General features: G+C 62.4%; 52 protein-coding genes and 1 pseudogene (1 of these 53 only partly in view). 31 read left to right on the top strand and 22 right to left on the bottom strand.

Going from position 1 to position 57168, the window contains the following annotated elements; translation table 11 throughout:
* Positions 1-220, bottom strand: partial view of an LPS O-antigen chain length determinant protein WzzB gene (locus BM026_RS23300; protein ID WP_071488432.1) — the start only. The gene continues 1124 nt to the left of window position 1, outside the view; only the first 220 of its 1344 coding nucleotides appear in the window; its start codon is at positions 218-220; its stop codon lies off the left edge, out of view.
* Between the two features lie 283 nt (positions 221-503).
* Here BM026_RS23300 and BM026_RS23295 point away from each other — a divergent pair, with 283 nt between their 5' ends.
* Entirely contained in the window at positions 504-893 is a 390-nt protein-coding gene (locus BM026_RS23295) for a TIGR03067 domain-containing protein (RefSeq protein ID WP_071488433.1), read from the top strand.
* 31 nt (positions 894-924) lie between these two features.
* Here the strand turns inward: BM026_RS23295 and BM026_RS23290 are convergent, their stop codons facing one another.
* Positions 925-1737 (bottom strand): class I SAM-dependent methyltransferase, encoded by an 813-nt coding sequence (locus tag BM026_RS23290; protein ID WP_093530227.1) that lies wholly within the window; start codon positions 1735-1737, stop codon positions 925-927.
* Between the two features lie 154 nt (positions 1738-1891).
* Here BM026_RS23290 and BM026_RS23285 point away from each other — a divergent pair, with 154 nt between their 5' ends.
* The 3 genes from BM026_RS23285 (at position 1892) to BM026_RS23275 (ending at position 6211) form a co-directional block, all read left to right on the top strand.
* Positions 1892-3130: an MFS transporter gene (locus BM026_RS23285; protein WP_092250282.1), complete on the top strand. Its 1239-nt coding sequence runs from the start codon at positions 1892-1894 to the stop codon at positions 3128-3130.
* 142 nt (positions 3131-3272) lie between these two features.
* Positions 3273-4859: an ABC-F family ATPase gene (locus BM026_RS23280; RefSeq protein WP_083351449.1), complete on the top strand. Its 1587-nt coding sequence runs from the start codon at positions 3273-3275 to the stop codon at positions 4857-4859.
* A 176-nt stretch (positions 4860-5035) separates the two neighbouring features.
* Positions 5036-6211 carry an MFS transporter gene (locus tag BM026_RS23275; protein ID WP_093530225.1) on the top strand — a complete coding sequence of 392 codons (1176 nt, stop codon included), beginning with the start codon at positions 5036-5038 and terminating at the stop codon, positions 6209-6211.
* Here BM026_RS23275 and BM026_RS23270 read toward each other — a convergent pair.
* The 3 genes from BM026_RS23270 to BM026_RS23260 form a co-directional block, all read right to left on the bottom strand.
* A complete protein-coding gene (locus tag BM026_RS23270; RefSeq protein WP_071488437.1) occupies positions 6205-7242 on the bottom strand; it encodes an alpha/beta hydrolase family protein in 1038 nt (345 codons plus the stop codon). The genes BM026_RS23275 and BM026_RS23270 overlap by 7 nt on opposite strands.
* A gap of 206 nt (positions 7243-7448) precedes the next feature.
* A complete protein-coding gene (locus BM026_RS23265) occupies positions 7449-8060 on the bottom strand; it encodes an FMN-dependent NADH-azoreductase (protein ID WP_093530223.1) in 612 nt (203 codons plus the stop codon).
* Between the two features lie 119 nt (positions 8061-8179).
* Entirely contained in the window at positions 8180-9106 is a 927-nt protein-coding gene (locus BM026_RS23260; RefSeq protein WP_092250189.1) for an AraC family transcriptional regulator, read from the bottom strand.
* Positions 9107-9263: 157 nt separating this feature from the next.
* Between BM026_RS23260 and BM026_RS23255 the strand changes: the two genes are divergently transcribed.
* From BM026_RS23255 to BM026_RS23245, 3 genes are read left to right on the top strand one after another with little or no spacing between them, the layout of a single operon-like run.
* Positions 9264-10643 carry an NAD-dependent succinate-semialdehyde dehydrogenase gene (locus BM026_RS23255; protein ID WP_093530221.1) on the top strand — a complete coding sequence of 460 codons (1380 nt, stop codon included), beginning with the start codon at positions 9264-9266 and terminating at the stop codon, positions 10641-10643.
* 59 nt (positions 10644-10702) lie between these two features.
* Entirely contained in the window at positions 10703-11611 is a 909-nt protein-coding gene (locus BM026_RS23250) for a LysR substrate-binding domain-containing protein (protein WP_093530219.1), read from the top strand.
* Complete coding sequence (locus BM026_RS23245) at positions 11608-11964, top strand: MmcQ/YjbR family DNA-binding protein (protein WP_092250198.1); 357 nt, start codon at positions 11608-11610, stop codon at positions 11962-11964. Before BM026_RS23250 ends, BM026_RS23245 begins: the two co-directional genes overlap by 4 nt.
* On the opposite strand, the gene BM026_RS23240 is transcribed toward BM026_RS23245, so the two are convergent.
* Positions 11953-12336, bottom strand: a complete 384-nt coding sequence (locus BM026_RS23240) for a DUF1294 domain-containing protein (protein WP_093530217.1) — start codon at positions 12334-12336, stop codon at positions 11953-11955. The two genes, BM026_RS23245 and BM026_RS23240, sit on opposite strands and share 12 nt — an antisense overlap.
* Positions 12333-13163, bottom strand: coding sequence for an undecaprenyl-diphosphate phosphatase (locus BM026_RS23235; protein WP_071488443.1), 831 nt, complete (start codon positions 13161-13163; stop codon positions 12333-12335). The genes BM026_RS23240 and BM026_RS23235 overlap by 4 nt, the downstream gene beginning before the upstream one ends.
* A gap of 219 nt (positions 13164-13382) precedes the next feature.
* On the opposite strand from BM026_RS23235, the gene BM026_RS23230 reads away from it, so the two are divergent.
* The 3 genes from BM026_RS23230 to BM026_RS23220 all read left to right on the top strand — a co-directional run bounded on the left by BM026_RS23230 (position 13383) and on the right by BM026_RS23220 (position 16354).
* Entirely contained in the window at positions 13383-15017 is a 1635-nt protein-coding gene (locus BM026_RS23230) for a methyl-accepting chemotaxis protein (protein WP_071488444.1), read from the top strand.
* Between the two features lie 228 nt (positions 15018-15245).
* Positions 15246-15809, top strand: a complete 564-nt coding sequence (pnuC, locus tag BM026_RS23225; protein ID WP_010210641.1) for a nicotinamide riboside transporter PnuC — start codon at positions 15246-15248, stop codon at positions 15807-15809.
* Positions 15806-16354, top strand: a complete 549-nt coding sequence (locus BM026_RS23220) for an AAA family ATPase (RefSeq protein WP_092250208.1) — start codon at positions 15806-15808, stop codon at positions 16352-16354. Before pnuC ends, BM026_RS23220 begins: the two co-directional genes overlap by 4 nt.
* Here BM026_RS23220 and BM026_RS23215 read toward each other — a convergent pair.
* Positions 16316-16756, bottom strand: coding sequence for a MarR family winged helix-turn-helix transcriptional regulator (locus BM026_RS23215; RefSeq protein ID WP_093120934.1), 441 nt, complete (start codon positions 16754-16756; stop codon positions 16316-16318). The two genes, BM026_RS23220 and BM026_RS23215, sit on opposite strands and share 39 nt — an antisense overlap.
* Positions 16757-16830: 74 nt before the next feature.
* Between BM026_RS23215 and BM026_RS23210 the strand changes: the two genes are divergently transcribed.
* Complete coding sequence (locus tag BM026_RS23210) at positions 16831-17952, top strand: FAD-dependent oxidoreductase (RefSeq protein ID WP_092250214.1); 1122 nt, start codon at positions 16831-16833, stop codon at positions 17950-17952.
* On the opposite strand, the gene ggt is transcribed toward BM026_RS23210, so the two are convergent.
* Positions 17946-19670 (bottom strand): gamma-glutamyltransferase, encoded by a 1725-nt coding sequence (gene ggt / locus BM026_RS23205; RefSeq protein ID WP_071488448.1) that lies wholly within the window; start codon positions 19668-19670, stop codon positions 17946-17948. The genes BM026_RS23210 and ggt overlap by 7 nt on opposite strands.
* A 160-nt stretch (positions 19671-19830) precedes the next feature.
* Here ggt and BM026_RS23200 point away from each other — a divergent pair, with 160 nt between their 5' ends.
* Complete coding sequence (locus BM026_RS23200) at positions 19831-20478, top strand: TetR/AcrR family transcriptional regulator (protein WP_093513191.1); 648 nt, start codon at positions 19831-19833, stop codon at positions 20476-20478.
* Positions 20479-20598: 120 nt separating this feature from the next.
* On the opposite strand, the gene BM026_RS23195 is transcribed toward BM026_RS23200, so the two are convergent.
* The 4 genes from BM026_RS23195 to BM026_RS23180 form a co-directional block, all read right to left on the bottom strand.
* Complete coding sequence (locus BM026_RS23195) at positions 20599-24132, bottom strand: molybdopterin cofactor-binding domain-containing protein (RefSeq protein ID WP_093530215.1); 3534 nt, start codon at positions 24130-24132, stop codon at positions 20599-20601.
* Positions 24132-24614, bottom strand: coding sequence for a (2Fe-2S)-binding protein (locus tag BM026_RS23190; RefSeq protein ID WP_071488450.1), 483 nt, complete (start codon positions 24612-24614; stop codon positions 24132-24134). The genes BM026_RS23195 and BM026_RS23190 overlap by 1 nt, the downstream gene beginning before the upstream one ends.
* Before the next feature lie 190 nt (positions 24615-24804).
* Positions 24805-25239 carry a MarR family winged helix-turn-helix transcriptional regulator gene (locus BM026_RS23185; RefSeq protein ID WP_092250227.1) on the bottom strand — a complete coding sequence of 145 codons (435 nt, stop codon included), beginning with the start codon at positions 25237-25239 and terminating at the stop codon, positions 24805-24807.
* Positions 25240-25427: 188 nt separating this feature from the next.
* The gene (locus BM026_RS23180; protein ID WP_093120930.1) at positions 25428-26480 is read right to left on the bottom strand and encodes a 2,5-dihydroxypyridine 5,6-dioxygenase; all 1053 of its coding nucleotides are present in this window, start codon (positions 26478-26480) and stop codon (positions 25428-25430) included.
* 307 nt (positions 26481-26787) lie between these two features.
* Between BM026_RS23180 and BM026_RS23175 the strand changes: the two genes are divergently transcribed.
* The 6 genes and pseudogenes from BM026_RS23175 to BM026_RS29015 form a co-directional block, all read left to right on the top strand.
* Positions 26788-27921, top strand: coding sequence for an FAD-dependent monooxygenase (locus tag BM026_RS23175; protein ID WP_092250233.1), 1134 nt, complete (start codon positions 26788-26790; stop codon positions 27919-27921).
* Entirely contained in the window at positions 27918-28715 is a 798-nt protein-coding gene (locus tag BM026_RS23170; RefSeq protein WP_093530213.1) for an alpha/beta fold hydrolase, read from the top strand. Before BM026_RS23175 ends, BM026_RS23170 begins: the two co-directional genes overlap by 4 nt.
* A gap of 14 nt (positions 28716-28729) precedes the next feature.
* Entirely contained in the window at positions 28730-29482 is a 753-nt protein-coding gene (locus BM026_RS23165; protein WP_016977977.1) for a maleate cis-trans isomerase family protein, read from the top strand.
* Positions 29483-29652: 170 nt separating this feature from the next.
* Positions 29653-30285 carry an N-carbamoylsarcosine amidohydrolase gene (locus BM026_RS23160; RefSeq protein WP_058426134.1) on the top strand — a complete coding sequence of 211 codons (633 nt, stop codon included), beginning with the start codon at positions 29653-29655 and terminating at the stop codon, positions 30283-30285.
* 161 nt (positions 30286-30446) lie between these two features.
* On the top strand, positions 30447-31757 hold the full coding sequence (locus BM026_RS23155; RefSeq protein ID WP_093530211.1) for an MFS transporter: 1311 nt from the start codon (positions 30447-30449) through the stop codon (positions 31755-31757).
* 31 nt (positions 31758-31788) lie between these two features.
* Positions 31789-31902 (top strand): annotated as a pseudogene (locus BM026_RS29015) (nucleoside hydrolase); the annotation flags it as partial.
* 70 nt (positions 31903-31972) lie between these two features.
* On the opposite strand, the gene BM026_RS23150 reads toward BM026_RS29015, so the two are convergent.
* Entirely contained in the window at positions 31973-33349 is a 1377-nt protein-coding gene (locus BM026_RS23150; protein WP_093530209.1) for a MocR-like pyridoxine biosynthesis transcription factor PdxR, read from the bottom strand.
* A 131-nt stretch (positions 33350-33480) separates the two neighbouring features.
* On the opposite strand from BM026_RS23150, the gene BM026_RS23145 reads away from it, so the two are divergent.
* The 5 genes from BM026_RS23145 (at position 33481) to BM026_RS23125 (ending at position 39629) form a co-directional block, all read left to right on the top strand.
* Complete coding sequence (locus BM026_RS23145) at positions 33481-33957, top strand: carboxymuconolactone decarboxylase family protein (protein WP_093120927.1); 477 nt, start codon at positions 33481-33483, stop codon at positions 33955-33957.
* Positions 33950-34390 (top strand): GNAT family N-acetyltransferase, encoded by a 441-nt coding sequence (locus BM026_RS23140; RefSeq protein WP_093530207.1) that lies wholly within the window; start codon positions 33950-33952, stop codon positions 34388-34390. The genes BM026_RS23145 and BM026_RS23140 overlap by 8 nt, the downstream gene beginning before the upstream one ends.
* On the top strand, positions 34387-34980 hold the full coding sequence (locus tag BM026_RS23135) for an FMN-dependent NADH-azoreductase (protein ID WP_078048273.1): 594 nt from the start codon (positions 34387-34389) through the stop codon (positions 34978-34980). The genes BM026_RS23140 and BM026_RS23135 overlap by 4 nt, the downstream gene beginning before the upstream one ends.
* Before the next feature lie 59 nt (positions 34981-35039).
* Positions 35040-36191, top strand: a complete 1152-nt coding sequence (locus BM026_RS23130; RefSeq protein ID WP_093530205.1) for a MalY/PatB family protein — start codon at positions 35040-35042, stop codon at positions 36189-36191.
* Positions 36192-36278: 87 nt separating this feature from the next.
* A complete protein-coding gene (locus BM026_RS23125) occupies positions 36279-39629 on the top strand; it encodes a hypothetical protein (RefSeq protein ID WP_092250248.1) in 3351 nt (1116 codons plus the stop codon).
* A gap of 37 nt (positions 39630-39666) precedes the next feature.
* Here the strand turns inward: BM026_RS23125 and BM026_RS23120 are convergent, their stop codons facing one another.
* Positions 39667-39882 (bottom strand): TOBE domain-containing protein, encoded by a 216-nt coding sequence (locus BM026_RS23120; RefSeq protein WP_060752785.1) that lies wholly within the window; start codon positions 39880-39882, stop codon positions 39667-39669.
* A gap of 319 nt (positions 39883-40201) precedes the next feature.
* On the opposite strand from BM026_RS23120, the gene BM026_RS23115 reads away from it, so the two are divergent.
* The 3 genes from BM026_RS23115 to BM026_RS23105 are packed head-to-tail and all read left to right on the top strand — an operon-like array spanning position 40202 to position 42703.
* Positions 40202-41158 carry an aliphatic sulfonate ABC transporter substrate-binding protein gene (locus BM026_RS23115; protein WP_093530203.1) on the top strand — a complete coding sequence of 319 codons (957 nt, stop codon included), beginning with the start codon at positions 40202-40204 and terminating at the stop codon, positions 41156-41158.
* 10 nt (positions 41159-41168) lie between these two features.
* Positions 41169-41990, top strand: coding sequence for an ABC transporter permease (locus tag BM026_RS23110; protein WP_092250254.1), 822 nt, complete (start codon positions 41169-41171; stop codon positions 41988-41990).
* Positions 41987-42703 carry an ABC transporter ATP-binding protein gene (locus tag BM026_RS23105; RefSeq protein ID WP_092250256.1) on the top strand — a complete coding sequence of 239 codons (717 nt, stop codon included), beginning with the start codon at positions 41987-41989 and terminating at the stop codon, positions 42701-42703. Before BM026_RS23110 ends, BM026_RS23105 begins: the two co-directional genes overlap by 4 nt.
* Here BM026_RS23105 and BM026_RS23100 read toward each other — a convergent pair.
* From BM026_RS23100 to BM026_RS23090, 3 genes are all read right to left on the bottom strand, one after another.
* Positions 42700-43617, bottom strand: a complete 918-nt coding sequence (locus tag BM026_RS23100; RefSeq protein WP_093530201.1) for a FecR domain-containing protein — start codon at positions 43615-43617, stop codon at positions 42700-42702. The genes BM026_RS23105 and BM026_RS23100 overlap by 4 nt on opposite strands.
* Positions 43614-44132, bottom strand: coding sequence for a sigma-70 family RNA polymerase sigma factor (locus BM026_RS23095; RefSeq protein ID WP_093530199.1), 519 nt, complete (start codon positions 44130-44132; stop codon positions 43614-43616). The genes BM026_RS23100 and BM026_RS23095 overlap by 4 nt, the downstream gene beginning before the upstream one ends.
* A 92-nt stretch (positions 44133-44224) precedes the next feature.
* A complete protein-coding gene (locus tag BM026_RS23090; RefSeq protein ID WP_093120920.1) occupies positions 44225-44842 on the bottom strand; it encodes an LbetaH domain-containing protein in 618 nt (205 codons plus the stop codon).
* Between the two features lie 113 nt (positions 44843-44955).
* On the opposite strand from BM026_RS23090, the gene BM026_RS23085 reads away from it, so the two are divergent.
* The gene (locus BM026_RS23085; RefSeq protein ID WP_093530197.1) at positions 44956-45921 is read left to right on the top strand and encodes a threo-3-hydroxy-L-aspartate ammonia-lyase; all 966 of its coding nucleotides are present in this window, start codon (positions 44956-44958) and stop codon (positions 45919-45921) included.
* Positions 45918-46298 (top strand): RidA family protein, encoded by a 381-nt coding sequence (locus BM026_RS23080; RefSeq protein ID WP_071489547.1) that lies wholly within the window; start codon positions 45918-45920, stop codon positions 46296-46298. Before BM026_RS23085 ends, BM026_RS23080 begins: the two co-directional genes overlap by 4 nt.
* Here BM026_RS23080 and BM026_RS23075 read toward each other — a convergent pair.
* The 4 genes from BM026_RS23075 to BM026_RS23060 all read right to left on the bottom strand — a co-directional run bounded on the left by BM026_RS23075 (position 46286) and on the right by BM026_RS23060 (position 50651).
* Positions 46286-46912, bottom strand: coding sequence for a helix-turn-helix transcriptional regulator (locus BM026_RS23075; protein ID WP_071489548.1), 627 nt, complete (start codon positions 46910-46912; stop codon positions 46286-46288). The two genes, BM026_RS23080 and BM026_RS23075, sit on opposite strands and share 13 nt — an antisense overlap.
* An 82-nt stretch (positions 46913-46994) precedes the next feature.
* Positions 46995-48440 (bottom strand): mechanosensitive ion channel family protein, encoded by a 1446-nt coding sequence (locus BM026_RS23070; protein ID WP_092250268.1) that lies wholly within the window; start codon positions 48438-48440, stop codon positions 46995-46997.
* A gap of 68 nt (positions 48441-48508) precedes the next feature.
* On the bottom strand, positions 48509-49369 hold the full coding sequence (locus BM026_RS23065) for a pirin family protein (RefSeq protein ID WP_093530195.1): 861 nt from the start codon (positions 49367-49369) through the stop codon (positions 48509-48511).
* A gap of 76 nt (positions 49370-49445) precedes the next feature.
* On the bottom strand, positions 49446-50651 hold the full coding sequence (locus BM026_RS23060) for a multidrug effflux MFS transporter (RefSeq protein ID WP_093513177.1): 1206 nt from the start codon (positions 50649-50651) through the stop codon (positions 49446-49448).
* Between the two features lie 100 nt (positions 50652-50751).
* On the opposite strand from BM026_RS23060, the gene BM026_RS23055 reads away from it, so the two are divergent.
* The 3 genes from BM026_RS23055 to BM026_RS23045 all read left to right on the top strand — a co-directional run.
* Positions 50752-51858 carry an efflux RND transporter periplasmic adaptor subunit gene (locus tag BM026_RS23055; protein WP_092250270.1) on the top strand — a complete coding sequence of 369 codons (1107 nt, stop codon included), beginning with the start codon at positions 50752-50754 and terminating at the stop codon, positions 51856-51858.
* Positions 51859-51860: 2 nt separating this feature from the next.
* The gene (locus tag BM026_RS23050; protein ID WP_092250272.1) at positions 51861-54944 is read left to right on the top strand and encodes an efflux RND transporter permease subunit; all 3084 of its coding nucleotides are present in this window, start codon (positions 51861-51863) and stop codon (positions 54942-54944) included.
* A gap of 134 nt (positions 54945-55078) precedes the next feature.
* A partial coding sequence (locus BM026_RS23045; protein WP_175507970.1) for an RHS repeat domain-containing protein occupies positions 55079-57168 on the top strand: 2090 nt, incomplete at its 3' end.

Below are 57168 nucleotides of genomic sequence, written 5' to 3'. Positions count from 1 at the left end.
AACGGTTCAACGCGTCCAGCTCATTCAGCGCGGCAGGACGCAATACACTACTGACCTCATAAGTCCGGGGCGCCAAAAGCGCGTAACCGCCCCCCAAAACCCCCGCAATGATCGCACACCCAAGGACCAGTCTTTTTTGCCGCCAGATCGAATGAAAGAGGTCGTACAGGTCAATTTCATCTGATGAAGGAGTCACATGAAGCGGGACGTTTCGATTCAAAATTAGCTCACCTAAAAAAATGACATTAAACGGCCATCACCGCAAATGTTTGGAAAGCCCGTTGAAGGGCCAGGGGCAACGCCCTGCGACACCGATGTACAAGTCTTCGGAGCAATCTGACAACTCAGGGTAATGAAAAATCCCAACCCATTAAACTATGTTCGCCGCGCGTTGCGTAAATATTCCTACAGACATCAACGACTGGAAATATGCTTGTCATAAGAATAGACAACTTCAGTTGAATAATTGCCTTGAAACCGAAATAAACCCGAAAGGACTCTCTATGCCGATTACTCGCGATCCGGATTACCAACTGCTCCAAGGCGTCTGGGAGCAAATCGCCCTTGAAGACAACGGCGTGCCAAACCCCGTTGACGATGCCCATAGCGCGCCCGGTGCACTGACCACCATCAGCGGTGACCAATTTGAAGTGCTTACGGTCAATGGTGAAGTGCTCCTGGCTGGCCAGTTTTTCCTCGACAGCCGCACACTTCCTAAAAGCATCACTTGGATCGATTCCATCGGCGAAGATGCCGGCAAGCGATTGCCCGCAAGCTATCGCCTGGAAGGGGATGAATTCGTTTTTATCGCTGCAGATGAAGGCATGCCCAGGCCAATCATATTCAATACCGGCCCAGGTCAAACCATGCGTACTTTCGTGCGTCGCGCCTGACCAGCGCGTTTTTGCTTTTGGAAAAGCCCTCTCACTCAAGACGCCTGGTGGCGGTCAAGGTAAAGCACATCGGCAATTGTGCGGGCTGGTGCTCGTACTGGTCGTACAGTTCTTCGCGATTGGAATGGGGATATTCCTGCAGGTGGCCGATCTGCAACTGCGCGCCGATCGCGGCACTGACTATGTCGCCTAAGGTATGCACGTACCAATAGGAGGTCGGTCCGGCCACTTCACCCTGGCCTTCATAGACAATCGACTCCTGCAGCACGAACGGCTCGCGCTGAAAGTAGGAACTGGCCGGCAGGAATGGGTTTTGCGCCCGGGGATCGAACACCTCCAGAAACGGGTGGGTTTCATACATCACCAACGTGCCCCCCGGCTTGAGGGTGCGCGCAACATGCTGCATGAACAGCGCTGCATCCGGCATCCAGCCCAACACCCCAATCGTAACCAGGGCAATATCGAAGCGCCCGTGCAACGCTGGCGGCAGATGATGGATGTCACTCTCGATGAACTCAGGGTTGTGCGGCGAGACATCGGCCAACTCCCGGGCCTGCTGGAGGAACGCCGGGGATTGATCCACCCCTACCACCGAACGTGCGCCCAGGCCAAACAGCGACAGGCTTTCGCGGCCATTGTTGCAGCACAGCTGCACCACGTCCTTGCCGGCCACGCCAACGTCCTGCAGCAACCCGGTAATCGTGGGGTCCAGGCAGGAAAAGGCCGCCTGGCCGACGCTGTTGAGCAACGCGTTCCAGGTGTCGGTGGTCTTGTGCAGGCCGGCCGATTGATCCCAGGCGTCTTTGTTGCAGGCAATTGCCTGTTGAGCTGAGGGCATGTCCATTGCGTCTCCAGGTAATCCATAAAAAGGGGCTCAGAAAATAAGCCATGTCCCCACGGAATAAAACCCAGCTAATGCACGAAACTTAACGCAAGGCCAACGGGTCACTAACGCAATGCGTGTTCAGTCCTTGAACACCGCTTGCGAAGTGCTCGCCGTGGCCAACCATTCCGACCTGCGTAATACCTTGTCCCTCGACAGCCTGAATTTCTTCCTCGCGGATGTGCGCGACGGCCTCGGTCCCTACCTGGCCATTTACCTGCTGGCCGTGCACAAATGGGACCCGGCCAGCATCGGCGTGGTCATGACCCTGGCAGGCATCGCGGCATTGATCACCCAAGGCCCGGCGGGCGCGTTGATCGACCGCACCCGCAGCAAGCGCGCGGTGATTGCGCTGGCCGCCATTGTGGTAACCGTCAGTTGCCTGATGCTGCCCTTTGTCAGCTCGTTCAGCCTGGTGGCATTGACACAGGCAGCCAGCGCTGTCGCTGCCTCGGTGTTCGCGCCGGCGATTTCCGCGATTTCCCTGGGAATCACCGGACCGCGCGCGTTCACCCGCCGCACCGGACGCAACGAAACCTTCAACCACGCCGGCAATGCCGTGGCTGCCCTGTTGGCCGGCGGCCTGGCCTACTTGTTTGGTCCGGTGGTGGTGTTTTACCTGATGGCGTTCATGGCGCTCGCCAGCATCATTGCGATCAGCTGTGTGTCCGCCGAGGCCATCGACCATGAAGTGGCCCGCGGCTTCGACCCGGAACATCACACCGACCATGAACAACCATCCGGGATGAAAGTGCTGCTGGCCAATCGTCCGCTGTTGCTGTTTGCCATTTGCTGCGCCCTGTTTCACTTGGCCAACGCCGCCATGCTGCCTCTGGTCAGCCAGAAACTGTCGCAGATCAACCTGCAGATGGCCACGCCGCTGACTTCGGCATGCATCGTCGCCGCGCAGTTGGTGATGGTACCGATGGCCTGGCTGGTCGGACTCAAGGCTGACCTGTGGGGGCGCAAACCGTTGTTGATGATCGGCTTCATGATCCTGCCGCTGCGCGGCGTGCTCTACACCTTGTCCAATGATCCTTACTGGCTGGTGGCCGTGCAAATGCTCGACGGCATTGGCGCGGGGATCTTCGGCGCGCTGTTCCCGGTGATCGTCAAGGACCTGACCCAAGGCACCGGCCGCTTCAACGTCAGCCTGGGCGCCCTCTCCACCGTGTTTGGCCTGGGCGCGGCGTTGAGCAGCAGCCTGGCGGGTTTCGTGGTGCAGCAAGCCGGCTACAACGCTGCCTTCCTGACGCTTGCCGGCGTTGCGGCGCTGGCCTTGGCGTTGTTATGGCTGGCGATGCCGGAGACCTTGGAGAAACCTTCCTTCGCCGGACATACAACTGTCGCCTGACATATGCGACAATGCGCGCCAAATTCCAACACACATCCCCCATTTTCTGCTCAGCGACCGGGTTTCGCGCCTTGATGTCGCTGTTGACGCATGCCTGAAGGCTCTTGCCAACACGCTCGCAACCCATTGATAGGTAAAGTAATTGATCTCCACAGCTAACATCACCATGCAGTTCGGCGCCAAGCCGCTCTTCGAGAATGTCTCGGTCAAGTTCGGCGCTGGCAACCGTTATGGCTTGATCGGTGCCAACGGTTGCGGCAAGTCGACCTTCATGAAAATCCTCGGCGGCGACCTCGACCCATCCGGCGGCCAGGTCATGCTGGAACCGAACGTACGCCTGGGTAAACTGCGCCAGGACCAGTTCGCGTACGAAGAATTCACCGTGCTCGACACCGTGATCATGGGCCATGAAGAGCTGTGGAAGGTCAAGGCCGAGCGCGACCGCATCTACTCGTTGCCGGAAATGAGCGAAGAAGACGGCATGGCCGTGGCCGAGCTGGAAACCGAGTTCGCCGAGATGGACGGCTACACCGCCGAATCCCGCGCCGGTGAGCTGCTGCTGGGCCTGGGCATTCCCCTGGAACAGCACTTCGGCCCGATGAGCGAAGTGTCTCCAGGCTGGAAACTGCGCGTATTGCTGGCCCAGGCGCTGTTCTCCGATCCTGAAGTGCTGTTGCTCGACGAACCGACCAACCACCTGGACATCAACACCATCCGCTGGCTGGAAAACATCCTGACCCAGCGCTCCAGCCTGATGATCATCATCTCTCACGACCGTCACTTCCTGAACAGCGTGTGCACCCACATGGCTGACCTGGACTACGGCGAGCTGCGCCTGTTCCCGGGCAACTACGACGAGTACATGACCGTGGCGACCCAGTCCCGCGAGCAACTGCTGTCGGACAACGCCAAGAAGAAGGCGCAGATCTCCGAACTGCAATCCTTCGTCAGCCGCTTCTCGGCCAACGCCTCCAAAGCCAAGCAGGCCACCTCCCGTGCCAAGGCGATCGACAAGATCCAGCTGGCCGAAGTCAAGCCGTCGAGCCGGGTCAGCCCGTTCATCCGTTTCGAGCAGAACAAGAAGCTGCACCGCCAGGCAGTCATGGTCGAAAAAATGGCCAAGGGCTTCGACGGCAAGCCGCTGTTCAAGGACTTCAGCTTCCAGGTCGAAGCTGGCGAACGCGTGGCGATCATCGGCCCGAACGGTATCGGCAAGACCACCCTGCTGCGCACCCTGGTCAACGAACTGACCCCGGACGCCGGCAGCATCAAGTGGACCGACGCCGCGGAACTGGGCTACTACGCCCAGGACCATGCGCATGACTTCGAAGACGACGTGACCCTGTTCGACTGGATGGGCCAGTGGACCCAGGGCGAGCAAATGATCCGTGGCACCCTGGGCCGTATGCTGTTCTCCAACGACGAGATCCAGAAGTCGGTCAAGGTGATTTCCGGTGGTGAGCAGGGCCGCATGCTGTTCGGCAAGCTGATCCTGCAAAAGCCGAACGTACTGATCATGGACGAACCGACCAACCACTTGGACATGGAATCCATCGAAGCGCTGAACCTGGCGCTGGAGAACTACCCAGGCACGCTGATCTTCGTCAGCCACGACCGTGAGTTCGTCTCGTCCCTGGCCACCCGTATCATCGAGTTGAGCGCCACCGGCGTGATCGACTTCAGCGGCAGCTATGACGACTACCTGCGTAGCCAGGGTGTGGTGTTCTAAAGCACTCCGCCAAAAAGCCGTGCCAAGCGGGCCCGTTGTGATTGAACGGGCCCGCTCGCCACAACAGCATCGTTTACCGCACAAAGCCTATTCATCAGACAAAGTCGTTAGCCAGCTTCCTTTTCCCCCGCGCCCTTGCCATCATGCCCGCACCGCCCGCCCGCGAACGAGTGCCCATGCCTGCCGCCGCCCCCAGCTCGATATCGATCACCCTGCAGATCGTTTCCATTGTCTTCTACACCTTCATCGCGTTTATCTGCATCGGCCTGCCGATTGCGGTGATTCCTGGCTATGTACACGAACAACTGGGTTTCAGCGCGGTAGTGGCCGGGATCACCATCGGCTCGCAGTACCTGGCGACGCTGCTCAGCCGCCCCATGGCCGGGCGCATGTCAGACAACGTCGGCACCAAGCGTGCGATCGTGCTGGGCCTGGCCGGGATTCTGGTGAGTGGCGTACTGACGTTCTTCGCCACGCTGGTGGCAAGCCTGCCATCGTTGAGCCTGGGCATCCTGATCGTCGCGCGGCTGCTGCTGGGGGTGGCCCAGGGGCTGATCGGCGTGGGCACCATCAGTTGGTGCATGGGCGCGGTGGGTGCGGAACACACCGCACGGTCGATCTCGTGGAATGGTATTGCCTCCTACGGTGCCATCGCGATTGGGGCACCGCTTGGCGTGGTGATGGTCGCGGAATATGGCTACCACAGCCTCGGCATCGCACTGGCGGTATTGTCCGCGCTAGGGCTGGTGCTGATCCGCAATAAACCCTCGGTGCCGGTGGTACGTGGCGAGCGGCTGCCGTTCTGGGCGGTATTCGGACGTATCGCGCCGTTTGGCGCCAGCCTGTGCCTGGCTTCGATTGGCTACGGCACCCTCACCACCTTTATCACCCTGTACTACCTCAATCGTGGCTGGGCCGGCGCGGCTTACTGCCTCACGGTATTCGGCGTGTGCTTTATCCTGTCGCGACTGGTGTTTATCTCTGCCATCAGCCGTTTCGGCGGTTTTCGCGCAGCCGTTGCCTGCATGACCATCGAGACCCTCGGCCTGACCCTGCTGTGGCTGGCGCCGTCCACCGGGGTGGCATTGATCGGCGCCGGGCTGACCGGCTTTGGCTTGTCGCTGGTGTACCCGGCGCTGGGTGTGGAAGCCATCAAGCAGGTGCCCAACAGCAGCCGTGGCGCGGGGCTGAGTGCGTATGCGGTGTTTTTTGACCTGGCCCTGGCGATTGCCGGGCCGTTGATGGGCGCCGTGGCGCTGAACCTCGGCTACGGCTGGATCTTCTTCTGTGCCGCACTGTTGTCGGTCACGGCCCTGGGCGTGACCCTGCTGCTTATGCGCCGCGCTTACTGATCAGCTGTCTGCAAGCCCGCCCGGGTAGATTGGCCGAGGGTGTGACTGAAGAACCGCCCCGCCTCGGAGATCAGGTCGCGGTGAATGCCTTCGCGATCAACCCCATCGGCATCCGTGCAGATCGCCGGCATTGTTGCCAACTGATCGCTGTCGCACGGCGCCATGAACACGAAGTGCCCTGCCCCGGCCAGTAGCTTGAAGTCCGGCGGCTCCGGCAGTTTGCGCGCCAGCGCGGCGGCGTTCTTGTCCACCGCCACCAACTTGTCACCGTCGCCGCTGTAGAGCAGCACGGGCACATGCACATCGGCCAGGGTGTGACGGCCGAACATCAGGCTCAGCGGTGCCATCAACATCAAGGCATGAATGCGCGGGTCGGATTGCGGTTGCAGGTCATCACGGTCCACCACCAGTTCACCCTTGGTGGTGCATGCGTCGCGATCTTCCGGACGCTCCTGGCAATACCGGCGCAGGCGGTCGAAATCCGGCTTGGCGCCGGCCAGGATCAACGCGGTCTCACCCCCGGCTGAATAGCCAATGACACCCACCTGGTCCACGTTGACGAATGGCGAGAGCATCGGGTCGCCCAGGGTGGCGGTGATCGCTTCGGAAATCTGGATCGGCCGCCCGTACAAGTTGCTCACCGTGCCCAGGCGACTGTGATCCTTGTAGTTGTCGCCAGGGTGCAGCACCGCTACCACTACAAAGCCCTTGCGCGCCAGGGAGGTGGCCAGGTCATGCAGCGCCAGCGGCGTGCCGGTGTTGCCGTGGGACAGCATCAGCATCGGGAAACGGCCGATGGCGATCTTGGCGTCTTCGGTAGCGGCGACGTGGTAGGCGCCCAGTTGCGTGGTGTGCTCAAGGCCGGTGGACGGGTAGAACGCCACGGCTTTCATCGGCTGCAGGTCCAACGGATCCAGAAACGTCATGCGATGGAAGCCCACACTCCAATGCGGGTGCGGCGCAGGTGCGGCGTGCACTGAAATCAGGCCGCCGAGCAGGGAAAGAACCATAACGGCACAAAGACGCATCATGGGGATGTCCACCTTTGCTGCGTGAGAACCGACATATCGAAAAAAGTCCAGGGTGTTAAACCCATGCTTGCACAACCTGGGCCAAAGTAATGACAACGCACAAACGAAAAAACTCCGTACTCCGTTCGCTTTGAGGCGAGCAGAATACAGAGTTTAGGCGCCCGGCTTCAGAATGAAACCGAGCAAAGGCGGAATTTACACAAGCCTTACGCGGTGGCGAACAATTGTTCGTTGATGACCACGTTGGCGTCGTTCAGGGCTTTGCTGCGCACTTCATCACCGTAGGCCAGGCCTTCGGCGCGTACGATTTCGATATCGGTGATACCCAGGAAGGCGAACAGCAGCTTCAGGTAGCCTTCATGGGCAGCACCCGAGGCCTGGCCAGCGTGCAGGCCGCCCGCGGTGGACACGATGATCACCTTCTTGTTGCCGCACAGGCCTTCAGGGCCGGCTTCGCTGTAGCGAAAAGTCTGGCCGGCGACGGCGATACGGTCGATCCAGGCTTTCAACTGGGTCGGAATGGTGAAGTTGTACATCGGTGCGCCAACTACTACTGCGTCGGCGGCGAGGAATTCAGCCAGCGACGAAGCGCTCAGGTCAGCCTCATGCTTCTGCGCGGCATCACGCAGTTCGGCGGCGGTGCCTAGGGCGCCGAGGGTTGCGCCGGAAAAGTGGTTGATGCCTTCGCTGGCCAGGTCACGGTAGGTCACTTCCACACCCGGCTCAGCCGCTTGCCAGGCCTTGACCACGCCCGCGCTGAGCTGACGGGACGCCGAGTTGTCGCCGAGGATGCTGGAATCGATATGCAACAGTTTCATGCGGAATCTCCAAGTGAGGATCGCCGTGGGGCGTTCGAGTGAGGTCCATCCTACAGATGATCCGAATAAAGGATTAGACCATTGAAACGCGACTGTTTGTCCCGCCAGCAGGACAATGTTCAATGGGACGACACGTAAATCGACGCCGACGTAGGCGCCGGCAACGCATAGGTGCGTTTCATCCACTGGATTTCCGCCTGGGGTGTGCGCCCGAAGAAGCGCTTGAACTCGCGACTGAACTGCGAAGGGCTTTCATAGCCGACCTTGGCACTTGCCGTGGCGGCGCTGATATCGCTGCGCAGCATCAGCAAACGCGCCTGGTGCAGGCGCGTGGACTTGAGGTACTGCATCGGCGAGGTGTCGGTGACCGTGCGGAAATGCGCGTGAAAGCTCGGCACGCTCATCATCGCCTCCCGGGCCAACGCCTCCACGTCCAGGTGCTGGGCATAACACCCATGGATCTTGCGAATCGCCCGCGCCACCTTGCCGAACTGCCCCTGGCGATTCAACGCGGCGCGCATCGAACCGCCCTGCTCGCCCGTAAGGATCCGGTAGTAGATTTCGCGCATCAACGCCGGGCCGAGGATGTGCGCGTCCATCGGCGTGCCCATGGCTTGCAGGAAGCGCAACAGCGACTCGCTGAGCAAGTCATCCATGGGCGATGAATACATGCCCCGCGGTTTGGCGTCGACCAGCGCCGGAAACTCATCCAGCGCCACCATCAGTTCGGCCGCGAGGGTGAAGTCCAGGCGCAGGTACACCGCCAGCATGGGCTCGGCTTCGCTGGCGTCGGTCTCCATGGTGAACGGCACCGGCACTGACACCACCAGGTAGTGCCGGGCGTCGTACAGGTAAACCTCATCCCCCAGGTAACCGCGCTTGCGCCCCTGGCAGACCATCACGATGCCGGGGTCATACAGCACCGGCACCCGCTGCAAAGGGCGGTTGGAGCGCAGGAAGCGCACGTCATCCAGAGCGCTGAGGTTATAGCCCTCGACAGGCGCCAGGGTGTCCATCAGCGCGATGATTCTGTCTGTACGGTCCATGGATCCTGGCCTCTGTGCAAAGTGCCACGGTAGCGCGCAATCCGCATCCAGGCTACGGCCTCATAGGAATAGGCAATCAGCACATTGGAATGGATATTCGCTCAAACACTGTCTCTGCGTAGCCTGGAACCGCACTTTCAGCCCTCGGAGACTCCCCATGCTTATCGTCTACAACCCTGCTAACGGCGAAGAAGTCGGCCGCGTCGCCCAGAACACCACCCACCAGGTCAAGGCCGCCGTCGACCGTGCCTGCGCCGCCTTTCCCGCATGGTCGTCCAGGCTGGCCAAGGAGCGCAGCGACCTCCTGCGCCACTGGCATGACGCAGTCAAAGCCGACAAGGAAGCCTTCGCCGAATTGCTCTGCCGCGAAAACGGCAAATGCCTCAGTGAAGCCCGTGGCGAGATCGACTACGGCCTGGGCTTTATCGAGTGGTATGCCGAAGAGGCCAAGCGCGTGTACGGCGACACGATCCCCACCCATGACCGCAACGCCAATGTGCTGGTGACCAAGGAAGCCATCGGCCCGGTCGCGGCCATCACCCCATGGAACTTCCCGTTCATGATGATCACCCGCAAGGTCGCCACGGCCCTGGCCGCCGGTTGCACCATGGTGATCAAACCCGCCGAGGATACACCGCTGACGGCCTTCAAATTGCTGGAGTACGCACGCAAGGCTGGCATCCCCGAAGGCGTGCTGGAGGTGGTAGCGGGCGACCCCAGGGAGATCGGCCTGATCCTCACGGGCGACCCGCGTATCCGCAAGATCTCGTTTACCGGTTCCACCGGCGTTGGCAAATTGCTTGCCGCACAATGCGCGGCAAGCATCAAGAAGATGACCCTGGAGCTGGGCGGCAACGCGCCGTTTATCGTGTTCCAGGACGCCGATCTGGATGAGGCGGTGAAGGGACTGGTCGGTGCCAAGCTGCGCAACTCAGGCCAGGTATGCATCTCGCCGAACCGGATATTTGTGCAGCACAGCATCCTCGAGGACTTCATCCAGCGCGTGCAGCATGCAGTGGCCGGGATCGAAGTGGACCAGGGCCTGCGTGAAGGTTTTGTGGTCGGCCCGCTGGTCAATCAAGCGGGCTTTGACAAGGTCGTGCGCCTGGTGGAAGCCGCCAAGGCTGCCGGAGCCAGCGTGCTGATGGGCGGCAGGCCCCACGCCAAGGGCGGCCTGTTCTACGAGCCGACGGTGTTGACCGGTTTGCGGGACGACTCCCCCCTGGCGACCGAGGAGATCTTCGGGCCGGTGTTCGCCATCTACTCGTTCAAGGACGAAGAAGAAGTGATCGCCCGCGCCAACCAGACGGAGTTCGGCCTGGTCGCCTATGCCTACACCAGCGCGCTGGGGCGATCGTTGCGCCTGTCGCGCCAGTTGGAGGCCGGCATGGTGATTCTCAACTCAGGCTCGGTCGGCACTGCCTCGGTGCCGTTTGGCGGGATCAAGCAGTCCGGGTATGGCCGCGAAGGCAGCTATTACGGGATCGAAGAGTATGTGCAGGTGAAGTATGTGTTGATGGGCGGTGCGCATTTGTAGTGGATTTGCCCTCGTCAGGCGCGGATAGTTCGTCCCATTGACAGGACAATGGGCTGACCATGCAAGACCTCAACGACCTCTATTATTTCGCCAAAGTCGTCGAAGCCGGCGGTTTCGCCGCCGCCGGCCGGCTGCTGGGAATTCCCAAGTCGCGGCTGTCGCGGCGCATCGCCGAGCTGGAAGAGCGCCTCGGTGCACGCCTGCTGCAACGTACCACCCGCCAGCTTACCCTCACCGCCGTCGGCGAACGCTACCTGCGCCATTGCCAGGCCATGCTGCTGGAGGCGGAAATGGCCGATGAGGCCGTGGCCAGCATGTCCAGCGAGCCCCGTGGGCGACTGCGGGTGAGCTGCCCGGTGGGCATGGCCCAGCACATCCTGCCGGAGCTGGTCGCCGGTTTTCTTGCCGCCCACCCTCAGGTGCAGTTGGAGATGACCCTGGTCAACCGCCGCGTCGACCTGGTGGCCGAAGGCATCGATGTGGCCTTGCGCGTGCGTGAGCTGGGCGATGAGGACCCGCTGTTGGTGACCAAACGCCTGCGCCAGGCCCAGACCGTGCTGGTGGCCAGCCCCGCACTGATGCTCGGGCGTCAGGTCACGACCCTGGACGACCTCAAGCAGCTGCCGATCCTCGGTGCACTGGAAGCGGACCGGCTGGTGCACCAGCGCATTCTCGATCCCCAGGGCAACGCCCACGACCTGGCGGTGGAAGCCCGCCTGGGTATCGACGACTTTATCGTGCGCAAAGCCAGCGCCATCATGGGCCTGGGCTTTACCGTACTGCCGATGATGTACTGTGAAGAGGAACTGGCAAACGGCCGGTTGGTGCAACTGTTGCCCGAATGGTCGTTGCCGGGCGGTTGGCTCCAGGCCGTCTACCCGCATCGGCGCGGCGTGCTGCCGGCGATCCGGGCCTGGATCGACTACCTCGAAGAAGGTTTCAAAGGCTGTGGAGACCGCTTGCTATGAAGATGACCGAAGCACAAGTCGCGGCGTTCTGCCTGGCGCTGCCCGGCGCGCGCGAAGACTACAAATGGGGCGGCGTGCGGGTGTTCTCGATTGCCGGCAACAAGATGTTCGCCCTGCAAAACCTGCGTGGTGAATCGCTGGCGTTCAAGGTCGACAAGGAGCTGTTCCTCGGCCATGTGGATCGCCCCGGCATCCACCCGGCGCCGTACCTGGCGCGTGCACAGTGGATCATCATGAACACGCCCTACCCGCTGGGCGCCGAAGAACTGCGCGGCTTGTTGCAGCGTTCCCACCAGTTGGTGGTGAGCAAGTTGCCCAAGCGCACGCAGGTCGGGTTGCGGCTAGAGGACTGAGAGCAAGGTGCCGCCGAGGAACAACTGGTCCAACCAGAACACCTCATGCAACAGCACGATCACCCAGAACAGCACCTGGTACGACACCTTGCGCGTCTTGTGCCGGAACACCTGCTGGGCAATCAACGCTCCCGGCCAGCCACCCGCCAGCTCCACGGCGTGCAGGATGTTTTCCGGGGTGCGCCAGCGGTCGGTCTGCGCTTTGCGCTTGTCGCTCCAGTACAGGAAAAACGCGATCACGCTGACGACACCATAGGCGGCCAGCGGGATCAGCGTCTCGCCGCGATACCAGACCAGCGCGGCCCCTATCAACGGCGGCGCGCACAACAGCGCGAAGATCGCCACCTTCAAACGCGGATACTGGATGTTCAAGGCTTGACCGCCGTCCAGTCGATCCAGCCGAACTGCCAGGTCGCCAGGATCAGCAGGCCGAATGCGATGCGGTACCAGGCAAATGCCGCGTAGCTGTGGCTGGCGATGAACTTGAGCAAGCCCTTGACCGCAATCATCGCGAAGATGAACGAGGTCACGAAGCCGATGGCGAACACCGGGAAATCCGCTGGCTGGAACAGGTCACGGTACTTGTAGCCCGAGTACAGCGCAGCACCGACCATGGTCGGCATGGCCAGGAAGAACGAGAACTCGGTCGCGGTCTTGCGCGACAGGCCGAACAACAGGCCGCCAATGATGGTCGCACCGGAGCGCGACGTGCCGGGGATCATGGCCAGGCACTGGGCGAAGCCGATCTTGACCGCGTCTTTCCAGGTGATCTCGTCGACGGTGTTGGCGTGGCTACGGTGCTGACGCTGCTCGGCCCACAACATGATGATGCCACCTACCACCAAGGCGGTTGCCACGGTGATCGGGTTGAACAGGTAGTGCTTGATCAGGTCGGCGAAGATCACCCCCAACACCACTGCCGGCAACACCGCAATGATCAGGTTGATGGTAAAGCGCTGGGCATTGCGCTGGGTCGGCAAACCGATGACCACGTCGAGAATCTTGCGGCGAAACTCCCAGACCACGGCAAGGATCGCCCCCAGCTGGATGATGATGTTGAAGGCTTCGAAACGCTCGCCGCCGAAGCCGATCAAGTCGGCGACGATGATCTGGTGGCCGGTGCTGGAAATCGGCAGGAACTCGGTCAGCCCCTCCACAACGCCAAGAATCAATGCCTGTATGGCGGTCCAAAAATCCATGCTTCCCCCAAAGGTCTTGCTCTATGGCAAGCCTTGTTGATCTTTTTAATGGTTCACTGACGACAAGACCCGGGGGTGACTCTCACACCCGGTACGCAAAAATCTTGTGAAAAATCAGACAGTACTCAGGTTTTCCGAATACAGGCCGAAAGCCTATCAGACAAGGCGGAAAAGTCGATGCAGCGCCCACAATTATAAAAAGCACGGAGTGACAGGACGATGAACAGTTTGCGCAATATGTCGATCAGCCGGCGCCTCTGGCTGATCCTGATAGTCGCCGTGCTGATGCTGCTGGCCCTGGGTTTATTGATGCTCAAGCAGATCCACGACGACCTTTACCAGGCCAAGCGCCAACAGACCCAACACGTGGTCCAGACCGCCAGCGGGATCCTGACGTTTTATCACGGCCTGGAAACTACCGGCGTCATGACCCGCGAAGCCGCCCAGAAACAGGCCCTGAGTGCCGTGCGCGGTTTGCGCTATGACCATGACGACTACTTCTGGATCAACGACCTCACGCCGGTGATGATCATGCACCCGGCCAACCCCAAGCTCGACGGCCAGAACCTCTCGGCCATCCGCGACCCCGACGGGTTTGCGGTGTTCAATGAATTCGTGAGCCTGGCCAAGGCCAAGGGCGCCGGCATCGTCAACTATCGCTGGCCGAAACCGGGTGCCGAAGCGCCGGTGGCCAAGACCTCGTATATCCAGTTGTTCGAGCCGTGGGGCTGGATCATCGGCTCCGGCGTGTACGTGGACGATGTGCAGGCCGAGTTCAGCGGCCAGGTGTGGAAAGCCTCGTTTATCGGCCTGGGTATCGCGGTGCTCATGGCATTGCTGGTAGCGCTGATCGCCCGCAGCATCGTGCGGCCGTTGCAGGATGCGGTGAACGCCATGGGCAACATCGCCAGCGGCGAAAGCGACCTGACCCGCAGCCTCGACACCCATGGCCAGGACGAAGTCACCCAACTGGCCCGGCACTTCAACAGCTTCACCGCCAAGCTGCGCCAGGTGGTCAGCCAGTTGCAGGAATGCGCCAACGCCTTGGGCCAGTCGTCCCAGGAACTGGGCACCAATGCGACCCAGGCCCATGATCGCAGCCAGCAGCAGTCCCAGCAGATGGAGCTGGTGGCTACTGCCATCAACGAAGTCACCTACGGCGTGCAGGACGTAGCCAAGAACGCCGAACACGCCGCCAGCGAAATGCGCGACGCCCAGGCCCAGGCGCAACAAGGCCAGGTCAATATCGACGGCAGCCTGCAACAGATCGACCAGCTCTCCGGCACCATCAGCCAGGCGGTGGAGGTGATCCGTACCCTGTCCGCCGAAAGCACCCAGATCGGCAGCGTGCTCGAAGTGATCCGCTCGATCGCCGACCAGACCAACCTGCTGGCCCTCAACGCGGCAATTGAAGCGGCGCGTGCCGGCGAGCAAGGCCGCGGCTTTGCCGTGGTGGCCGATGAAGTGCGGCTGCTGGCCCAGCGCACACAAAAGTCCACCGCCGAGATCCAGGGCATGATCGAGCGCCTGCAGGGCCACTCGGAAGCGGCGGTCAAGGTGATCAGCGACAGCCACAGCGCCTCCCAACTGACCATCGAACAAGCCGGCCAGGCCGGGGCCAGCCTGACCGCCATCGGCCAGGCATTGCGCAACCTCAACGGCCTCAACGCCTCGATTGCCAGCGCGACGCTGCAACAGGCCCATGTGGTGGAAGACATCAACCAGAACGTCACCCAGGCGGCGGGGTTGTCCCACAGCACGGCACTGGCGGCGGAGCAGTCGAGTCTGGCAAGTGCACAGTTGCGTGGCCTGAGCGACCAGCTCGACGGCCTGCTGCGCCAATTCAAAATCTGATGCGGCTTGTGGCGAGCCCGCTTAATGTGGCGAGCGGGCTCGCCCCGCGTTGGGCTGCACAGCAGCCCTAAAACCAGACACCGCATACTGTCAGACAGTACGCGGCGTATTTAGTGGGGCTGCTACGCAGCCCAACGCGGGGCAAGCCCGCTCGCCACAGAGATAATGCCCGCAGCATTCTTCTTTGGTTACAATCCCCGCCCTCTCCCACTCTCCCAAGGAACCACCATGTCCGGGCTTGAACTGTTCGCCGCCGCCCTCGGGGTGATCGCGGTGTGGCTGACCGTCAAGCAAAACCCCTGGTGCTGGCCCATCGGCCTGGTCATGGTGCTGCTGTACACCTGGGTGTTCTTCGATGTGAAGCTCTATTCCGACATGCTCTTGCAGGTGGTCTACGCCGCGCTGCAGGTCTACGGGTGGTGGCAGTGGACCCGCGCCGGCGAGGTCAAGCAAGGGCGCCAGGTCACCAGCCTGGGAGTGCCGGCGATCATGGCCAGCCTGGCCGTGGGCGCAGTGGGCAGCCTGTTGCTCGGCGCCGCCATGGCGCACTGGACCGATGCCGCCCAGCCCTGGCTGGACGCCGCCCTCACCGGCTTCAGCCTGGTGGCGCAGATGTGGATGGCGCAGAAACGCGTGCAGTGCTGGCCACTGTGGATCGCAGTGGATGTGATCTTCGTCGGGCTGTTCCTCTACAAAGGCCTGTACCTTACCGCCGCGCTCTATGCACTGTTCACCGTGATCGCCGTGCAAGGCTGGCGTGAATGGCGCGCCGATCCGGCGTTGCACGCATGAAGGTGGTGGTACTGGCCGGCCCGGAATCCAGCGGCAAAAGCTGGCTGGCCGCAGAGTTGCAGGCGCATTTCGGTGGGTTGATGGTCGGTGAATATGTGCGCCATTTCATCGATCACCATCAGCGCGACACCACCCTGGCCGATATCCCGGCCATTGCCCGTGGTCAACTGGCCTGGGAAGACGCCGCCCGCGCCCAACAGCCTGCGCTGTTGATCCTCGACACGCATTTGCTGACCAACAAGCTCTGGAGCCAGACCCTGTTCGGCGACTACCCGGCCTGGCTCGACAGCGAACTGCTGGCCCGCCATTACGACCTGCACTTGTTATTATCGCCGGAGGATGTGGAATGGACCGCCGACGGGCAGCGCTGCCAGCCGGACCTGGCGGATCGCCGAGCGTTCTTCCGTGGCAGCCTGGAGTGGCTCGAGCACCATCAGCAGCCCGCCCTGGTGATTCGTGGTCATTGGGCACAGCGCCGCGCCACCGCGTTGGCCGCGGTTGAACAGCTACTCGCCGGCACGCTCCAGGTTGGCATTCACCCTTAGCAGCAACGCCAGCAAGGTCGCCTCTTCCTCTTCACTGAACCCCTCCAGCGCCTGCGCGCTGCCTTGCAGCATGATCGCGCGGGCGGCGGGCATGCGTTCGCGCGCCGCGTCGGTCAGGGTAATCAAGCGGCTGCGTTTATCAGCCGGGTCAGCCACCCGCTCGATCATGCCGTCACGCTCCATACGGCCCAGCAACTGGGCCATGCTCGACTGCTCGACACGGGCAATGCGCACCAGTTCGGCCTGGGGCAAACCCTCGCTGTGCTTGAGCGCCGCCAGCACCGGAATCTGCGCGACAGCAAAGCCCAGCTCTCTCAGGCGACCTTCGTAGAGGCGGATGAAACCGCGGTTCGCCAGGCCGATCTGTTGCATGGGGTTTGGAGCAGGCGTTTGAGTTTTCATGAGGGCGTTGACTCTCCATAGGATCCTATGAACTAAATGTATAGGATCCTATAAACATCGCCAAGGACAATTTCATGAATACCTCATTGCGCATCGCCATCGTCGGCGCCGGCCCCGGCGGGTTGACCTTGGCGCGAATCCTTTACCGCCATGGCGTCCACGCCAGCGTATTTGAACGTGAACGCAGCCCGCTGGAGCGCCCACAAGGTGGCACGCTGGACCTGCATGCCGAATCCGGCCAACTCGCCTTGCAGCGTGCCGGCCTGGAGGAGGCATTCAAACGCATCGCCCGTTACGAAGACCAAGGCTCGCGCTTGATGGATCAGCACGGTCGCTTGCTGTTCGAAGCCCCCAACCCGGACGCAGGCGACCGCCCTGAAGTCGACCGTACCGCCTTGCGCCAGGCGCTGCTGGACTCACTGCCGCCAGACTGCGTGAGCTGGGGTGTCAGCGTCACCGACGTTCGCCCGACCGGTGATGAACGCTGGACACTGCATCAAGGCGCCCTCACCCACGGCCCCTTCGACCTGGTGGTGGGTGCCGACGGCGCCTGGTCGAAAATACGCTCGCTGCTGTCGACCTATCAGCCGCAATACAGCGGGTTGACCTTCATCGAGTTCGGCATCGACGATGCAGACCGTCAGCACCCGCACCTCGCCGGACTGGTCGGCCGAGGCACCCTGCAGGTTGCCGGCGAAGCCAGGGCGATCATCGTGCAGCGCAACGCCAACGCGCATTTGCGCGGCTATGCGATCTTTCGCGTGCCATCAGACTGGGGCGCCGATCACCTCAGCCTGCCCGCACTGAAAGCCCAGTTCCATGGCTGGCACCCGCAGGTATTGGCATTGTTTGATGCGGCGAACGAGACGCTACTGGCGAGACCGATCCACGCCCTGCCCGTCGGCCATCGCTGGTGCCACCGCCAGGGGTTGACGCTGATCGGCGATGCGGCCCATCTGATGTCGCCGTTTGGCGGCGAAGGGGTGAACGCGGCGATGCTGGATGCGGCCGAACTGGCGCAGCACCTGCTGGAGACACCCGACTGCTCATCAGCAGTGCAGGCCTATGAAAACCACATGTTCGAACGAGTGATACCGGCGGCCCAGGGCAGCGCCGAAGCCGCCGCCATCCAGTTATCCCACGACAGCCTGGCGCTGTCCCTGGCCCACCTGCATCACCACCTCACGCCTCAGTAGCCCAACGACAGCCCCGTATTGCGACGCGGGTCATTCGCCCCATAGAAGCGGTTGTTACCCACCGGCTTGCCATCCAGGGACGGCGCGCCCACCAGGATCGCCGCCAGGTGGTTGGCATCCTGCGGGCCGGCAAACTTGTGGCCCCAGCTTTCGAGGATCTTCTGGGTATCCGGGCTCACTGCAAACCGCTCGAGGTTGGTGGTTTCCGGCATCCACTGCTGGTGGAAACGCGGTGCGTCCACGGCTTCCTGGATGTTCATCTTGTAGTCGATGACATTCAGGATGGTCAGCAAGGTCGCCGTGATGATGCGACTGCCACCCGGCGTACCGACCACCATCACCGCCTTGCCATCCTTGGTCACGATGGTCGGGCTCATCGACGACAGCGGCGCCTTGCCCGGTGCGATGGCATTGGCTTCACCCTGGACCAGGCCGTACATGTTCGGCACGCCGACCTTGACGGTGAAGTCGTCCATTTCATCGTTGAGGATCACCCCGGTCTTGCTCGCCATTACGCCCGCACCGAACCAGTCGTTGAGGGTGTAAGTGACCGACACCGCGTTGCCCCACTTGTCGACGATGGAGTAGTGAGTGGTGTTGTTGCCTTCATGGGGCGACACGCCCGGCTTGATCGCCTGGGAATCGCCAGCTTTTTGCGGTTCGATGGCGTCACGCAGTTTGGCTGCGTAGTTTTTGTCCAGCAGGTGCTCGATCGGGTTCTTCACGAAGTCCGGGTCGCCGAGGTAGCTGTTGCGGTCCACGTAGGCGTGGCGCATGGCTTCGATCTGGTAGTGCAGGCCTTGGGCCGAGTGATAGCCCAGGTCGGCCATCGGGTAGCCTTCGAGAATGTTCATGATCTGGCAGATCACTACGCCCCCCGAGCTTGGAGGCGGTGCCGAGACCACGTGGTAGCCACGGTAGTCGCACTCGATGGGTGCCAGTTCGCGGGTCTTGTACTTGTCGAGGTCCGCCTGGGTGATGATGCCCTTGCCGGCCTGGCTGGAATCCACCAGCGCCTTGGCCACCCAGCCTTTATAGAAACCATCGCTGCCCTTGGCCGAGATTTCCTTGAGGGTCTTGGCCAGGTCTTTCTGCACCAGCTTCTGGCCGACCTGCATCGGCTGGCCGTTGTGCAGGAAGATTGCGCGCATGTCCTTGTCTTTTTCGAATTCTCCGGTGGCGGTGTGCAGCAGGTCGATATCGCCCTGCTCCAGGGCAAAGCCGTTTTCCGCCAGCTTGATCGCCGGGGCGATGACCTGGGCGCGCTTGAGGGTGCCGTATTTGCTCAGCGCCAGTTCCATGCCCGACACGGTGCCGGGGACGCCGACGGCCAGGTGGCCCTTGGCGCTGAGGCCGTCGATGACGTTGCCGTCCTTGTCCAGGTACATGTCGGCGGTCGCCGCCAACGGGGCTTTTTCGCGGAAGTCGAGGAAGGTCTTGCGCCCGTCCGCCAGTTGCACGGTCATGAAACCGCCGCCGCCCAGGTTACCCGCCGCCGGGTACACCACCGCCAGCGCATAGCCCACGGCGACGGCAGCGTCGACCGCATTACCGCCGGCCTTGAGCACGTCTACCCCCACATGAGTGGCCAAATGCTGGGCCGTTACCACCATGCCGTTTTCACCGGCCACCGGGGCCTGGGAAGCGGCCTGCACACCACTGACGGTCAACACCAGGGCGGTGGCAATCAAGGTACGGCTGAAAGGTTGGTATTTCATCCATGGCTACTCTAGTTATTGAGACGCACCAAAATAGCCCGTTGCGGATTTAATCCCCAGCGCAATGGCGTTTTTATTACAGAACTTGTCGGTCATGGAACGGACGTGAAAAAGCCCATGCTATATTTCGCGCCCTGACTGTCCCGCAAGGCGCTCTGACATGGTGATCAAGAAGACCGGCATTCGCGCCCAACAGGCCGACCAGACCCGCGCGCGCATCCTCCAGGCGGCGGTCAAGGTGTTCACCCGTGACGGTTATTCCGGCGGGCGCGTCGACAGCATTTCCAAGGAAGCCGACTCCAACGACCGCATGCTTTATTACTATTTCGGCAGCAAGGAACACCTGTTCGTCTGCGTGCTGGAACACATCTATGAGCAGTTCAACCAAGCCGAAAGCAAGCTCAAGCTGGACCTGGACGCACCGGAGCAGGCCCTGCGCGACCTGGTGGCGTTTATCTGGAATTACTACGTCAAGCACCCGGAATTCGTGGCGATCCTGAGCATCGAGAACCTGCACCAGGGCAAGCATGCCCAGCAATCCGGCGAGATGCGCAGGTTGTCGGGGGAGGCCGTGGGCGTCTTGAAGCCGATCATCGAAGCCGGCCAGGCCCAGGGCGTGTTTCGCCAGGATGTCGACCTCAAGCACGTGTACCTGATGATCGCCTCGCTCTGCTACTTCTATAACTCCAACCGGCATACCCTCAGCTCATTCCTCGGTGAAGACCTGGCGAACAAAGGGCAGCAGCGGGATTGGCTGGGGTTTATCAGCGATTTAGTGGTACGCGGCGTCACCCCGACCTCCCTGTAAGAACCGAATTCAACTGTGGGAGAGGGCTTGCCCGCGATAGCGGTGGGTCAGCTAAACATAGGCTGGCTGATGCACCGCCATCGGGGGCAAGCCCCCTCCCACATGTTTTACCCCATTGCGTCAATGGGTGCCGGGGTTGGCGCGCAGATGCGCCACCTTCTGCTCCAACCCCTTCCACTGCGGCGCATTCGGCGCAAATTGCCCGCGCAGATACGCCGCCAGATCCGCCACCTGGCTGTTCGACAGACTGTTCTTGAATCCCGGCATATACCCCAGGTCCTTGGTCGCCGGGTGGCTGATGCCTTGCAGAATCACCTTGATCAAGTTATCCGGCTGGTCGCTGTGCACATTGGTATTGGTCGCCAGCGACGGGCTTACCCCAAACAGCTTCGGCCCCAGCCCCTCGGCATGGCAGGCCTTGCATGAACCTTCAAATACGCGTCGGCCATTGGGATTCGGCACGCTGACAGCGGCCGCCACCTGGGCCTCGCCTGCGGCTTCGCCATTGAGCGACGCCAGGTACACCGCCATGGCGCGGATATCCGCCTTGGGTAGCTTGGACAACTCACTCACCACCGGTCCCATCGGACCTGCGGCCACGCCATGGACGTCGGAATAGCCGGTACTCAAATAGGTGAACAACTGGTCTTCGGTCCATGGCGTCGGCGCCTTGGACAGGCCGGTCAGTGCCGGTGCTTCCCATCCATCGACCATGCCCCCGGCCAGGAACGCCTTGCCGCCCTTCTCCGCTCCCATCACATTGCGAGGGGAATGACAGGCCGCACAATGCCCCAGGCCATTGACCAGGTAGTTGCCACGATTCCATTGCTCGCCACGCTCCGGCTGCGGGGTGATTTCGCCACGTCGCAGGTTCAGTGCATTCCACCCCGCCATCAACGGCCTGATGTTGAACGGAAAGCCCATGGCATTCGGCGTCGGCGCCTGGCTCACCGGCGCCTGGGACATCAGGTAGGCGTACAGCGCCTGCATGTCCGCATCGTTGATATTACGGAACGCCGTGTAGGGAAACGCCGGGTATAGGTTGCGCCCGTCGCGGCCGATACCGTCGCGCATCGCACGCTCGAACGCCGGGTACGACCAGGCACCGATGCCGGTCTCCACGTCCGGGGTGATATTGCTGCTGTACAGCGTGCCGAAGGGGGTTTGCATCGCCAGCCCACCGGCATTGGTCGCGCCGCCCGGCGCCGTATGGCACACCGCGCAATCGCCGACTGCCGCGAGCAAGCGACCGCGCTCCAGGGTGGCCTTGGACCAGGTGCCGGCGCTGGGCTGCGCAATCGGGGCGATTTCATTGTGGAACGGCCAGGCCGTCGCCAGCACCGCGCCCAGGGTGGCGAACAGCGCGCCGAACCACCATTTGCGCCGTTTCTCCGGCGACTTGGCCGCCTCGCCCAGGGTACCGGCATTCAGCGCCGCCAACACCCGCTCCGGGGTGATCGGCAACTCGCGAAAACGAATGCCGGTGGCGTCGTAGATCGCATTGGCAATCGCCGCCGCGCTGGGCACCGATGCCGACTCACCGGCGCCCAGGGGCGGCTGGTCCTGGCGCGGCATCATCATCACGTCAATCTGCGGCACTTCAGGGAAGGTCAGGATCGGGTAACCGCCCCACTCCTTGCTCGCCACCGTCGATTCTTCAAAGGTCACGCGCTCTTTCAGCACACGGCTGGTGGACTGGATCACATTGCCGTGGATCTGATGCTGCACCCCGGCCGGGTTGATCATCATCCCCGAGTCATGGCCGATCACCACGCGGGTCACCGACACATCGCCGGTCTGCTTGTCGATGGCCACGTCCGCCACCCACGCCGCCCACGCCGCGCCGAAACCGGGGAACTTGCTGTGGATGTAGCGCGCGTAGGCAAAGCCCCGGCCACGCAGCAGGTGGTCCTCATTGGCGGTCTGCATCGGCGCGGTGCGCGGGGCCCAATTGGCGCGCTCGGCGGTGGATTTGACCAGGTCGATGGCGCGTTCGTCCTTGAGGTAGCGCAGGCGATACTCCACCGGGTCGACACCAGCGGCGAAGGCCAGTTCATCGATATAGGATTCGTGGGCAAAGGTGTTGGGCAACGCCGACACGCCGCGCATCCACGAGGCGCGCACAATGGGCGCCATGTCGTTGATGCTCACGCGCATGTTGTCGATGTCGTAGGGCGGGATCGAGGTGCGGTCGCCCATCTCGAACATCGCCGCCACCGGTTCCACGCGGCCGGTCAGCAACAACGCCAGGGTTGGCGCGCCGTTGGAGGGGTAGCTGGTTTCAAAGTCGTAGGCGGCAATGCTGCCATCGGCGTTCAGGCCGCCATCCACATCCATCAACTGCGCGGTGCCCTTGGGCTCCCACAGGTGTTCCTGTTCACGGCTCAATTGCACGCGTACCGGTTTGCCGACTGCACGGGACAGCAACAAGGCATCGGCACACACATCATCCGCACAATTGCGCCCATAACAGCCGGCGGCTTCCATGCGGATCACATCGATCAACGCCTCATCACACTCCAGCAGCCACGCCAGGTCGGCGCGCAGCAGATGCGGATTCTGGCTGCCCGACCACACCCGGCTGCCGGCCGGCGAGTAATCCGCCACGCCACAGGAGGGGCCGATCGAGCCGTGCATCTGGTATGGCCACAGGTAACTGCGCGGCATGCGCTGGCTGGCACCCGCCAGGGCTTCATCGACATTGCCCTGGTCAAGCACGGTGCGGCGCACGCGAGGGTTGTCGCGGATGGCCCGCTCGACATCACGCATGTCCGGCAAGGCGTTGTTCCAGGGTTTCCAGTGCACCTGCAAGGCGCTGGCGGCCTTGATCGCCTGCTCCTCACGCAACGCGACCACGCCGACAAAATCGCGGATGACCACCACCGCAACAATGCCGGGAATATGGGCGATGGACGACTCATCCACGCTCAACAGGCTGTTGCCGACAAAATCGCCGCAATCCAGCCCCGCATACGGTGGGCGGATCACCCGGCCATGGAGCATGCCCGGTACGCGCATGTCGTGCACGTAAGTCAGCTCACCGGTGGCCTTACCGGGGATATCCACCCGTGCGGCGCCCTTGCCCACCAAGCGATAGTCCTCAGTGGCCTTTAGCGGCGCGTCGCCGCTGATGCGCAGTTGGTCGTGCTGGCCGCTGACCAGTTCGCTATAGGTGGTGGTGCGCCCATCCGGCGCTTGAATAACGCCAGCATCCACTTTCAGGCCGGCTGTACTCACGCCCCAGCGCCCCGCTGCCCGCGCCAACAGAAAACGCCGGGCTTCGGCGGCCGCGTTGCGCAGGGGGATTGCTGATATCTGCAACGTAGCGCTGGCAATCGTCGCGCCCTGGTTGGGCACGCGCTCGGTATCCCCAAGCACCATCTGCACCTGGTCCATCGCCAGGTCCAGTTCCTCGGCCACGATCTGCGCCAGCGACGTACGGATGCCGGTGCCCAGGTCCACATGGCCGTTGAACGCATACACCAGGCCGTCATCGTTGACCGCAATAAACAGCCCAAGCTCCTTGGGCTTGACCGTGGGCGTGCCACCCTTGGCCACCGGCCCCGAGGGCGGCAGCACATCATCGACGATCAACAGGACACCGGCCTTGGCCAGCCATTGGTCACGGGAAAGCGGAATGTTCGGCATGGTCATCACTCCACGGTCATCAGGCGGGCCGCACGCAGCACGGCGCGCAGGATTTCGATATGGGTGCCGCAGCGGCAGAGGTTGCCCGACAGCTCGTTGCGCACCTGGGCTTCGCTGGGGTTGGGGTTACGGTCGAGCAAGGCCTTGGCGGTCATGATCATGCCGTTGAGGCAGTAGCCACATTGCGCGGCCTGCTCGTCGATAAAGGCTTGTTGCACCGGGTGCGGCGCCTGGCGCGTGCCCAGGCCTTCGAGGGTGACAATCTCGCGGCCCACGGTCCCCGACAACGGAAACACGCAGGCGCGCGCCGCCACCCCATCGATGATCACGGTGCAGGCACCGCACTCCCCCAGGCCACAGCCATATTTGGGACCATTGAGTTCCAGGTCATTGCGCAGCACCAGCAACAGCGGCGTGTCCGCCATGGCGCTGACTTCGTGTGTTTGCCCGTTGACCTCAAGCGCTACTGTGATGTGCTGGCTGATCATGTGCTTCGCCCGTAACAGTTGATGAAGTACCCACTACATGAAACAGTCAAAAAAAAGCGTCGCGGACCTGGGGCCTCGCGACACACTTGACTGGTGAAGTGATTACTACACGAACTTAGAGCAAGATCGGTGCCAGGGGATGTTGTGGCGAGCGGGGATGTTGTGGTGAGGGGGGGGGCGCCCACCCCAATCAGTCCTGGGGATCGTCAATCATCTTGCGCAGCAGGAACAGCACCGCCACCCGTTCGGCGGGGTTGAGATTGCTCATGGTCAATTCACTGATCTGCGCGGCACGGGGCGTGGTCTGGGCGACCAGTTCGGCGCCTGCCGGGGACAGGTCCACCACCACCTTGCGCTTGTCCTGCGGGTCCGGTTCCAGGCTGATCAGTGCCTTGGCCTTGAGCCGCTCGACGATCCCACGGATGGTCGCCTGGTCCACCGCAGTCGCCTTGACCAACTCGGTCAGCGAACTTGCACCGTGATCGCGCAGTGCGCACAGGGTCACGAACTGCACGGCGGTGAGCTGTGAGTCGCCGACATTCTGCTGAAAGATCGCCAGGTGGCGCTGGTAGGCCTTGCGCAGCAGGTGGCCAACTTGTTCAGAAAAGACGTAGGAATCAGGCACGGCTTGGCTCGGTGGATGGCTGGCGATGGGGAAGCATGATGGCTTCGTTGTTGGATGCACTCAAGTTTCTCATGCTCGAATGTAGTCTACATGTGGGAGGGGGCTTGCCCCCGATGGCGGTGTATCAGCGAGCTAATTTCCAGCTGCTCCTCCGCCATCGGGGGCAAGCCCCCTCCCACACGGGTTAATCAGCGGGCCAGGGAGCCTGCTGGGGCAACCACATCCCCTGCAATCACGACGGCCTCATCATCCAGGTACACATCGCAATTGCGCAGCGGAATGTCCATATGGCACGGCGTCTTGCGTGTCCCGCCGACTTCGGTGTTCGGCCCGGTGGAGAACAGGAAATTGCCATAGAACGCCCGCGCATCCATGCACATGCCGTCGTTCTTGTCGTGCAGGCCCATGGCGGTCCACTGCGCCCGTGGCTGCAGGCCCCAGCCGATATGGGAGATGCCGTACACCTCGGGGTCGTTGAAGTACTTCATGTAGTCACGCAGGTACTCGGCCTCGAACCCCCCGTGGATCTTCGTGATGAAGCCCTTCTCGATCTCCAGGGTGATCTTCTCGCGGGTGTAGGTCTTGAAGGGCAGCAGGATGTCGCCGATGTCCAGCACCAGCACGCCCTCGGCGGTTTCTTCGTTGGGCCAGGAAAACAGGAAACCGCTGGGCCAGTGGTCCCAGCGCCCCGGTTCATCGGCAAAGCCGTATTCGGTCACGCAGGGGTATTGCCCCAGGGCGGCACGGAAGTCACTGCCGGCGCGGGATTTGACATGGATCGAACGCGCCTTCTTCAACAACTGCTCGGCCGCCAGCACACGCACCTTGTCCTCTTCGGTGGGCAGCATGCGCGCCAGCACTTCCGGAGGTTCCACGGCCAGCAGGATGCGCGTGCCGGTCTTGAGGATCTGCTCCTGCTCCGGCGAGTGCAGCAGCATCATGGTGTCGACGATCAGATCCGCCGCCTCCAGGGCGCGCTGGGCGGCGATATTACCGGTGAGCGCGGTGTCGCCGCAGTAGGCGGTCATGTCGTTGCCCATGGCCTTGGGATGGTTGAACGATGGCAACTCCACCGCATACACCTTGGCCCCCAGGCGCTGCGCGGCGTCCATCGCGGCGCGCACGGTGCGCGGGTCGGAATAATGGCTCTTGAGCACGGCGACGCTCTGGGTCGGGTCGACCCTGGACAGCTTCAACACGTGCTCGAACATCTGGGTCAATTCGCAATCGCTTACCGGCATTTTCCTGTCTCCTGTGGGCCCGCACCAAGTTCAGGCACTGCGCTTCACTCTAGTGCACTTTTATAGCGTATACGCCATTTAATAACGATAAGACCCGAATTACGAACAGACTGCAAGCGGCGCGCCACAACGTTACCTATCGGAACAACTCCAATGTTAATTGGCTACATGTCGTTACACAGGAGCCGTACGGCCAGAAAATAAATTTTCAGAGACAGGCTTCCCATTTCAAAAAATGAGCGTATACACTTTAAAAATCTTGCGGACAGACGCTACCGAAAATCACAAAGACAGAGGAATACGCCCCATGGGAAGCACGCAAAAAATCGCCATCGTCGGCGCAGGCCTGGGCGGTGCCGCCGCTGCCACCCTGTTGCAGCAAGCCGGCTTCGACGTGGATGTATATGAGCAGGCGTCGGAGTTTTCCCGATTGGGCGCGGGGATCCACATGGGCCCCAATATCATGAAAATCTTTCGCCGCATGGGCATCGAAAAGCAGTTGGACCTGATGGGCTCGCACCCCGAGCACTGGTTCAGCCGCTGCGGCGAAACCGGCGACTACCTCTCGCGCATCCCGCTCACCGGCTACGGCGCGTCCTACATCACGGTGCACCGTGGCGACCTGCATGCGCTGCAAATGTCCACCCTCAAGCCCGGCACCCTGCACTTCAACAAGCGCCTGGAAAGCCTCGAGGAAACCGACACCCAGGTGCGCCTGACCTTCGCCGACGGCCAGGTGACCTACGCCGACATCGTGATCGGCGCCGACGGCATCAATTCCAAGATCCGCGAAGAACTGCTGGGCGTGGAAAAACCGCTGTACAGCGGCTGGGTCGCACACCGCGCACTGATCCGTGGCGACCAACTCGCCAAGTACGACTTGAAGTTCGAAGACTGCATCAAGTGGTGGACCGAGGACCGCCACATGATGGTCTACTACACCACCGGCAAACGCGACGAGTACTACTACGTGACCGGCGTACCCCACGCCGAATGGGACTTCCAGGGCGCGTTCGTCGACAGCAGCCGCGAAGAGATGTTCGACGCCTTCAAGGGCTACCACCCCACTGTGCAAGCCTTGATCGAATCCACCGACAGCGTGACCAAATGGCCGCTGCGCAACCGCAACCCACTGCCGCTGTGGAGCCGTGGTCGCCTGGTATTGCTCGGCGACGCCTGTCACCCGATGAAACCGCATATGGCCCAGGGCGCCGGCATGGCCATCGAAGACGCCGCCATGCTCACCCGCTGCCTGCAGGAAACCGGCATCAGCGACTACCGCACCGCCTTCGAGCTGTACGAAGCCAACCGCAAGGAACGTGCCTCCCGGGTGCAGGCAGTGTCCAACGCCAACACCTGGCTGCGCACCCAGGAAGACCCGGCCTGGGTCTACGGCTATGACCTGTACGCCCAGGAACTGAAATCGGGGGTGGCCGCGTGAGCACCTTCCTCTACGGTGGCAACGTGCAGGCCAACGGCATTCGCCAGCATTACTTGCGTTACGGCGGCAAAGGCCCGGCGTTGATCCTGATCCCGGGCATCACCAGCCCGGCGATCACCTGGGGGTTCGTCGCGGAGCGCCTGGGCGCACAGTTCGACACCTATGTGCTGGACGTGCGCGGTCGCGGGCTGTCCTCCACCGGCCCCGAACTCGACTACAGCGCGGACACCTGCGCCGACGACATCGGTGCCTTTGCCGATGCGCTGAACCTGGACAGCTACCAACTGATGGGCCATTCCATGGGCGCCCGTTTTGCCTTGCGCAGTGCGGTCAAACATCCGCAGGGCGTGAAGCGCGTGGTGCTGATCGACCCGCCGGTGTCTGGCCCGGGTCGGCGTGAGTACCCGAGCAAACTGCCGTGGTACGTGGATTCGATCCGCCAATCCCTGGTCGGCATGGATGCCGAGGCGATGCGCGCCTTCTGTGCCACCTGGACCGACGAACAACTGCAACTGCGTGCCGAATGGCTGCACACCTGTTTTGAGCCCGCCATCGTGCGCGCCTTCAATGATTTCCACACCGTGGATTTCCACCAGGACCTGCCCCACCTCAAGGCCCCTGCCCTGTTGATGGTGGCCGGTCGCGGCGGGGTGATCCTCGATGAGGACATTGCCGAAATCCAGGGCCTGCAACCGCGCATCCAGGTCGCCCGCGTACCCAACGCCGGGCACATGATTCCGTGGGATGACTTCGACGGTTTCTTCCACGCCCTCGGCGACTTCCTCACACTATAAAAACGGAGACCACCATGCAGAAGCCTTACCGCATCGGCCAGATCGTGCCGAGCTCCAACACCACCATGGAAACCGAAATCCCGGCGATGCTCACCGCGCGCCAGGCGATCCGTCCCGAGCGCTTTACCTTTCACTCCAGCCGCATGCGCATGAAGCAGGTGCGCAAGGAAGAACTGGCGGCCATGGACGGTGAGTCCGACCGTTGCGCCGTCGAGTTGTCCGACGCCAAGGTAGACGTGCTGGGTTATGCGTGCCTGGTGGCGATCATGGCCATGGGGCTGGGGTATCACCGCAACTCCGAACAACGCCTGCGCAAGGCCACTGCCGACAACGATGCCAACGCCCCGGTCATCACCAGCGCCGGCGCCTTGATCGAAGGCCTGAAAGTCATGGGCGCCAAGCGCATCGCGATTGTTGCACCGTACATGAAGCCATTGACCGAACTGGTGGTGAACTACATCCGCGAAGAAGGCTTTGATGTGGTGGACTGGCGCGCCCTGGAGATCCCCGACAACCTCGAAGTGGCCCGCCACGACCCGGCCAACCTGCCGGCCATCGTCGCCGGCATGAACCTGGAAGGTGTCGACGTGATCGTGCTGTCCGCCTGCGTGCAGATGCAGTCGCTGCCGGTGGTGGCCAAGGTCGAGGCGCAAACCGGCAAGCCGGTGCTCACCGCCGCTATCGCCACCACCTACGCCATGCTCAAGGCCCTGGACCTGGAGCCCATCGTACCCGGCGCGGGAGCCCTGCTCTCCGGCGCCTATTAATGTGTGGCGAGCGGGCTTCTGTGGCAAGCGGGCAAGTTGTGGCGAGCGGGCTTGCCCCGCGTTGGGCTGCGAAGCGGCCCAAAAAAAAGCGGGAGCGCTACGCACTCCAACGCGGGACAAGCCCGCTCGCCACAAGGTAAGTGCACTGTCCAGAATGAGGGGGTTAAACGATGAGCGAACAATCCGCCGACGCCAATTACCAGGGCGTATGGGGCAACCGCATCGGCTTTGGCAAAAAGGCCGCGCTGTTGATGATCGATTTCATGCAAGGCTATACCACCGAAGGCGCGCCGCTGTTCGCGCCGGGTGTGGTCACAGCCGTGGCTGAAAGCGTGGAGCTGCTGGCCAGCGCGCGCCAGCACGGGATTGCAGTCGTCCACACCAATATCCGCTACCATCCCGGCCATTTCCTGGATGGAGGCATATGGGTCAAGAAGGCCCCGGTGATGAAAGACATGGTCGAAGGCAACCCACTGGCCGCGTTCTGCGCCGAGGTACTGCCCCAGGCCGATGAAGTGGTGATCACCAAACAGTACGCCAGTGCGTTTTTCGGCAGCAGCCTGGCGCCGATGCTGCATGCACAGGGCATCGACACCGTGGTACTGGCCGGGTGTTCCACCAGCGGCTGCATCCGCGCCACGGCGGTGGATGCAGTGCAACACGGGTTTCGCACCATCGTCGTGCGCGAATGCGTCGGCGACCGGCACCCGGCCCCCCATGAAGCCAATCTGTTCGATATCGACAGCAAGTATGGCGACGTGGTGAGCAAGCAGGAGGCAATGCGCAAATTCAGGGAGCAATAAACGGTACCGAGAATCGCGCCATAGAGTGCGGTCTCGCCTAAAACTGGGGTACACGCCCCAGTCTTCTGACACTGCCTTTGGACGTCGCTTCTACAGCACTCCGAAGTGCTGGAACAAAAGCGGCTGTATAAAAACCATAAGTCACCGCCAGGAGACACCCCATGCCCATTGCGAATGCAGCGCCGGCGACCACGGTCGCCGATCCCGTCAACACGCTTTACCACAAGATCACCTGGAAACTGATTCCGTTCCTGTGCTTCTGTTATCTGGCCGCCTATCTGGACCGGATCAATATCGGTTTCGCCAAATTGCAGATGCTCGACCAGTTGCAGTTCAGCGAAACCGCGTTCGGCCTCGGTGCCGGCCTGTTCTTTGTCGGCTACATCATCTTTGAAGTGCCAAGCAACCTGGTGCTGGAACGGGTCGGCGCGAAGATCTGGATCGCTCGCATCATGATCACCTGGGGCCTGCTCTCGGCCTGCACCATGCTGGTCACCTCCACCACCCAGTTCTACATCCTGCGCTTTCTGCTCGGCGCGGCCGAAGCGGGCTTTCTACCGGGCGTGCTGTACTACCTGACCACCTGGTTCCCCACCCACCGACGTGGGCGCATCATCGCGCTGTTCATGATTGGCCTGCCGCTGTCCAGCGTGATCGGCGGCCCGCTGTCCGGCTGGATCATGGGTCACTTCGACCACATCGGCGGTCTGCGCGGCTGGCAGTGGCTGTTCCTGATCGAGGCGGTGCCCAGCGTATTGCTCGGCGTGCTGACCTTCTGGGCGCTGCCTAACACCTACCAGCAAGCCAAATGGCTGTCGGACGAGGAAAAGGCCCTGCTGGAAACCGAACTGCACAAGGACGACGCCGATGGCACCGCCAGCAAGCACAGCTTCCGCGACGGGTTCTTCAACCTCAAGGTGTGGATGCTCGGCGGTATCGACTTCTCGATTCTGCTCAGCGCCTACGCCATGGGTTTCTGGATGCCGACGTTCATCCGCAACGCCGGGGTCACCGACACCTTCCATATCGGTGTGCTCACCGCCTTGCCGAGCTTCGCCGCCCTGCTCGGCATGCTGTTGATCGGCGCCAGTTCCGACAAACACCGCGAACGCCGCTGGCACATCATCGTGCCGTTTTTCATCGGCGCGGCGGCGATGGCCACCAGCACCTTCTTCACCCATAACGTAGCGGCCACCGTGGCGCTGTTCGCGATTGCTTCGGCGGCGATCATCGGCGCGGTGCCGGTGTTTTTCAGCCTGCCGGCGACGTTCCTCAAAGGCACCGCGGCGGCCACCGGCTTTGCCCTGGCCTGTTCGGTGGCGAATATTGCCGGTCTGGTGAGCAACTCGTTGATGGGCGTTGCGATTGACGTCACAGGCAGCAGCGCGGGTGCCTTGTGGTTTTTCGCCGGCTGCCTGATTCTCAGCAGCTTCCTGGTCATCGCCTTGCCGGCGAAACTGGTGAACCGTTGATAACCCCAATTATTTCGGATGAACCACCATGCAAGGCTTCTTGATAGGCACGCAGAAGGCCAAGGTGGTGTTCGGTGTCGACCAGAAGAAATTCCGGGATGGCTACGTCAACCTCGTGACCCTGCCGACGCCGGTCAAGCACTGACCGGCCGGGCGCTCTCACTTTGCGTGGGAGCGCATTCTTTTTCAGTCGCTCAGCGTTGAGTACATATCCGTTATTGGTCAACGGTTATGCACTTATCAATCACCTCACGCAAAACCACTACAATCCCCACCGCATCCGACATAGAAGCCACATTGGTAAACCCCATCAACACCCCCTGCCCCCGCCCAGTCTCAAGCGTCCAGGAAGACAGTGCCTGCACCGCCAACCCCGCTCTACCAGCGGCCTCAGCCACGACAAGGTCCGGCACATCCACCACCAACCGCGCCAGCAAATTAATCCCGCCCGCCTGCTCATCCACCCGCAGATACCCCGCACAATGCACGCGCAACGCCTCCACCAGATACGCCCTGCGCTGCGCATACAACTGGCGCATCTTCTTCAAATGCCGGGTGAAATGCCCCTGCTCGAGAAAATCCGCCGCAGTCAATTGCAACAACTGCGCCCCACGCTGCTGCAACGCCTCGGCCGCACGTTCAAACGCCGACACCAACGACACAGGCACCACCAGATACCCCAAGCGCAACCCCGGGAACAGCATCTTGCTGAAACTTCCGGCATAGATCACTCGGTCATCCGTATCCTGGCTCTTGAGCGCCGCCAACGGCTGCCCGCGATAGCGAAATTCACTGTCATAGTCATCCTCTACCACCCAACTGCCCTGCTCTCGCGCCCATTCCAGCAAGGCCTGCCGCCGCAGCGGGCTCAACGCCACACCCAAGGGACTCTGGTGCGCCGGGGTGACTATCGCCAGTCGCGCCCCACGCCCCCGTGCAATGCCCTGCGCGACATCCAGCCCATCGCGATCCACCGGCACCGGCACCAGTTCCACACCGCGATGCCTCAACAACTGCCGCGCATGCAAGTACCCGGGGTCTTCGAACCAGCAGCGCTGCCCCGCCATCGCCAGCGTTTCGCAGACCAGGGTGAGGCCGCCCGCATACCCGGCACACACAAACACCTGCTGGGGCGTGCACTCCACGCCGCGATACAACGCCAGGTAGCTGGCAATCGCCACACGCAGCGCCTGGGTGCCGCGCACGTCGCCCATCGCCAGGCTGTCCGCATCGGTGCGGCGCACTTGCTGGGTCACCAGGCGTGCCCACAATTTGCGGGGGAACGCATCCAGGGCGGGCAGGCCCATTTGCAACGGCCGAGGGCCTGAAGTCACCGGCAGCGCAACCGGCATGGGTTTCACCGACACCTGCGGCAGCGCCTCGGCAATCACGGTCCCCGCTTGCCCGCGCGCCTCGAAGAAACCTTCGCTGACCAGCAGTTGATACGCCGCCTCCACCGTGCCCCGGGCCACCTTGAGCTCCTGGGCCAGCGCCCGCACCGAGGGCACGCGCTCGCCGGCGCGCAATTGGCCCTGGTCGATGGCCTGGCGAAAACGCCGGTAGATTTCCTGGTATTTGGGCAGTGACGACATCGCAAGTGGCTCGGCGGGAAGACAGGCCGAAGTCTGATCATGTCCCAACCCACTTGTCCAATCATGCCCCTGTCAGGCCACCTGGCCAGCCACGAAAATGGCGCATCTCTTCACCGCAATAAGGATCGCCCATGAAACACCGTCTCGACTACGCCCTGGCCGCCCCCGCCGGTTATAAAGCCCTGGGCTCGGTGCACAGCTATATCCACGGCTGCGGCCTGGAAAAAGAACTGATCGACCTGGTGTACCTGCGGGTCTCGCAACTCAACGGCTGCGCCTATTGCCTGGACAGCCATTCCCGCGACCTGCTCAAGCTGGGCGTAAGCCTGGAAAAAATCATGCTGCTGGCCGCCTGGCGCGAGGGTCTGCCGCTGTACACCCCGCGTGAGCAGGCCGCCCTGGCCTGGGCCGAAGTGGTGACGCCGGTCGCGCAAACCCAGGTGCCGGATGCGGATTACGCACAGGTCGCGGCGGTGTTCAGCGACAAGGAACTCGCCGACCTGACCCTGGCCATCGGCTTGATGAACGCCCTCAATCGTGTCGCCATCAGCTTTCGCAAAGTGCCGGCGGCAATCAAGGCTCACCTGGAGAACCACGGCCATGAATGAACACGTCGAGTTCGTCCAGATGGAAACCGAGGCCGATTGCGTCGCCAGCTTTGCAGTGATGCAGCAGCTGCGCCCGCACCTCACCGACGCCAAGGCGTTCGCCGAGCAAGTCCAGCGCCAACGGCAAAACGGCTATCGCCTGCTCGCCGCGCGGGAACACGGCCAGGTGATCGGCCTGGCCGGCTACCGGTTGACCGAAAACACCCTGTATGGCCGCTTTATCTACATCGATGACCTGGTGGTAGACGCCACGTTGCAGCGGCACCGCCTCGGTGAACGACTGCTTGACCACGTGCGTGACGCAACCCGCGCCCACGGCTATCGCTGGCTGGTGCTGGACACCGGCATGCACATGGCCCTGGCCCAACGCTTCTATTTCCGCCAGGGCCTGTTGCCCCTGGGCATGCACTTTTCCCAGGACCTCAGCCAATGACTCGCGCCCTGCTCCTCGGTTTCAGCCCCCACGGTAAAGCCGCGCAGACCTTCAAACTGGCCCGTGCCCTGCTGCGCGACCTGGTACCGGATGCCGAGGTGACCGAGCGTGACTATGGCGGCCAGGCGCTGCCGCCGCTGACCCGTGAATATGCCAACGCACTCACCACAGCGGGGGGCTTGAGCGGCAAGGCGACGGCACTCTCGGAACAGTTGATCGTGGAACTGGAAGCCTGCGACCTGCTGATCCTGTGCACCCCGGTGCACAATTTCACCGTGCCGGCGGCGCTCAAGGCCTGGATCGACCACGTGGTGCGCATCCAGCGCAGCTTTACGGTGAATGCGCAATTGGCCAAGGTCGGCTTGCTGGAGGACCGGCGCACCTTTGTGCTGGTCAGCTCGGGTAACGCCCGCAAAGGCCATGAACCGGACTTCCTTACCCCGTACATGACCGCGATCCTGGCGACGGTGGGTATTGAGTCGGTAGATTTTGTGTACCTGCCGGCCATGGTGCGCGGTGAAGAAGCGGTCAATCGCGCGCTGGAACAGGCGCACCGGCAACTGTCGCTCGCAATCAGCTCTGGCCTATAAAAATAATGGCGCTAGAATCAGCGCCATTCCTGCGCCTGACGCCCTGATACGAGCCCCCCATGAGCTTTGATTTCGACACGATCCACCCCCGCCTCGGCACCGGCAGCACCAAGTGGAACCGCTACCCGCAAGACGTTTTGCCGATGTGGATCGCCGACATGGACATCGCCGCCCCACCCGCCGTGCTGAAGGCCCTGCACGCACGCCTCGACCAACAGGTGCTGGGCTACAGCGTTGCGGGGCCGGATGTGCGCGAGGCGATCATTGCCGACCTGTGGAACAAGTACGCCTGGCGCGTGCAGCCGGATGAGCTGCTGTTTTTGCCGGGTGTGGAGCCGGGTTTCAATATGGCGCTGCATGCATTTGTAGAGCCGGGCCAGCCGGTGGTGCTGCAAACCCCCAACTACCGGCCGATCCGCCTGGCGCCGGGGCACTGGAACCTGCCGCGCATCGAAGTGCCGTTCGAGTTGGTCAACGGCGAATACCTCACGCCAATGCCAGCAATGCGCCAGGCACTGACCGGCGCCGGCGCGCTGTTGTTGAGCAACCCGCACAACCCCATGGGCAAAGTCTTCCCTCGCGATGAACTGCTGGCCGTGGCCAATGCCTGCCTGGAACAGGGTGCGCTGATCATCTCCGACGAAATCCACGCCGAGCTGTGCTTCGACGGTCGCCGCCATATCCCCACCGCCAGCCTCAGCCCCGAGATCGCCCAGCGCACCATCACGCTGATGTCGGCGAGCAAGGCCTATAACGTCGCCGGCCTGAAGACCTGCTTTGCCGTGGTGCAGAACGCCGAGATCCGCGAGCGTTTCAACCAGGCCCGTTGCGGCATGGTCGACAGCGTCAGCCCCCTGGGCCTGGAAGCCACCCGCGCCGCCTACAGCGAATGCGCCGACTGGCTCGATGCCTTGGTGCAGTACCTGCAAGCCAACCGCGACTACCTGCTCGACGCCGTGCAGACCCGCCTGCCCGGCGTGGTCATGCACGCGCCGCAAGGCACCTTCCTGGCCTGGCTGGATTGCAGCGCGTTGGGCCTGGATGACCCGCAGCAGTTTTTCCTGGAACAGGCCAAGGTCGGCTTGAGCGCAGGGATCGAATTCGGTGACGACAGCCAGCAATTCGTGCGCCTTAACTTCGGCTGCCCACGGGCGTTGCTGGAGGAAGGCTTGCAGCGCATGGAGCGCGCCCTGCGTCACCGCCAAGCCTAATTCACAATTTTTCGCAACGCGTGCCGAACGCCTGCTGTTACTGTTTTTGCCGATACGCCCCACCGGTAACAGCAGGAGTTTCATGGCATGACGACCCAGCCCCTCGATCGCTCGTCCGACCCCAAAGTCCTCCCCCGCACGCCGCCCAAGTCAGGCACGCAGTTCCATGCGTTGCTCAAGCAAAGCGCCAACAACAAAAAGGTCGAGGCCCAGGACAAGACACCATCGGGGCTGGAGGCCAGTAAAAAAGACGGCTATGAGTTGGCCGCCAAGGATGCCACGCCGCCAGAGACGTTGGCCGACTACAAGGCCATCGGCCCGCCCGATGAAGTCGGCCCCGGGTTGATTCGCTATGAGACCCAGGACGGCAAGAAAATCATCGTCAGCGAACAGGACAGCCCCGAGCTGTTCAAGCAGGTCAGCCAGGATTTCAAGGCACTGACCGGCGTGGTCGCCAGCCAGAATGCCGGCTACCAGAGCCTCGGCGCCGACGGCACTGCGCCGGGCAAACTCGCCGATTACAAATCCCTCGGCCCACCGGATGAAACCGGACCGGGTGTGATCCGCTACGAGACCCAGGACGGCACCAAGGTCGTCATCAGCCAGCGTGACAACCCCGAAGCCTTCCAGAAAGCCAAGGACGCCTATGCCAGCTTTACCGGCCTGTCCAGCAGTGAAGACGCCGGGTACAAGCGCGCCAGCGACAATGAAGTGTGGCCGCCCTACGCGGGTACCACGGTGGGCCCTGTGGATGAAGTCGGCCCGGGCCTGATCCGCTTTGAAAGCAACGGCCAGAAAATGGTGGTGGCCCGCGACGACAACCCCAAGCTGTTCGACTACCTGGCAGGCCTGCACGCGGTCTACACCGACCCCGGCAAGAAAGCCGTGGTGGAAGGCGAACTGAACAACGGCGCGGTACTGGCCGATGCCAACACCCCGTTGCCGGGCCTGAACGACTACAAGAACTTCAGTTGGAACAACGACCAGAAAGACCACATCCTCACCTACGAGCTGCATGACGGCACCAAGGTGGTGGTGTCGTCCGACGTCAGCCCCGAGCTGTTCAAGAGCGTCGCCACCGCCAATGACACCTGGGCCAAGATCCACACCAGCGAGGGCGAAGGCTACAAGCTGGCCGGGCCGAATGACTTCCTGAAAAACACCGATATCACCTTCGGCTCCCCGGATGAACTGGGCGACGGCCTGATCCGCTATGAAACCAGCGAAGGCAAGGTGATCGTCTCCAAGGAGCTCAGCCCGCAGCTCTACGACGACGTGGCGGCCAAATGGGAAGCCTGGAGCGCCAGCTCGGTGGACGATACCCGCGCCAAGCACAACCTGCCCAAGGCCGACGACCTGGATGTGCTGAACCTGGACACCGGCGTGCACGCCGATGAAAAGGACGACAAATCGCCGACCCTCAGCGTCAGCGAGCTGGCCACCACGCAACTGATCGACACCTACCGCGAAGGCGTGAAGAACGGCTCGATCCCCAAGGACGACCCGCGTGCGAAGCTGGTCCGGGCCCTCGAAGCGCAAGCCGCGTACCAGAACGGCCATGGCATCACCGGCTACGAAGAAGCCAAGCGCCCATTCGGCACGACCTGGCGCGAGTTCGATGACAAGCAGACCGAGCTGACCTCGGCCGACATGCACGACATCATCGACGGCAAGGCCGTGCAGAAGCAGATCGGCGAACTGTTCAACGACCCCACCGTGCAGGCCGACTATAAGTCGAAGATGGACGAGGCGATCAACAAGCTGCCGAACAAGGACGAGATCAAACAGAAGCTGCTCGACCTCACCTCCAACCCGGACTACGTGCTGTACCTCAAGGACCTGCAAAGCCAGGGCAAGACCTACGAGGCGCAGAAAGACCTCAGCGACACCCTGACGTCGCTGTCGCTGTTCGACCCGGCGGCCGCCAGCAAAGCCGCGCAGAACATCCAGGCGGACGGCTTGACCACCGACCTGAATGCCATTCTGTCGGACCCGAGCAAAATCTCCGACGAGAACAAGGAGCTGGCGACCAAGGACCTGTTCGGCCTGCTCAAAGGCGTGCTCAAGGGCAACGTGCTGGACTTGCCGCGCCGCACCCAGGAAACCCTGGAGAAATTCCTTAACGAAGGCCTGCAAGGCAAGGAAAAATCCGCCGCTGTCACCAAGGCCCTGGAAGAGCTGGGCGCCGTGTACCAGAAAAACGGCGTGATCAGCGAAGCCGACCTGAAAACCGCCCTGAGCAAACCCTACATTCCGGTGGCCGATCGCGGCATGCTCGGCGAGGTGTTCAACACCCTCAACAGCAAAGGCATCCTCGGTTCACTGGGCGCCGGTGTGAGCCTGTTTTCCGGGATTTACCAACTGGTGGGCAAAGGCGGCAAGCTCGGCGAAACGCCAGCGCAACGCATGACCATCGCCAAAGACTTCCTGAGTTTTGCCGGCGGCTCCAGCCACTTTGTGCGCCTGGGCGACAAGATCGGCGAGAGCCTGGGCAAAGGCGGCCTGGTGGATTTCCTCGGGCTGGACAAGACTCTGCCGGAGATCTGGGGCAAGACCGGCATGCAGGAGCCGAACTTCGAATTCCGCGTCAGCGAACTGCCCTCGGATGTCAAAGCCAAGATCGCCACGGCCCTCGATGCGGTGCCGGACAGCCAGTACGACGGCATCGCCAAGATGTTCGGCGAGGGCGACAAGGCCGTCACCGAGGCCACCGAAGGCCTGGCCACCCACCTGGATGACGGCCTGGCCGCTGCGGGCGCGGCCAAGCTCGGCGCGTCCAAATCGGCGAAGATCGCCGGTTCCGTGATCAAGGTGCTGGGCCCAGCCACGGACATTGCCGGCGGTTTTGCCGACATCGTACTGGGCGCACTGGCGATCAAGAGCGGCGTGAAGGACAAAGACCCCTTGGCCCAGGCGGCCGGCGGCCTGCAAGTGGCCGGCGGTGCGTTCGGTGCATCGGCCGGGGTACTGGGGGCTGCGGCCCTGTTTGGCGCGGGCACGGCGGCGGCGTTGACCGGGCCGTTGTTCCTGGTGGGTGTGGTGCTGGCGGTGGTCGGCGGGATCATCGGCTACTTTGTCGACCACAACAAAAAGCAGAAGGCCACCGAGAAGGAAAACGACTGGTACCGCGACCTGGCGGGCGACGGTCTGTTGCAGGACAACTGGGCCGACAAGGTCGAATACGCCCACTACGAAATCCACCATTACGGTGGCCGTGACGCGCCGACCGACGACAGCATCTTCCGCTTCCAGCAATCGGAGTGGGAACACTTCGACCAGACGCCACAAAAAGGCGGCTCGTCGAGCAACCGCCTGGATGGCGGCTTGCACAAGGGCTACAAGGACCCGAACGAGAAACCCAAGAGCCTGCCGACGGATGCGCCGCCGGAGAGACCGCAGCCGCATCCACCGGGTGGCAGTGGCCCGAAGATCGCTTGAGTCATGCCAGCCCCCGCCTGAGTGCGGGGGCTGTCATTTACAACTTGGCGATGGACACTTCGGTGGACTTCACAAAGGCAATCACTTCACTGCCTACTTTCAATTCCAGGTCACGCACCGAACGGGTGGTGATCACCGATGTGACGATGCCGGACGCGGTCTGCACGTCGATTTCCGACACCACTTCCCCTTGCAGGATTTCCTTGATCACGCCCTTGAACTGGTTGCGCACATTGATGGCTTTAATGGTCATGTCGGCTTTCCTTCAGGCTGTTGGGTCAATCCGCACGAATGCGCAGGCCCTCAAAATGCGCCATCGACGAAGATATTAAAAGGAATATATATCTCTTTATTTATTCTTTATTGATATATAAAAGCTGTTGCACCATAAACAGCTGATCAACAGTTTGCCCTCTCCCACCACAGCCCTTCCCCCTCGAAGCCCCCGTGATTAGGCGTCAAAAGCCAATGGCACAGAGACTGCATATTCTTTAAAAGCATGATGGAGCATGCGGTTTTATTTTTCTGAATATAAGAAAAACCTTCTCTCAACGCCTTGCCGGAGCTGTTCCATGAACCCCTTCACCCAACGTCTATTGGGCGCCTGCGCCCTTGCCCTGTGCATGCAACCGCTGGCCCACGCCACCGAAACCGATCCAGCCGAAGTCAACCTGGACTACGCGTACTACTCGCCTGTCAGCCTGGTGCTCAAGCATTTCGGCTGGCTCGAACAAGCCTTGCCGGACTCCAAAGTGGGCTGGGTATTGAGCCAGGGCAGTAACCGCTCCCTGGAATACCTCAACAGTGGCGGCGTGGATTTCGCTTCTTCGGCCAGCCTGTCCGCAGTACTGAGCCGCGCCAACGGCAGCCCGATCAAGTCTGTGTACGTCTACAGCCGCGCCGAATGGACCGCCCTGGTGGTGCGCAAGGATTCACCGCTCAACAGCGTCACCGACCTCAAGGGCAAGAAAATCGCCGCCACCAAAGGCACCGACCCGTACCTGTTCACCTTGCGCAGCCTGCAAAAGGCCGGGCTGAAAAAGGACGACGTGGAGCTGGTGCACCTGCAACACCCGGACGGCCGCACCGCCCTGGAAAAAGGTGACGTGGATGCCTGGGCCGGTCTCGACCCGCACATGGCCGCCAGTGAAATCCAGGCTGGTTCGCGCCTGTTGTACCGCAACAAGGACTTCAACAGCTACGGTGTGGTGAGCGTCACCGAGAAGTTCGCCAAGGCTCATCCGCAAACCATCACCAAGGTCATCGGCGCCTATGAAAAGGCCCGGGACTGGGCGGTCAAGCACCCGGATGAATTTGCCAGGCTGCTGGCCGACGAGTCCGGCCTGCCGTTGGAAGTGGCCAGGCTGCAACTCTCGCGTACCGACCTGAGCACGCCGTTCTTGAGCAGCAAGGACGTGGTGTCGTCCAAGGCCGCCGCACCGATCCTGGTGTCCGAAGAGTTGGTGCGCAAAGGCGTGAATGTGGACCAGGTGATCGACCAGTTGATCGACACTTCGTTCGGCCACTGAGGAGCACGTGATGACCAGCAAAACCCAAGCAGTGCCTCTTGCCACGCCCTTGGCGATCAATCGCAGTGCCTGGCCGAGGCGCCTCAAGGGCCTGGTGTTGCCGGTGCTGATCCTGCTGGTGCTGGAGGTAGTGGTTCGAGTGGGCTGGCTGCCGTCCTACCAGATGCCGGCGCCCAGCGAAATTGCGCTGACCCTCACCGACCTGGCCGAAGGCGCACTGTGGAAACACATCAGCGCCAGCCTCGGCCGGGTAGTGCTGGGGTTCGTCATTGGTGCCAGCCTGGCGTTGGTGTTTGCCGCCTGGGTGGGGTTGAGCCGTGAAGCCGAGGCCTATCTGGAACCGACCTTCGCCGGCTTGCGCTCGATCCCCAGCCTGGCCTGGGTGCCGCTGTTGCTGCTGTGGTTGGGCATCGACGAAACCTCGAAGATCGTACTGATCGCAATTGGCGCGTTTTTCCCGGTGTACCTCAACGGCGTGGCGGCCATCCGCGACATCGACCGCAAGCTGGTGGAAGTCGGGCAGATGTACGGTTTCAGTCGGCGGCGCCTGGTGCGTCGTATCCTGTTGCCGGCCGCCCTGCCCGGCCTGTTCACCGGGTTGCGCAGCGGCTTGAGCCTGGCGTGGATGTTTCTGGTGGCAGCCGAGTTGATCGCGGCCACCAAAGGCTTGGGTTACCTGCTCAGCGATGGGCGGGAGACCTCGCGGCCGGACATCGTGCTGGCGGCGATCATCGTGTTGGCGCTGCTGGGCAAGGTCAGCGATGGCCTGCTCGCCGCGCTGGAAAAGCGTTGCCTGGCCTGGCGCGATACCTTCCAGGGAGCTGGGCAATGAGCGTGCGAGCGTTGTTGGATATTCATGTAGCGCGCAAGCGTTTCGCCGACACCACCGTGCTGAAAGACGTGCGCCTGGCCCTGCAACCTCGCGAAGCCGTGAGCCTGCTGGGGCCCAGTGGTTGCGGCAAAAGCACCTTGCTGCGCATCGTCGCCGGCCTGGAACAGGACTTCCAGGGCGAACTGCGCAGCCCCGACGGCGAAGTCGCCTTTGTGTTCCAGGAACCCCGACTGATGCCCTGGCTCACGGTGGAACAGAACATCGGTTTCAGCGACGACAACCATTACGACAGGGCCTGGGTCACGCAACTGATAGAGGAAGTCGGCCTCAAGGGCTTTGCCCAGGCGTTGCCCAAGGCATTGTCCGGCGGCATGGCGCAGCGAGTGGCCATCGCACGCGGTTTGTACTCACGCCCACAGGTATTGCTGCTGGATGAACCGTTCAGCGCGGTGGACGCGTTTACCCGCATGAAGCTGCAGGACCTGCTGCTGCAACTGGCCGAACACCATGCCATCGCCTTGTTGCTGGTGACCCATGATGTCGACGAGGCGTTGTATTTGAGTGATCGGGTGCTGGTGATGGATAACCGGCCGAGCAGCATTCGCCAGGCGCTTGCAGTGGAATTGCCACACCCCAGGGACCGGCGTGATCCGCGGCTGGCGCAACTGAAGGCGCTGTCACTGACGGCGTTGCAGCAGGCACACGTGATCTAGGCGATCTTGCGCAAGGTCACCCAGTACCGCGTCCGCGCCTGCACCTCGAGCCCCAGGGTCTGGGCCAGCAGGTTGAGGATGCGGTCAGTGTCGTCCAGGCGAAAACTGCCGGTCACTCGCAATGTTTCCAGGCTCGGATCCCAGCGCAACACACCGGGACGATAACGCTCCAACTCCCGTAAAAAGTCGCCCAGTGCCTGGTTCTGTGCGGTCAGCACACCGTCGCGCCAGCCCGGTTGCAACACATCGAACGGAGCCCAGGCGCCGAGCCCGTCGGCTTGCAGCGAGGCTTGCCGACCACCCGGCAACGACGCCATTTGCCCGGTCAAGTCGCGTACTTGAACCGAGCCCTGGAGCACCGACACTAGACAGCCCTTGGTCATCTGACGGACACACATCTCAGCCTGGCTGACCCGCAACTCGCCATAGCGGGTCTGCACCGTCATCGCCGCCGCCCCTGGCACATTCAGCGCCAGCTCACCGTTCACCAGTGTGATGCGCCGCTGTGCAAGGTCCATGTCCACCGCTGTCGCCGTGTTGAGCTGCAAGCTGCCGCCATCGGCCAAGGACATGCGCCTGCGCTCGCCGGTGGCGGTGTGCAGGTCGGCGCGCCACGCCTCGATGGGCAACTGGCGGCTGACCAGCCAGGCCGTCGGCACCAAGGCTGCGATACCCAATGCGCGCTTGAGCACCGCGCGCCGCCCCAGTTGCGGACGGTCGAGGCTGGCCATCGCCAGGGCCTGGGGCAAGTCACTGAAACGCTGGCGCAGGGCCTGGGCTTTTTGCCAGGTCTGCTCGTGCTGGGGGTGGCTGTCTCGCCAGTGCTGCAACGCGGCGTGGTCACGCTCAGTGGCCGCGCCGGATTCGAGCAGCGCCAGCCATTGGGCAGCGGCGCGGGCGACGTCACGGCTCACAGGTCCACCAGCAGGCAATGTTCGTAGGCCTGGGCCATGTAGCGTTTGACCGTGCGCTCAGACACCTCGAGCCGATCGGCGATCTCCCGATAGCCCAGGCCTTCCAGCTGGCTCCACAGGAAGGCACGGCGCACCAGCACCGGCAAGCCATCGAGCAACTCGTCCAGGGCTTGCAGGGTCTCGAGCACCAGCCAGCGCTGTTCGGGCGATGGCACGCAGGCTTCCGGCAGGCTCGCCAGCGCGTTCAAATAGGCCTGCTCAAGGCTGCGTCGCTGATGGAAATTGACCAGCAGGCGTTTGCCGACGGTCACCAGATAAGCACGCGGCTCCTGCATCTGCGCAATCGGCTGGGCGCTGGCGAGTACGCGCAGGAACGTATCCTGGCTCAGGTCGGCAGCATCCCAGGCATTGCCCAGGCGCCGGCGCAGCCAGCTTTCCAGCCAACTGCGATGGTCGTGGTACAGGCTCGACAAGGTCAGTTCGGGGGCGTGGGTCGGAACAACAGCATCATTCATGGCAAGCGACCTGCGCGGCGCGAGTGAATCTCAAATGAGATTCATTCTATTTAATATCGCGCTGGCTGACCATGATCTTTTCAACACTGTGTTTATAGGGAGGCTTCAGCATCGAACAGCTGCCCACGCCCCACCACACTCCCCGGCTTGAGCACCGCCCCCGGCGCCAACACCGCATTGGCGCCGATACGGCACTGGTCGCCGAGCAACGCGCCAAACTTGTCGCAACCGGTACGCTGCAAGGTGCCGTCGACCCGCACTCGCACCTCCTTGTCATCACGCTCGTTACGGTAGTTGGCGACGATGCTCCCCGCCTCCAGGTTGATGCCGTGCCCCAGCACCGAATCACCGACGAAATTGAAGTGCGCCAGCTTGCTGCCGCTGAACATGAAGGAGGTCTTCAACTCGGCACCCGGGCCGATGATGCAGTGTTCCTCCAGCCAGCAGCCGCCGCGCAGCAGCGAACCGCTGGCGATAAAGCAATGGGCGCCGATGATCAGGGGTGGCTTGAGCAGCGCGCCCGGTTCGACGGTGGCGGTACGGTGGATGGCGATCTCGCCCTGGATGACGTACTGGTCTGCCGGCAGTTCGGCCAGGAGTTGGCGAACAACGGCTGGCGCCTGGGCGGCCAGCGCCCAGGGCGCGAGATCAGCCCAGGGTGCAAGAGGAGAGTGGGCGAAGTCTGAAATATAGTCGGTGAGGCGGATCAATGTTGAATCCTCCGGTGGTCAGAGAAGTGCAAAACGCTAACATGCGCACACCAGACTTTACTGTTTGTCTTGTTATGGATATTTTATCCAGATCAGTCAATGAGGTCCGTCCCATGCCATTGCCGACTTACCAAGATGTCATCGCTGCCGCCCAACGCCTTGACGGTGTCGCCCATCACACCCCTGTGTTCACCTCGCGCACCCTCGACGCACTGACCGGCGCCCAAGTGTTCATCAAGTGCGAAAACCTGCAACGCGCCGGTTCCTTCAAGTTCCGGGGTGCGTTCAATGCCCTGTCGCAGTTCGATGCACAGCAGCGCAAGGCCGGGGTGGTGGCGTTCTCGTCCGGCAACCACGCCCAGGGCATTGCCCTGGCGGCGCAGTTGCTGGGCATGCCGGCAACCATCGTGATGCCCAGCGATGCGCCGGCGGCCAAGGTCGCGGCGACCCGTGGCTACGGCGCCAGTGTGGTGCTGTATGACCGCTTCACCGAAGACCGCGAACAGATCGGCCGCGACCTGGCCACCGAGCAGGGCCTGACCCTGATCCCGCCCTACGACCACCCGCATATCCTTGTCGGGCAAGGCACCGCCGCCAAGGAACTGCTGGAGTTCACCGGCCCGCTGGATGGATTGTTCGTTGGCCTGGGTGGTGGCGGCATGCTCTCGGGCACGGCGTTGTCGACCCGTGCCCTGGCGCCGGATTGCCAGCTGTACGGCGTGGAACCCGAAGCCGGCAATGACGGCCAGCGCTCGTTCCGCAGCGGCAGCATCGTGCACATCGATACGCCGGCGACCATTGCCGATGGTGCCCAGACCCAGCACCTGGGCAACTGCACCTTCCCGATCATCCGCGACCAGGTCAACGACATCCTCACCGTGTCGGATGCCGAGTTGGTCGGCGCCATGAAGTTCTTTATGCAACGCATGAAAATGGTGGTCGAGCCCACTGGCTGCCTGGGCTTAGCCGCGTTGCTCAACGAGGGTGAACGTTTCAAGGGCCAGCGCGTGGGCATTATCGTCACCGGTGGCAACGTCGATATCGAAAAGTACGCGGCCCTGCTCTGCGAGGCCTCATGAACATCATCCAGACCGCCCATGCGGCACAGCCTGCCGGCCATTACTCGCAAGCCATCCGCCACGGCGACACGCTGTATATCTCCGGCCAATTGCCGGTGAGCCCGGATGGGCGGCACAACCTGGCAGCGTCATTTGCCGAACAGGCACGAATTGCCCTGGATAATCTATTGGCCATCCTCAACGCCGCCGGCGGAACCGCGCAGGACCTGGTGAAGGTCACCGTGTACGTAGCCGGCGTCGAGCATTGGCCGGCCTTCGATGGCCTTTATGCTGCCGCGCTGGGCGAGCACCGCCCTGCCCGTGCGGTGGTGCCGGTGCCGGAGTTGCACCACGGTTACCTGATCGAGATCGAGGCCATGGCGCGCTACTTGGCGTAGGTGTAGACCGCCGCACGCGACACGCCCAGATGGGACGCTACCGTTTCCATGGCCCGGCGGATGTCCAGGCAACCCGAGTCCTTGAGTTCCTGCATCAGCACACGCCGGTCGGCCGTCTTCAGCGCGCGCGGAGTGGTGGCCAGGCGTGCGGCGAACTGGTCGATGCGCGCACGGATCACGTCGGCGCCGGAAGGGTCCAGGGACTCGATGAGCTTGTCGCCGCTGACCGAGCCGAATTGTTCGAGCATGCCTTGCAAGCCCCGGAACAACGAGAGGTCGACGTTCATGCACAAGGCCGCGACGTACTCGCCGCCGGCGCCCTTGATGCCGATCGACGTGCTCTTGACCTGGCGGCCGTCGCTGAACTGGTTCTGGTAGTTGGCGATGACTTGCGGGTAGTCGGGGTCGGCAATGCGCGCCAGGCCCAGCTCAGTGGTCGGGTCGCCCGGTGCACGCCCGGACAAGTTGTTGTGGATGGCCAGGATCGAGTGCCGGGGGTCGCGCAAGTCGTGCAGGACCACTTCGCAGAAGGGGCTGAAGGTCTTGCTCAGGCCCTCGGCGATCTGTTCGAGCTGGCTGATCAAGTGAGTATCGTCGGGAGAGGTGGTTTTCATGCAAGACAACATATCCAGTCCTGGACAGGGCGTCAATTTACCCCCTGCCCCTCAGTGTGGCGCCCGTACCCGAGGCGTGCGGTCAGAGACCACGCTGGCGCAACCACTGCAGAAAGCCTTTCTTGACAGGCACCACCGGTGCCTCTTGCGTCAGCGCCTGCGCGGCGTGCACACGGAAATCCAGCAAAGCCTTCATCGCTTCGCCGATGTCGTGGCGCGCATCCAGGCACGGCTTCAAGTATTCCTTCTCGATGCGGTACAGGGTGCAGAACGTCTTGGCCGAGAAATCCGCCAGCGTCGCCTGGTCCGACAGGATCCCGGCCTCGCCGATCACCTCACCCGGCCCCATGCGCCCGGCTTCGAATTTGTGCCCGCCCTTGGTCAGCATCACCGAGACCACACCGGACTCAACGATGAACAAATGATCGCTGACCTCCCCGGCCGGCAGGATCATCTCGCCGGCGCGATAGGTGTGCAGGGTCATGTTCTGGCTGAAGGTGTCTTTCTCTTCCTGGCGCAGGGTGGAAAAAATCGACGAACGCTCCAATAAAGCGCGCGCTGCGGACATGGCCGGTGGCGCGCTGCTTTCAGTGGCCGACAGCACGCCGACGCCCGCCGCCTGCAAATGCCGGAAAGCCAAGTCATAAAGCTGGTTGCGCACTTCGCGCTTGAGGGCCATGGCCGGTACGAATCCGCTGATTTCATACTCGACGCCACCACTGGCCGACGTCTTGAACGCCACACTTGGCGCCGGCGTGCCCAGCAGCGGCCGACACCCTTGCATCGCCCGCTCCAGGGCTTCGATCACCGTTTGCGGCCGCGCATGGGGGCTGACCTGCAGGCTGACCGCCAGGCCGAACATGTCCGCCGGGCGCGAGAAATTGATGATCTTGGCCTTGGCCGCCAGGGAGTTGGGAATCACCGCCATGCTGCCCTGGGAGGTTTGCAGGCGCGTGGCGCGCCAATCGATGTCCGTCACCCGGCCTTCGGTGCCGTCGATGGAGATCCAGTCATCGATTTGATAAGGCTTGGTGGTGTTGAGGACGATCCCGGAGAATACGTCACTCAAGGTACTTTGCAGCGCCAGGCCGACAATGATCGCTACCGCGCCGGAGGTGGCGAGCACACCCTTGACCGGCAAGTCGAGCACGTAGGCCATGGCGGCAATGATCGCGATCAGGAAGATCACCGCCCCCATCAGGTCCTGCAACAGGCGGCCGGTATGCCCGACCCGCTGCATCATGAGCGTGCCGAGCAACACGGTCAGCGTACGCGCCGCGAACAGCCACCAGCCGATCTGCAACGCTGTGGCGGCCAGGTGCAAGGCGGTGTTGTCCGCATAGGGCGCCAGTTGCATGGGGTTCATGCCGTCGTTGAACAGCACCGCGCTGAACACCGCGAAGATCACCAACCGCGCCGCCAGCTTCCAGTTGGCGAGGTTGGCGGAAATCAGGCGCCACACGGCGATGTCGATCAAGATCAGCGCCAGGGCGCACAGCATCGGGTGATCAGCGATAAATGAGGGCATCCAGGCGACTCCAGGGCGAATGCCGTGAAGATCGCATGAAATGCCGCGCCAGGGTATAGCGGGTGTGCTTACATCTGCCCGAAACGACCCGACTGAAAGTCCACGAACGCCTGGTGAATCTCCTGCTCGGTATTCATCACAAACGGCCCGTGCCCGACGATCGGCTCGTCAATCGGCTCACCGCTGAGCAGCAGCACCTTGGCGTCATCATCGGACTCCAGTGTCAGTTGGCTACCCTCGCGCTCGAACAACGCCAATTGCCCCTGCCGCGCAACTTGCTCGCCATTGACCAGTACCGTGCCGCGCAGGATCACCAGGGCGGTGTTGCGCCCTTCGTGCAGGTCCAGGGTGACGGGCTTGCCGGGGTTCAGGCGCAGGTCCCACACGTCAATCGGCGTAAAGGTACGGGCCGGGCCCTGGGTGCCGGCAAACTCACCGGCAATCAGGCGCAGTTGCCCGGCGTCGTCGGCCAAGGGCAGTACCGGGATATCGCCATCCACAATCGTCTGGTAACCGGCATCGGCCATTTTGTCCTTGGCCGGCAGGTTGACCCACAGTTGCACCATCTCCAGCGCGCCGCCCTGGCGGGCGAAGGCGGCGGAGTGGAACTCTTCGTGGAGGATGCCTTTGGCAGCGGTCATCCATTGCACGTCGCCGGGGCCGATGGTGCCGCCGGCACCCGTGGAATCGCGGTGTTCGACTTCGCCGTCGTAGACGATGGTCACGGTTTCAAAGCCGCGATGGGGGTGCTGGCCGACGCCGCGACGCTGCTCGGTCGGGGTGAAATCGGCCGGGCCGGCGTGGTCCAGCAACAGGAATGGGCTGATGTGCTTGCCCATGGCGTCGTAGGAAAACAACGTGCGCACCGGGAAGCCGTCGCCGACCCAATGGGCGCGGGGGCTGGTGTAGATGCCGATAAGCTTTTTCATGGTGTACCTCCAAAGTGCATACACCATAAGGCTGCTGGCGGTTGAGCACTAGCCGGCAAAAGCAGCCCTGTTCGTCCTACGTATAGGACAATCCCTTGGCCTGACGTTGCCGCAGCAGGTGAAACGCCACGAACGCCGTCAGCGCGAAGCTGGCCTGGATGATGATCATCGGCGCGGCACTGCCGTCCCGCAACTGGCTCAACAAGACACCACTGCAGGTGGCGCCGAACATCTGCGCAAACCCCATCAGTCCCGCCGCCAGGCCTGCACGATGCGCATTGGGCATCACGCCACCGGTCACCGCACCCGGCAACACCAGGCCACCGCCCAGGGTGACCAGCGCAATCGGGATGTCCAGGCCGAGCACCGACAGGCCGAACAGTTCATAAATGACCACGGCCGACACCCCGCCGGCGGCGACCATCGTCACGCCCATCGCCACAATCCGCTGAGGCCCTAGACGCATGATGTTGCGGCGGGTATAGGTGGACCCCACGATCAGCATCGATACGATCAGGCCGAAATTGATGCCGTACTCCAGGCTGCTGAAGCCCAGCAGGTTGATGAACACCGCCGACGAACCGGCGATTACCGCAAACATGGCGCCATAGGTGCACGCCAATGCCACGGCGAACGCCCGGTACTGGCGCCCCTTGAGCAGGTCCAGGTATTGCCCGCCGAGGGTACGCCAGTGACCGGCCTTGGGGTCTAGGTAGTGGTTACTCTCGCGAAAGAACAGCAACGCCAGCAACAGCACCACGCTGCCAATCGCCAGCGCCAGGAGGATCGGCGCGTGCCAGCCGAACAGCTTGATCAGCAGGCCACCGACCATCGGCGCCACCACGATGGCGTAGAGCATGCCGATCATGGTCAGCGCCAGGGCCGGCCCGGCTTCGGCCTTCCACACATCCCGCACCACCGTGCGCGCCAGCACCAGCGCAGCACAGGCGCCCAGGCCTTGCAGCACGCGGGCGGCAATGAACTGGTGGATGTCGTGGACCAGCAGCATCGACAAGGTTGCCAGCACGTACAGCACCAGGCCGCCGATCAGCACCGGGCGCCGGCCGATACGGTCCGACAGCGGGCCGAACAACAGTTGCCCAAGGCCGAAAGCGGCGACAAATGCCGAGAGCGCCATCAGTGCCGAACCCGCCGGCGCCGCCAGCGCCTGCTCGATGGCGCCCAGGCCGGGAATGATCAATTGGGTCGAGACCTCACCCAGTGCCGTCAGGGCCACCAGTAAAAACAGCAGGCTTCGCGATGGGAGCGGGGCGTTTGTCATGGGGAGCATCCGGGGGCTGGATTAATTTATATTTCGACCATAATATGCGTAAAAAATTATGTCCATAATTTTTTGCCCAATGGTTACCCCGGAGCCCGCCATGCACCCTCTCCCCCTGCGTCTTCTCACGCCCCTGGCCCTGTTGATCGTCCTCAATGGCTGCAACAGCAAGGCCGACACCGCCGCCGAAGTTCCTCAACCTCGCCCTGTCCTGGCCGCCAAAGTAGAAGCGGCCGGCACCCAGCAAAGCGCCTATACCGGCGTGGTCGCGGCGCGTACCGAAAGCGACCTGGGGTTCCGGGTCGGCGGCAAGGTCATCGAACGCAAGGTCGACCCCGGCCAGCATGTGTCCCGTGGTGACACCCTGCTGGTGCTGGATATCGGCGACTTCGAACTGGCCCTGCGCTCGGCAAAAAACCGCGTCAGCGCCGCCCAGGCACAATTGCGCCAACGCCGTGACGACGAAAACCGCTATCAGCGCCTGGCCAGCACCGGCGCCGTGTCGCGGCAGATCTTCGACCAATCGGCAACCAATCTGCGCGTGGCCGAAGCCGAACTGGCCGCGGCGCAATCCGACGCCAGCCAGATCGAAAACCGCCGCACCTACTCGGTGCTCAAGGCCGATGGCGACGGCATCATCACCGATGTGCGGGCAGACCGCGGCCAGGTGGTCGCCGAAGGACAGATCGTCGCGCGCCTGGCCCACGACGGTGCCCGTGAAGCTATCGTCAACCTGCCGGAAAACCAACGCGAACAAGCCTCGCAGAAAGCCCTGGCCTTCGCCTTCGGCGCTCCGGACCAGGCGGTGACCGCCACCTTGCGCGAACTGTCCGCCAGCGCTGACCCGACCACCCGCACCTACCGCGCCCGCTACGTATTGCATGGCGCCGTCGATCGCTTCGCCCTCGGCTCGACCATCACCGTACGCCTGCAAGGCAACGGCCAGGCCCAGCAAACCCGGGTACCCATCGGCGCCTTGCAGGATGCCGGGCAAGGCACCGGTGTCTGGGTAATCGGCACAGACGACAAGGTCAGTTTCGCCCCGGTGAAAGTCGCCAGCCTCGGCCAGGAAGACGCGCTGCTCGACAGTGGTGTAACCCCCGGTCAAATCGTCGTCGCCCTGGGTGCGCACCTGCTGCACGACGGTGACGCCGTACGCCTGCTGCCCGCCCAGGTCCTGGCCCTCAACCGCAAACAGGACAACTGAGCATGCGTGGTATCAACCTCTCTGAACTGGCGGTCAAGCACCGTGCGGTCACGTTGTTCCTGATCATTGCGATCCTGGCCGCCGGGGTGTTCTCGTTTGGCAAGCTCGGTCGCGCCGAAGACCCGTCCTTCACCGTCAAGGTGATGACCATCACTGCCGCCTGGCCCGGCGCCACCGCCCAGGAAATGCAGGAGCAAGTGGCCGACCGCCTGGAAAAACGCCTGCAGGAACTGGACTACTACGACCGCGTCGAGACCATCGCCCAGCCGGGTTTCGTGTCGATGCGCATGACGTACAAGGAGTCCACGCGGCCCAGCGAAATCCAGGACCTGTTCTACCAGACCCGAAAAAAACTCAGCGATGAAGCCGCCAGACTGCCCAAGGGCGTGAGCGGGCCGTTCTTCAACGATGAATATTCCGATGTGTATTTTGCGCTGTACGCCCTGGAGGCCGAACACCTGCCCCATCGACAGCAGGTGCAGATGGCTGAGGAACTGCGCCAGGGTTTCCTCAACCTGCCAGGGGTGAAGAAGGTCAATATCCTCGGCGAGCAGGCGCAACGGGTGTTCGTGGAGTTTTCCTATGAGCGCCTGGCGACCCTGGGCATCAAGCCGGATCAGATTTTCTCGGCGTTGGCCGCGCAGAACGCCGTGGCGCCGTCGGGCTTTGTCGAGACCGCCGGCGCCCGTGCCTACATCCGTATCGACGGCGCGTTCGACAGCCTGTCACTGATCGAAAACGTGCCGCTGGAAGTCAACGGCCGCGTGCTGCGCATCGCCGATGTGGCCACCGTCAGCCGAGGTTATGAAGACCCGCCCAGCTACCGCATCCGCCACCAGGGCGACCCGGCGCTGATGCTCGGCGTGATCATGGAGAAACACTGGAACGGCCTGGAACTGGACAAGAGCCTCAAGGCCCAGGAAGCCAGAATCCAGGCCGACCTGCCGCTCGGGGTCAACTTCGCCAAAGTCTCCGACCAGGCGAAAAACATCAGCCTGGCGGTCAACGAGTTCATGCTCAAGTTCTTCGTTGCCCTCGCCGTGGTGATGGTCATCAGCCTGTTGGCCTTGGGCTTTCGTGTCGGCCTGGTGGTGGCCGCTGCGGTGCCGCTGACCTTGTCGGTGGTGTTTGTGATCATGCTGCTGACCGGGCGTGAATTCGACCGCATTACCCTGGGCGCGCTGATTATTTCCCTGGGGTTGTTGGTGGATGACGCGATCATCGCCATCGAGATGATGGTGGTGAAACTGGAGGAAGGTTTCGACCGCATCCACGCCGCCACCTTTGCCTGGAGCTCCACGGCGGCGCCGATGCTCACTGGCACGCTGGTGACGATCATCGGCTTTCTACCGGTGGGTTTTGCGCGCTCCGGCGCCGGGGAATATGCCGGCAATATCTTCTGGATCGTCGGTTTTGCGCTGATTTCATCCTGGCTGGTGGCGGTGGTGTTCACACCTTACCTGGGCGTGAAGCTGCTACCGCAGATCAAGCCGGTGCCCGGCGGGCATGACGCAATCTACGCCGGGCGCTACTACCAGAAACTGCGCACGCTGGTGGAGGCCTGTGTGCACAGGCGCTGGCTGGTGACCGGGCTGGTGGTGGCGGCGTTTGTGCTGTGCGGGCTGGGCATGGGTGTGGTGAAGAAGCAGTTCTTTCCCAACTCCGACCGTTCCGAACTGATTCTTGAGGTGTACATGCCGCCGGGCAGCGCCTTTAAAAGTACCGAAGCGGTAGCCGCACAGTTGGAAAAAGCCCTGCTGCAAGAGCCGCAAACCACGATGGTCGACACCTATGTAGGCGGCGGTGCGCCACGCTTTTTCCTGTCGCTGAACCCTGAACTGCCGGACCCGGCGTTTGCCAAGCTGATCGTGCAGACCCCGGACTCCCATGCCCGCGATGCATTGAAACTGCGCATGCGCGAGCGGATTGCGGCCGGTGAGTTCCCGGCGGCGCGGGTACGCGTCACGCAGTTGCTGTTCGGCCCGCCTGTGCCATTCCCGGTGGTGTTCCGTGTGTCCGGCCCGAATGTGGATGTGCTGCGTGGCGTGTCCGAAGCCGTGCGCAAAGTCGTCGCCGCCAACAAGTTGACCAAGGATGCCTTCCTCGATTGGGGCGAGCGCACCAGCGGCTATCGCCTGGTGCTGGATCAGGACCGCCTGCGTTTGCTGGGCTTCACCCCCAACGAGGTCAAATCCCAGCTCAACGCCCTGCTCAGCGGCAACCCCATCACCGAAGTGCGCGAAGGCAACCGTACCGTCTCCGTGGTCGCTCGCGCCCAGGGCAGCCAGCGCGAAGACCTCGGCAACCTCAACAACATGACCCTCACCAACAGCGCCGGCACCTCCGTGCCGCTGGCCCAGGTCGGGCATTTCCAGGCGGTGATGGAAGAACCGATCCTCAAGCGCCGCAACCGCGCGACCACCGTCGAAGTGCGCGCCGACATCATCGACGGCGTGCAACCGCCGGACGTGGAAATGGCCGTGTATAAAGACCTGCAGCCGCTGATTGCCACACTGCCCGCCGGTTACCAGATCGACATCGGCGGCCCGGTGGAAGAAAGCGCCAAGGCCAACGTCGCCCTGGCCGCGCTGTTCCCGATCATGATCCTGCTGACCCTCACGGTGATCATGTTCCAGGTGCGCTCGTTCGGCGTGATGTTCATGGTCTTCGCCACGGCGCCGCTGGGCTTGATCGGTGCGGTGCCGACCTTGCTGCTGTTCAACCAGCCGTTCGGGTTCAACGCAATCCTGGGCTTGATCGGGATTGGCGGGATACTGATGCGCAACACGCTGATCTTTACCGACCAGATTCGCCAGAACCAGGACCACGGCATGGCCATTCGCGAGGCAATCATCGAAGCCACCGTGCGGCGTGCACGGCCGGTGATCCTGACCGCGCTGGCGGCGGCGCTGGCGTTTATTCCGCTGACGTTGTCGGTCTTCTGGTCGTCCCTGGCCTACGTGCTGATCGGTGGGGTGCTGGTGGGCACCGTGTTGACGCTGTTGTTCTTGCCGGCGCTGTGCAGCCTGGTGCTGGGGCGGGAGAAGACGAGAGTTGTCGAAACGTCCCACGTAAGCGCCGGATAAGCTCTACTCCCCTCCCCTGAAAAGGTCCGCAAAGTCCCTCGCCTGACTACACAGTGCGAGGGATTGCAGATGGACTTTCTGGTTGTTGGAGCTGTTTCTTGAACCCGGCCATTGGCAGGCTGGCCCTGACCCCAATGGATGTGAAGACGGTCGATATCGAGCGCGTCTTTCGCGATTTCCGGGAATGCCTGAATACCTTTGACGCGTGGGCTTCAAGCTTTTGGAGCGTTTCGGCGCTGGATGTCGAGCAAGTCTTCAAGGTCGGGGATGAAGTGGCGCTGGTCGCGCCGATCAACCGTTCTCTTTACCCAAGCACCACCGTTGCGACTTGCCAGGCCAACGGCAAGCTGACCCTGGTGCACCTGTTCCAAAGCACGCGATTTGTACCCATCGGCAACACGCCGGTGATGGTGCAGCGTGTCGACCCCAACGGCGGCCCACTGGGCGAGCCGATCCACACGACCATCGGCCCCAGCGGCATCCTCGAAATCGACCAGTGTGAGCGCGACCAGCAATACCGGGTCAGCTTCTATCCCAACGTTTCCGAGGATCACCTCAAGGCGCTGTATGCGTCTTATCAATCGGTGATTGATGGGTTGGAAGTTCGCCTGCGCGAAGAGTGGAAAAACACCTTCGAAGCCCAGTGGAAAGACTACACAGACGCCAGCCCGCTTGATCAACGCAGGCTGCTGGAGAAGGCGTTTCTTCATGGCATGGGTAAGGCGTTCTACAGCCTTTGGGACAATTTCACACAACTGTACGACCTGCTGGCGGACCTCAAGAGCAACAGCCAGAAGTTGCTGCAATACGTCTCCCAGACCGAACTGGATGACCTGCTGAAACTGGGCAAGGACGCCATCGCCCATGGCCTGCTGGTGCTCTGCGACGAGCCGCTGATGTTTATCTACCTGTCGGCGATCTGCAGTTGGATACGGATGTTGCCGCCGCAAGCGATGAGCGAGGTGATGGGGGAAATCACCGGCGACGTGTTGATCGCTTTGCTGTTGGTGAGGGTTGCGGGAGCCATGGGCGTGACCGTGCGCCTGGGTGCCCAAGTGATGAGTCACATCAAGCCTGGCCGGGCTCGCCAGTGGCTGGAGATGCTCGCGGACCAGTTGGTCGGGCCTCGGTTGGAGGCGCATGTCGAGGCGGCCAGGCCGTTGCTGCTGGGTAGCTCCGCGACGCCGGTCCGGGTGATTCCGAATGCGCCGTTGAAAGCTGGGGATCAGGTGGTTTCCAACGCGGTGCCGGTGGTGCGCAACAAGTCCCAGCGAACCGCGTTGGTGCGGCAGGAGACCGTGGATGATGTGCCGGTTTCTGCTCGCAACCCGAATGGGGATGCGGCGGCATCTTCGGACAAGACCGTCACCAACGGCTGCCCGGTGTCGATGGTCACCGGCGAGGAACTCCTGACCCTCACCGATGGGACGCTGGACGGGATCTTGCCGTTTGAGTGGACGCGGTTGTATCGCACCAGTGCGGTGGAAGTGGATGTCGGGCTGGGGTTTGGTTGGAGTCACGCGCTGGCGCATCGGCTGGTGGTTGTGGGTGACGCGGTGGTGTGGACCGATCATGAAAACCGCTCCACTACCCTGCCCTTGCCGTCTGCTTTTCGCCCTGCGATCACCAACAGCCTGGCCGAAGCGGCGATCTATTTGGGTGCTGTGCCTGATGAACTGGTGCTGGCCCAGGCGTCACGTTTCTACCACTTCCGCGACGGTGTGCTGACAGCGATCAGCGACGCGTATGACAACCGCCTGCGCATTTCCCGGGATTTTCTGGGGCGCATTGAGCGGGTGGATAACGGCGTCGGGCGCTCGCTGTTCTTGCGTTATGCGTCGGGCCGCATCGTGGCGGTGGATTACCAGATTCATCGCGTTGTGGATGAGGGTCCGTTTGTGTGGGTGACGGAGCAAACGGTTGTTTCCTACGCCTATGACGACTTTGGGCGACTGGTTTCAGTGACCAACGCGGTCGGTGAAAGCGAGGTTTATCGCTACGACGAACAGCACGTCATTCTTGAGCGTGGTTTGGCCGGTGGGGCGAGTTTCTTCTGGGAGTGGGAACGGTCTGGCAAGGCGGCGCGTTGTGTCCGGCATTGGGCCAGTTTCTCGCAGATGGACACGCGTTATGCCTGGGATGACAACGGCCAGGTCACGGTGTTTAACGCCGATGGCAGCCAGGAAGTCTACGTGCATGACCAGCGGGCGCGGCTGGTGCAGCG

The sequence above is a fragment of the Pseudomonas sp. NFPP24 genome, assembly GCF_900112095.1.
Classification (GTDB): domain Bacteria; phylum Pseudomonadota; class Gammaproteobacteria; order Pseudomonadales; family Pseudomonadaceae; genus Aquipseudomonas; species Aquipseudomonas extremorientalis.
This window is presented reverse-complemented; position numbering and strand designations above follow the sequence as displayed.

Coding starts and splice junctions, on each gene's coding strand:
- BM026_RS23295 (WP_071488433.1), top strand. CDS start 504: ATGCCGATTACTCGCGATCCGGATTACCAACTGCTCCAAGGCGTCTGG.
- BM026_RS23290 (WP_093530227.1), bottom strand. CDS start 1,737: ATGGACATGCCCTCAGCTCAACAGGCAATTGCCTGCAACAAAGACGCC.
- BM026_RS23275 (WP_093530225.1), top strand. CDS start 5,036: ATGCCTGCCGCCGCCCCCAGCTCGATATCGATCACCCTGCAGATCGTT.
- BM026_RS23270 (WP_071488437.1), bottom strand. CDS start 7,242: ATGATGCGTCTTTGTGCCGTTATGGTTCTTTCCCTGCTCGGCGGCCTG.
- BM026_RS23265 (WP_093530223.1), bottom strand. CDS start 8,060: ATGAAACTGTTGCATATCGATTCCAGCATCCTCGGCGACAACTCGGCG.
- BM026_RS23260 (WP_092250189.1), bottom strand. CDS start 9,106: ATGGACCGTACAGACAGAATCATCGCGCTGATGGACACCCTGGCGCCT.
- BM026_RS23255 (WP_093530221.1), top strand. CDS start 9,264: ATGCTTATCGTCTACAACCCTGCTAACGGCGAAGAAGTCGGCCGCGTC.
- BM026_RS23250 (WP_093530219.1), top strand. CDS start 10,703: ATGCAAGACCTCAACGACCTCTATTATTTCGCCAAAGTCGTCGAAGCC.
- BM026_RS23245 (WP_092250198.1), top strand. CDS start 11,608: ATGAAGATGACCGAAGCACAAGTCGCGGCGTTCTGCCTGGCGCTGCCC.
- BM026_RS23235 (WP_071488443.1), bottom strand. CDS start 13,163: ATGGATTTTTGGACCGCCATACAGGCATTGATTCTTGGCGTTGTGGAG.
- BM026_RS23230 (WP_071488444.1), top strand. CDS start 13,383: ATGAACAGTTTGCGCAATATGTCGATCAGCCGGCGCCTCTGGCTGATC.
- pnuC (WP_010210641.1), top strand. CDS start 15,246: ATGTCCGGGCTTGAACTGTTCGCCGCCGCCCTCGGGGTGATCGCGGTG.
- BM026_RS23220 (WP_092250208.1), top strand. CDS start 15,806: ATGAAGGTGGTGGTACTGGCCGGCCCGGAATCCAGCGGCAAAAGCTGG.
- BM026_RS23215 (WP_093120934.1), bottom strand. CDS start 16,756: ATGAAAACTCAAACGCCTGCTCCAAACCCCATGCAACAGATCGGCCTG.
- BM026_RS23210 (WP_092250214.1), top strand. CDS start 16,831: ATGAATACCTCATTGCGCATCGCCATCGTCGGCGCCGGCCCCGGCGGG.
- ggt (WP_071488448.1), bottom strand. CDS start 19,670: ATGAAATACCAACCTTTCAGCCGTACCTTGATTGCCACCGCCCTGGTG.
- BM026_RS23200 (WP_093513191.1), top strand. CDS start 19,831: ATGGTGATCAAGAAGACCGGCATTCGCGCCCAACAGGCCGACCAGACC.
- BM026_RS23195 (WP_093530215.1), bottom strand. CDS start 24,132: ATGACCATGCCGAACATTCCGCTTTCCCGTGACCAATGGCTGGCCAAG.
- BM026_RS23190 (WP_071488450.1), bottom strand. CDS start 24,614: ATGATCAGCCAGCACATCACAGTAGCGCTTGAGGTCAACGGGCAAACA.
- BM026_RS23180 (WP_093120930.1), bottom strand. CDS start 26,480: ATGCCGGTAAGCGATTGCGAATTGACCCAGATGTTCGAGCACGTGTTG.
- BM026_RS23175 (WP_092250233.1), top strand. CDS start 26,788: ATGGGAAGCACGCAAAAAATCGCCATCGTCGGCGCAGGCCTGGGCGGT.
- BM026_RS23165 (WP_016977977.1), top strand. CDS start 28,730: ATGCAGAAGCCTTACCGCATCGGCCAGATCGTGCCGAGCTCCAACACC.
- BM026_RS23160 (WP_058426134.1), top strand. CDS start 29,653: ATGAGCGAACAATCCGCCGACGCCAATTACCAGGGCGTATGGGGCAAC.
- BM026_RS23155 (WP_093530211.1), top strand. CDS start 30,447: ATGCCCATTGCGAATGCAGCGCCGGCGACCACGGTCGCCGATCCCGTC.
- BM026_RS23150 (WP_093530209.1), bottom strand. CDS start 33,349: ATGTCGTCACTGCCCAAATACCAGGAAATCTACCGGCGTTTTCGCCAG.
- BM026_RS23145 (WP_093120927.1), top strand. CDS start 33,481: ATGAAACACCGTCTCGACTACGCCCTGGCCGCCCCCGCCGGTTATAAA.
- BM026_RS23140 (WP_093530207.1), top strand. CDS start 33,950: ATGAATGAACACGTCGAGTTCGTCCAGATGGAAACCGAGGCCGATTGC.
- BM026_RS23135 (WP_078048273.1), top strand. CDS start 34,387: ATGACTCGCGCCCTGCTCCTCGGTTTCAGCCCCCACGGTAAAGCCGCG.
- BM026_RS23130 (WP_093530205.1), top strand. CDS start 35,040: ATGAGCTTTGATTTCGACACGATCCACCCCCGCCTCGGCACCGGCAGC.
- BM026_RS23125 (WP_092250248.1), top strand. CDS start 36,279: ATGACGACCCAGCCCCTCGATCGCTCGTCCGACCCCAAAGTCCTCCCC.
- BM026_RS23120 (WP_060752785.1), bottom strand. CDS start 39,882: ATGACCATTAAAGCCATCAATGTGCGCAACCAGTTCAAGGGCGTGATC.
- BM026_RS23115 (WP_093530203.1), top strand. CDS start 40,202: ATGAACCCCTTCACCCAACGTCTATTGGGCGCCTGCGCCCTTGCCCTG.
- BM026_RS23110 (WP_092250254.1), top strand. CDS start 41,169: ATGACCAGCAAAACCCAAGCAGTGCCTCTTGCCACGCCCTTGGCGATC.
- BM026_RS23105 (WP_092250256.1), top strand. CDS start 41,987: ATGAGCGTGCGAGCGTTGTTGGATATTCATGTAGCGCGCAAGCGTTTC.
- BM026_RS23095 (WP_093530199.1), bottom strand. CDS start 44,132: ATGAATGATGCTGTTGTTCCGACCCACGCCCCCGAACTGACCTTGTCG.
- BM026_RS23085 (WP_093530197.1), top strand. CDS start 44,956: ATGCCATTGCCGACTTACCAAGATGTCATCGCTGCCGCCCAACGCCTT.
- BM026_RS23080 (WP_071489547.1), top strand. CDS start 45,918: ATGAACATCATCCAGACCGCCCATGCGGCACAGCCTGCCGGCCATTAC.
- BM026_RS23075 (WP_071489548.1), bottom strand. CDS start 46,912: ATGAAAACCACCTCTCCCGACGATACTCACTTGATCAGCCAGCTCGAA.
- BM026_RS23070 (WP_092250268.1), bottom strand. CDS start 48,440: ATGCCCTCATTTATCGCTGATCACCCGATGCTGTGCGCCCTGGCGCTG.
- BM026_RS23065 (WP_093530195.1), bottom strand. CDS start 49,369: ATGAAAAAGCTTATCGGCATCTACACCAGCCCCCGCGCCCATTGGGTC.
- BM026_RS23060 (WP_093513177.1), bottom strand. CDS start 50,651: ATGACAAACGCCCCGCTCCCATCGCGAAGCCTGCTGTTTTTACTGGTG.
- BM026_RS23055 (WP_092250270.1), top strand. CDS start 50,752: ATGCACCCTCTCCCCCTGCGTCTTCTCACGCCCCTGGCCCTGTTGATC.
- BM026_RS23050 (WP_092250272.1), top strand. CDS start 51,861: ATGCGTGGTATCAACCTCTCTGAACTGGCGGTCAAGCACCGTGCGGTC.